We start from the raw sequence: 49833 nt of genomic DNA, 5'->3' as shown, positions 1-49833 counted from the left end.
ACCTTCAAAATTCTTGCTGAGCGATATCGCAATCGAGGCAAAAGACTAGCATTAAGATTCAATCTAATTGCTGGAATTTATAACTTGGAGCTGAGTGAAAAATGACTTATGAAAGAAATCTATTGATTAAAGTTATTGCTCTTTTACCTGCGGTAGTATCTGGTTCTAATTCTTTTTGATTTATGATTGACGATAATTCTGCTTTAGATAGATCCAGAACTAATGCAAGCTCAGATTCTTGCAATTGCAACTGTTCAGCGAGATTGAATATTGCTATAGCTAGTACTTGGGATTTAGAAATATCCGTTTCATTATTCATTTTTATTAAATTCTATTAATGAATCTTGTTTTGATTATGCTGCCTTTATCCTTTTCTTGCTATGTTGTTTATCATTAAATTTACTCATCAAATTAAAAGCACCCTCGCTTAGAGGGTGTTTTAGAATGGTAATATCGTGATTATGGTGCCGGATTGGGCTGCTGACGGTGAATGGCTTCAATGCCCTGCAAGACTTCTTCAGACAGATTCACGTCAAACGCCTGAATGTTTTCTTTGAGCTGATCCAGATTGGTCGCACCGATAATGGTACTGGTCACGAAGAACTGCTGTTTAATGAAAGCCAGTGACAACTGGGTTAAGGTCAGGCCATGCTGCTCAGCCAGTTGTGCATACTGCTCGACGGCCCACTCGCTTTCCGGATTGCTATAACGGCTAAAACGTGAAAATAAAGTCACACGTGCATTGGCTGGACGTGCACCATTGCGGAATTTACCAGTCAGATAACCGAATGCCAGTGGAGAATAAGCCAGCAAACCTACACCTTCGTATTTGGCAATTTCCGACATACCAATTTCATAAGTCCGATTCAGCAAGCTATACGGATTTTGCACGCTAACAAATTTAGAAAGTCCCAATTTCTCTGCCAGATGCAGGAACTTCATGGTGCCCCAAGGTGTTTCATTGGACAGGCCAATATAACGGATACGACCTTTCTTAATTTCGTCATGCAAAGCAGTCAGGGTTTCTTCCAGATTCGTGACAGCACGATCATCTGCAGCTTCTGCATTGCCATAACCCAGCTTGCCAAAGAAATTGGTTGCGCGCTGAGGCCAGTGCAATTGGTACAGGTCGATATAATCAGTTTGCAAACGTGACAATGAATTATCAATTGCTGATGCAATCTCATCTGCCACAAACCGGGTCTGACCATCACGGATATGGCTCCCACCTTGTGACGGACCCGCAATTTTCGAAGCTAAAAACAGTTTGTCACGACCACCACGTGAAGCAATCCAGTTACCAATAATGCGTTCAGTTGCCCCTTGCGTTTCAGGCTTGGGTGGCACCGGATACATTTCTGCGGTATCCCAGAAATATAAACCTTGATCCAAGGCATAGTCTAATTGCTGAAAAGCCTCTTCCTGAGTATTTTGCTCACCAAAAGTCATGGTGCCCAAACAGATTTCTGGCAATAAAATCCCAGTATCCGCCAATGGTCTGAATTGCATAAAAATATCCTTTAAGTTTATCTGTTATTTATCAAGAGCAAGTGTGCTATAGCCTATCGGAATTATAAGACGGACTTAAATCATCTTTTCTAACAAGCTTGTGCCAATTTGTTATGTTCTGAATCAGGCTGAAATTTTTAAACAGGAATAAAAAAAGCAAACCCGAAGATTTGCTTTTTATCGTGCTTTTGGCTTATTCGTCTTCGAACTCGCCAGCACCCACTGCTTCAGGTTCTTCCAGCGATGCATCAAAAATCAGAATCGCCTTACCATCGGTTTCAATCATGCCCTGTTCTTCTAGAGTTTTTAGAACACGACCGACCATTTCACGTGAACACCCAACAATACGGCCAATTTCCTGACGGGTAATACGGATCTGACGACCATTTGGCAAGATCATCGCTTCTGGCTGAGATGACAGGTCAATCAGACAACGTGCAATACGACCAGACACATCGATAAATGCCAGGTCAGTCACTTTACGTGTGGTATTTTTCAGACGGCGAACCAGCTGAGCAAAAACTGCATAGCTTAGATCTGGATATTGTTTGCTAATTTCATGAAAGTTTTCATAGGTAATTTCAGCAATTTCACAGACATCACGAGTACGCACTTCTGCAGTACGCTGTGGATTTGCTTCGAAAAGACCCATTTCCCCAAAGAAGTCTCCCGCATTTAAATAAGCTACCACAATCTCACGTTCATCATCTTCACGAAGAATGATAGATACAGACCCCTTCAGAATTAAATACAGCGATTTAGATTCTGATCCTGCATCCACGATCGTGGTACGTTTTGGATAGCGATTGATATATGCACGTTTTAATAACGCTTTCACTGATTCAGGTAGTTGCCCCGGCGAAAGTGCGTCTGTGCTTAATTGTGAAAAGTTTGAAGTCATGCTTACAGTTCCGAATATGGATAATTTATAGATCGCACAAGACCTAATGTGAACTTGTCACACAGTGGGATTGAAATTCCTTATCAACCCAATTTATGTTAGTGTACAGTTACTTCGTAAATTTATAGCTTTTTTTAGGTAGTTGCAATGCAAACGAGTGTTCATTGGCTAGAGAATGTTGCTTTTGAAGCAAAAACTCAAAGTGGTCACAGTATCATCATGGATGGTTCACCTGAATATGGCGGTGAAAACCGTGGTCCTCGCCCAATGGAACTGATTTTGACCGGTCTGGGTGGTTGTGCTTCTTTTGACATTGTGACGATTTTAAAGAAAGCACGTCAGGAGATTACTGATGTACGCTGTGAATTAAAAGCAGAACGTGCCGATACAATTCCTGCGGTATTTACCAAAATCCATCTACACTTTGTGGTCAGCGGTAAGGGCATCAAAGAGAAACAGGTCGCTAAAGCCGTAGAGCTTTCTGCTGAGAAATACTGCTCTGCCAGCAAAATGCTGTCTGATGGTGGTGTCGAAATCACCCACGATTTTGAAATTGTAGAAGTGGAATGATCCGCTAATTTCATTAAAAAAGCAGTCTTCGTGGCTGCTTTTTTTACGTCATTTTTTGAGTGAAATACTGCTGGCCATCTTCAAAAATCACCAGATTTTCAGGCAGTCTTAAAGCCCCAAGATGATGAGCATACTCAGCCTGTTGCTGTCGGTCACGATAACGCCTGCCCACTGAATAGTCGACACAGAATACATTCTGCTGCTGTCCAAACCATTGCAGAGCATCAATATGCTTAAACAGACCGGATTTTTCTTCGGTGGTTTTAAAGTTTCTCCAATAATGGCCAATCACCACAGGTATCCTATCTGTATAACGCTCCCACCATGGCAAACGGTCAATCATACGCCAGCGCCCCCCTGCATAGACTGGACGTTGTGCAATTTTTTCTGCGCCTGAGCTTAAGGTACGAATCGGATTTTGCATCTGGTCGCGTAACTCTTTTTCAGCGATATATTTTAATAAGGGAATACTGGCTGCTGGATCCTTGAATTGTCCCTGATATTGCTGCTGTTCACTCTGGATATATTCATCAAAGCCTAAAGTCTGTAACTCAAGCTCATTTTTCAGGACAAAATAATCATAAGCCTGTCTGATTGAATTAAAAGGAACAGATTTCAATTGTTGAATTGCCTGCGTATCCCAGCAAGCATGCACAATTCTTAAATGGGGTGCATCTAGAGCCAAAGGCAGGCTGTTTAGAAATTCTAGAATCCATGCACGATCCTGAATTGAAGCCTGAACTGAATCAAAAGTTTTGAGATCATCCTGATGCGGTGAACCAAAAAACCAGCCATTACCTTCCCGTAGCGTATCGGTTAACAAGTTGATTTCATGATTACCCAGAATGCATTGCGCATTGCCATTTTCTATTAAGGTTTTAACCTGTCTGATGACAGCGATACTGTCCGGTCCACGATCACACAGATCTCCGACAAAAATCAGTTTACGCTGTTCAGGATGACGACCTTGCAGATCGTAGCCCAATACTTTTAATAATTGATGTAGCGCATCAATCTCACCATGAATATCGCCAACAATATCCACCGGACCATCAAAAGTCTGCTGTATGAATATCTGATTACTCATGGCTCTACCCTACCCAGGTCAATAAAACCTTTTTTTTAATATAGCGCTTATACTTTAAATCAATATAACAATTTCAGAATTATTTTTTAATCATTTCGATTATTCAATCAAATAACGATAGATCAGAAACTTAACTGAAATCTCATTTCTTCATTTCTTATCTAAATGTATATCTAAAAACAATAAAAAACCGGCGCCTAAGCACCGGTTTTATTCACTTTACGAGCTTTAAAGCTAGTACAGCCTGATTAAGCATTTAGTGATTCAATGATTTGGTTCAATGTAGCACTTGGACGCATTACAGCATTTACTTTCGCAGGATCAACCGCATAGTAACCACCGATATCTACAGATTGGCCTTGAACTGCATTCAATTCGCTTACGATCTTCTCTTCATTTTCAGCAAGAGACTGAGCGATCGGTGCAAATTTCGCTTTCAATTCTGTATCTTCGTCTTGCGCTACAAGTTCTTCTGCCCAGAATTTAGCCAGGTAGAAGTGGCTGCCACGGTTGTCTAGCTCGCCAGTACGACGTGATGGAGACTTGTCATTGTCAAGCAATTTACCAGTCGCAGCATCCAGTGTTTTCGCGAGCAGTTTCGCACGTGCATTGTTTTCTTTAATGCCCATTTCTTCCAGAGAAACAGCCAATGCCAAGAACTCACCTAGAGAATCCCAACGTAAGTGGTTTTCTTCTACCAATTGTTGTACGTGTTTAGGCGCAGAACCACCAGCACCAGTTTCGTACATACCGCCACCTGCCATTAGAGGCACGATAGACAGCATTTTCGCAGAAGTACCAAGCTCCATGATTGGGAACAGGTCAGTCAGGTAGTCACGCAGGATGTTACCAGTCACAGAAATCGTATCCAGACCGCGAGCAACACGTTCAAGTGTATAACGCATCGCACGTACTTGAGACATGATTTGGATGTCTAGACCTTCTGTATCGTGGTCTTTCAGGTATGTTTGAACTTTTTTGATCAGTTCGTTTTCGTGTGGACGGTACGGGTCAAGCCAGAAGATTGCTGGCATGCCAGAGTTACGTGCACGAGTTACAGCCAGTTTCACCCAGTCGCGGATCGGTGCGTCTTTCACCTGGCACATACGCCAGATATCACCTTCTTCCACGTTTTGAGACATCAACACTTCACCAGTTTCAAGGTCAGTGATGTTCGCAACACCCGCTTCAGGAATTTCGAAAGTCTTGTCGTGAGAACCGTATTCTTCAGCTTTTTGAGCCATCAGACCAACGTTAGGAACTGTACCCATAGTACGTGGGTCGAAGTTACCATTCCATTTACAGAAGTTGATCATTTCCTGATAAATACGTGCGAATGTAGATTCAGGCATAACTGCTTTACAGTCGTAAGGTTTACCGTCAGCACCCCACATTTTACCGCCAGTACGGATCATTGCAGGCATAGAAGCATCTACAATCACGTCGTTTGGAGAATGGAAGTTGGTAATACCTTTTGCAGAATCAACCATCGCAAGTGCTGGACGGTGTTCTTGACATGCATGAAGATCTTCAATGATTTCTTCACGTAAAGAAGTCGGTAAAGATTCGATTTTTTCGTAAAGACCAGCCATACCGTTGTTTACGTTAATGCCGAGCTCGTCGAATAATTTACCGTGTTTCTCAAACGCATCTTTGTAGTAAATACGCACACAGTGACCGAATACGATCGGGTGTGATACTTTCATCATGGTCGCTTTAACGTGTAAAGAGAACAGGATGCCAGCTTCTTTACAATCTTCTAATTCTTTTTCATAGAAGTCGCAAAGGGCTTTTTTGCTCATGAACATTGAGTCGATGATTTCGCCGTCTTGAAGCGCAACTTTTGGCTTAAGAACGATAGTTTCACCAGACTTGGTGATCAGTTCCATTTTCACATTACGTGCACGGTCTAAAGTCATAGACTTTTCGCCATGGTAGAAGTCGCCTTCTTGCATGTGAGAAACGTGAGTTTGTGACCAAGGTTTCCATTCACCCATAGAATGTGGGTGTTTTTTCGCGTAGTTTTTCACTGCTGTCGGCGCACGACGGTCAGAGTTACCTTCACGAAGTACTGGGTTCACTGCTGAACCTAGGCACTTGCTATAACGCGCTTTAATTGCTTTTTCTTCTTCAGTAGTCGGGTTTTCCGGATAATCAGGCAGTGCATAGCCCTTAGACTGAAGTTCTTTAATGCATGACGTCAACTGAGCAACAGACGCACTAATATTAGGGAGTTTAATGATATTAGTATCTGGGTCCTGAGTAAGACGACCTAATTCTGCCAGGTTATCTGAAACTTTCTGCTCATCGCTTAGATAGTCTGCGAATTCTGCAAGTACGCGTGCGGCTACAGAGATGTCTGTCTTAACAATCTCAACGCCCGCCGGCTTAGTAAAGGTCTCAATGATCGGCAGTAGAGAGTAAGTCGCCAATAATGGCGCCTCGTCGGTCAGTGTGTAAATGATTGTTGACTTTCCACCAGCCATATATAGCCCCTTGCTTTGGATTGAGTTTCTGATCATCAGGCTTTTGGCCTAATTTCAGCGAACCGGTTACTTAAATAAACTTTGAAAGTAGTGGTGCTGGTTGCACCTCAGTCAAAGGAATATCAATACATATTCAACTTTGCCTGAAAAATTCGTAAAAATTGTCAGCGTGATTCACCGACAGCAGTATTCTACGTGAAAATGAACCTTTTTTCGAATCGGCACATTGCCAAACCATGCGATTTGTGCATTAGAAGGTTAATTTGCAGATTTTGCTTAATTTTACCAAAAATTATAATTTAATCATTATAATTCAATTACTTAAATTAAAAATCAGACAAATTCACCTATAAACTTAATGTGTGCTTAATTCGGTTTTTTGCCATCAATTTTTATCTACATGTTGGGTATCATGAAAATAAATTATCAATGGCCGTAATTTCCATAAGTATGGGTTAAAAAGCGAATTGAAACAGATCTGCTATTCCCTATCGAAATTTATGATCTGCACCTGATAAATTGATAGTTAATCCTAAAGGCTTAAGACAACCTAAATAATAGTCACCTTTCTACTCTTTGTTCAGTTTAAATTATGTGCATTTTTTTAATTACCTTTACAAACACTGGAAATGTATCGACCGTAATTCAAATAAAAAAAATGGTTCTATTGGTTTAATAGGCTTTAGATAATGCCAGTATGTTGGTTTAATTAATAAGAATCTTCTAATTAAATTTGGGTAGAATGCTGATTAATTTACAATAAGGACTTATTTTATGCTGAATTATTTAGTTAGTTTTTCGACATGGGCTGAGAGCAATTCAGGACAGATTCAGATTCTGATAGGCATATTAGCGCTAAGTCTTGCAATTTTTGGTTATAGACAAATAATTGAACAGATAAAAATTGCAAAAAACAGGAAGATCGTGCAGATGAACAAAGAAAATTTGAATTAAAGATACAATCCCTTAATATGTCACTCATAGCTTTAGATAAAAACGCATTAAAAATAAATAATTTTAAAAAAATATTGAAATTGTCGGAAGGGTCTATCAAATCACTCGATCAGAATAGCGAAGTAATAGAAGGTGATATTCGAAAGTTAATTACACTCACTAAAGAAAAAATTAACCATGCTGAAGAAGTCCAAGAAGATATTTTTGATATGTGTAAGCGTATAAACAGAAAGAGCGCTTTCCATAGTCTAGATGAGCTAACTGCTATATATGATGTATTAATTTCTATAATAAATGATGCAAATAATACTGACTTAATGAGACATCACTTTACGATAACTGAAGATTAACAATCTCATATCACACAAAAATCCTCAGCCTCACTACTCACCCTACCCCATTAACTGAATAAGGCTTTTCGTATGCAGCCTCTAACATGTCAGCAATATCTTCGATCCCGGGTGTAGTAAGTATTTGCCAGCACTTTGATATACGCCCAGTGATCAGGGCCAGCACATCAATCGATAATTTCTATTTATTCACAAAGGGTTGAGTGCTCTATGTCGCGTGTCATAAAAATGAATATCTGGAAGCCCTGCCTTTTGCTTTCTACGTTTCCATATCAACTTAAATGAATTCTCTTTTTGAGGGATTAATATTAAGTCCGTCATATTGAATCAAATCCAGAAGCTCTATAGCCTTTATAGTTAACGGCATATTAAGTGCATCACCATTTTTAGTCTTTGGCAGATGAACATTTCTATCGTAAATATTTTTTATCTTTATACCCATTTCCCCCATCACATTGCAGTTTTAAGTGCAAACCGAAATGTCCATATAACAGAATGATCTGACCTTATTCATAGCATTATTTTATTATCAAAAGATTCAATGTACTTTCTTATTCTTGGCTCAGTTAATTTCATGACGTACTTTCCAAAATTCTTGTCGTAACCTTGACGTAAATTAAGCTGTATAATCGGTAAAAAGCAGCGATTTTAAGGATAACGCGGATAAAGATACTTTTTATTGTAGGTATAAAAAAAGGGTTTTAAGCTACTGTTTTCGCTTAAAACCCTTATAACATTAGTTTTTGAATCCTGGTAGGTATATCCAGACTCGAACTGGAGACCTCTACGATGTCAACGTAGCGCTCTAACCAACTGAGCTATACACCTAGAATGCTTGGCATATTATAAATTTTTCGATCTCAAAACAAGTCTTTTCATTTAATTTTCAATATATACGTACAAGTTTTAAGCAAATCTTTGAATTGTTTCAGATCTTGGTCTGAGAATTTCCTGCCTGAATAAATTGATTTTTCAAATAGTCTAATTGCTTCAAAGAATACAGACTGATCTTTATCCTGAACTTGCTGAGATAGCCGTAACATCCACTGATGAAAAGTCTCTGCGGGTTGTCTTTTTAATTTTTTTTTCAAAGACTGATTAAACTGCTGAATAGAATGTTCAAAAGGTGACTGTAACTGCCTATTTTTAAAATAGATTTTTAAAATATAAAGCAGTACGAGTATGCCAATACCAGATATTAAAATAATTACGCTGGAATAGACTGAACTTAGACCCAGTTTCGCTAACCAGCCCTGCTGTGATTCGGCATTATAGCCTACGACCTTACTTTGCCATTGGTAACTTGCATAATCACTCCAGACTCTTAGTTTGGTCAGCCATATATTACGGTGTAATGTCCAGCCAGAATTACTTGCCCATACTCGCTCATCTTGCGAGATTAAATTTTGCATCCCATCATCAATACGTTGCGGGGCTACCATTGCGGTAGGATCAAAACGCTGCCATCTTTGGTTAATCCAGACTTCTGTCCAGGCATGAGCATCCAATTGACGAACCTCCCAACTTTTCCCATCGAGTGCCAATTGTCCGCCTTGATAACCTGTGACCACACGTGCCGGAATTCCCACATATCGCATCAGCATCACGAAACTGGAAGCATAGTGCTCACAAAAACCCTGCCGGGATTTAAACAGAAATTCATCAATCCGGTTTTTGCCGAGTACACCTGGTTTCAGGGTATATACAAAATGATTTTGCTGGTACCAGTTCAAGACTGTTCGGATATAACGTCGCGGATCCTCCCCACTTTGTAGATATAAACGCTGTGCCAGCTGTTGTGCCTGAGTATCCAAATGGACTTGAGTCTGGGTATTCAGTCGCTGAACAAATTGTTCTGGTAGAGCACTTTCAGCATTGTGATTACCCAGCCATTGCAAATGGATCGGTTCTACTCGTTGGGTTAAACGCCTTGGTACGATACTCCAGTCCTGACGATTATAATAACGGCGTTCCAAAGGCATCGATTTTTCCAGGCCCATCACCCAGAACACAGAAGGATCAGCAGCCAAATATTGGTAATTCCACCCTGATGAAGATACTGGAACAACTTCTCCAGGCTGACGGATTAAAGGCTGCTGATTAATAAAGCTACTGGTCCAGCGCTGTCCATCATACTCATCTAAAACTAATGCCCGCCAATACAACTCTGAACGTGGCGGCAGTTTACTAACATCCCCAATAATCCGGAAAGCCAGAGCATTAGATTGAGATAATTCAGCAATATCTCCCGGTGACATACTGTCACCGATTCCGGTTATACCTTTATTTTCTGGAATTGGGATATGCCAAAGCGGTGGCAAACGCGGAAAGAAAATGAATAACAAAATAAAAAACGGCAGAGCATAAAGCACAAATCTGCCGACATATTTGGCATCTTGCTGTAAGGCTATACGTGGTGATTGCTGACTCTGCTGAAACTCACTGGTCTGAATCCGGTATAAGCCAATTAGACAGCTTAATAAGCATAGAATAATCACAACAGCCATGCCAAAAGATTGGCTATATAGAAATGAACTGGCCGCAACAAAAAGTGCAAAATTAAACAGGATAACCAGATCCCGCCGGTTTTTCGTTTCCAGTGATTTGGCAAATAAAAAAGTGGAAAGAACTGCAACACCTGCCTCCACTCCAATAAAACTACGGTGGCTAAGATAAATACTGCCTAATGCTAAAGTCGTGAGTAGAAAAGTTCCTATTTTAGGAAATGGCTTTTGCCGTTTAAGAAAAATCCAGATACACAGTAAGCTAATGACAAAGATAATGCTGAGCAGCACCGGGATAAAAGCTACTTGGGCCAAGATGATCAAGCCTAGGGTCAAGACGATCGAAATTCGGATTTTTCCATCAATCATAGATTCACCCGTTATGCCTGAGCCAATAATTGTTTGGCCTTACGTAACTGTTCTTCACCTGCTCCCTGCGGCAATTCTGCCTGAGGTAAATGCAACGCATATGCACATTGCTGCTGCTCACATTGCTCAATTAGCTCCATCATCAAGCCCAGTTTCTCCTCATGCGACTGGCTAGGCATATGTTCATAATGAATTTCGATGCTATGTTCATCCTGATACTGTTCAAAGACTTTGACATACAAGCCTTGCCCACGTGCAAACTGTTTCCAGGAAACTGCCTGCAGTGAGTCTCCAGATTGATAGTTACGTAATTCACGGAATTCATCCATATCTGGCTCAAAGCTATTTTGATAAATCTTGTTTTCTGAAGTATTGATTTGAGCTTTAGGTGCCACCCAGGCAAACTGATGATGATAAAGATAGGTCCAGGCTCGAACCAGGCCAAAGGGATAAACCGAATAAATCTGAATCACCGGATACTCAAATTTACCGCGACGTTCCGCATAAAATGGCAGCACCCAATGCTGCTTTTGTTCAGTCAGATAAACTTTCTCCAGCTGATTGCCGGCCTTGATATACAGATAACGTGGCCGGGCTGTCGCTTGCTGAAAATAAAAATGTAGATTAAGCGCATGACCCACCTGCCCGACGTCTTCAGCAACCATTTCGATATCCAGATCATGCAACTGTTTAAAGGTCAGATAGAAGCTAACACATAGCACTGCACTAATCAGAAAACAGAAGCCTAAGATCAGGTTATTGGCATAGTTCACGCCAGCAATAAAGGTGATAAAAATCAAAACCAGATACAGATAACCCTGCTGGTAAATAAAGACCAGTACATCCTTTTGAGAAAGTCGTTTTTGCTGTGAAAATTGAAAGCGTTTCGCCAGCCAGTTTTGCCAGGTTTTATCCAAGAGCGGACTCCTTTAACTGACTGCGACCTGTTGCATCACATTTAATGTTTCTGCATCGCTCAGCCCCAGACGATGGGCGGCGACTGCCACAAAAACGGCTTGTACATCGTCCGGAGTTACAAAGCTACGTTGCTGAATAATGGCATTCGCCTGTGCTGCACGTTTAAGCGCCAGCAAACCTCGTGTTGATAAGCCTTGGCGTTTCTTACGGGTTTCTTCTGCTAGATCCAGCATATATTCCTGAACTGCTTCACTGATAAAAATCTGCTGGGTCAACTGCTGTAATTCCAGCACTTCATTTTCAGTAAATACATGTGCCAAGCTAGCGATCAAGGCAAAACGGGATTCTTGCTGTAATAACAGTTTTTCAGCATGACGGGATGGGTAACCCAAAGACAGGCGCATTAAAAAACGGTCAAGTTGGGATTCAGGCAAGACATACGTGCCACTTTGAAATAACGGGTTCTGGGTCGCGATTACCCAGAATGGCTTAGGCAATGCATAACGTATCCCATCCACAGTGGCATAGCCTTCCTCCATCGCTTCTAGCAAGGCACTCTGAGTTTTGGGACTGGAACGGTTAATTTCATCTGCCAGCAAAATCTGGGTAAAAATAGGCCCCTGTTTAAACTCGAACTGATGTTCTTTCTGGTTAAACATATTGATACCGATCACATCACTGGCCAGCATGTCATTGGTAAACTGAATCCGCTGAAATTTTAGTCCTGTAAGATAGGCTAGGCTGCTTGCCAATGTTGTCTTGCCCAAACCGGGTAAATCTTCAAATAATACGTGTCCGCCTGCAATAAGACAGCATAGGGCTAATCTGGTCTGTGCATGTTTATCCAGAACAATCGCATTAATTTCTTGGAAAAATTTTTGAATCTTGGGGGCATAATCAGCCAGCTTCTGTTCAAGCTCATCATTGTTGTGCGCAATATCCAGCTTTTCTTTTTGTTTCATGCCCCAGATCACAATATTTTCCCTAATAAAACATGCTGTAGGATTAACATACACTGTTTTTTAAAATTCCCCAAAGATCAGTCATCTGCCGACTTTATTTCTGCAGAATAAATTGGGAATTTTAGAAATTTTATATGATTAAATTTCCTATAAGAACCAATTGAAACTTTAAGATTAAAGTTTAGAAAAATTGCATTTTCCTTGGCATATTTATTAGAAATAACAGGCTATTAAAAACCTTTGAGATTTGATTTTATACCTAAAAGGTAAAGACTTTTAAAAATTTAAATTCCCAATGTCAAAATAGATCATAATTTTGTTTTATCTTGTTTGAATCCTAAAATTTGCCCATAAAAAAGCGCCCCGAAAGGCGCTCATTTTATTCATCTATTAGCATGGACACTTCTTCATATCTCCACCGGCAGAGGGATAACGCGAATCTACACAGTGACGATAAAATGTTTTAGGGTCCATCGCTTCCAGATCAGGATGGTGCTTTTTCATATGCGCCAAATAGGTCTGATAATCAGGCACACCCACCATCAGGCGGAAACTCTGCTGTAAACGCTGCCACAACGTCGCAATCCGTGACCAGTTTTTCGGGTTCAGGATTAAGTCTTTTTGTGACATCACGGTCATCTTGATGATTTTATAGATAACCGCTTTTCCACCTTTAGCAAACTTCAAGTTCATGCGCTGCTCCTTAATGTCCTTTTGCAGGCTGAATTTCTTCAGGATCGCGATATACTGCTTCTGCTTCATTTACGGTTGGTACCGGGCTCGCCAGGGCACGACGGATCACGCCAATCGCAGCAAATAGCATTACAAACGCTACGATCATGAAGAAGCCACAAAGTGCTGCGTTGATCTGGTTCGACATTGCGACAGTCTGCATTTCAGCCAGGGTTTTCGCTGGTGCCAGAATTTCATTATTCGCAATTGCCGTATTGAAACGCTCTGCCTGTGCCAGGAAACCGATCTTTGGATTTTCATGGAAAATCTTCTGCCAGCCTGCCGTCATTGAAGTAATAAACAGGAATACGGTTGGAACAATGGTTACCCACACATATTTCTCTTTCTTCATCTTGAACAGAATCACAGTACCCAAAATCAATGCCATTGCAGCCAGAATCTGGTTACCAATACCGAACAATGGCCATAAGCTATTAATACCGCCTAATGGATCAACAACGCCCTGATAAACGAAGAAACCCCAGCCAGCAACAGCAACGGCTGTACCCAGCATATTACCGAAGAAGTTATGAGATTGTTTTACCGCAGGAATCACGATACCAACTGTATCCTGAACCATGAAGCGACATGCACGAGTACCCGCATCTACCGCTGTCAAAATGAATAAAGCTTCAAACAGAATTGCAAAGTGATACCAGAAGGCCATCATTTCACGGCTGTTAAAGATTTCGGTAATGATATGCGCCATACCAATCGCGAAAGTTGGTGCACCACCCGTACGTGACAGAATCGAGTTCTCACCTACTTCCTGAGCCAAGAGAGTCAGCGCTTCAGGCGTTACCACAAAACCAAGATTACGTACTGCTTCAGCTGCAGTATCTACGGTTGTACCTAGTAGTGCTGCTGGTGAGTTAATCGCGAAGTACACACCTGGATCAAGAATCGCGGCACAGATCAAAGCCATGATCGCAACAAATGATTCCATCAACATACCGCCATAACCGATTATCCGGATATCGCGTTCGTTGTTGACCAGTTTCGGTGTCGTACCTGAAGAAACCAGTGCGTGGAAACCGGAAATCGCACCGCAGGCAATGGTAATAAACAGAAATGGGAACATTGAACCAGCGAATACTGGGCCTGTACCATCAACAAATTTGGTAATCGCTGGCAATTTCATTTCCGGCATCGCGAACAGAATACCAATCGCCAGACCGGCAATTACACCAATTTTCAGGAAGGTAGATAAATAGTCACGTGGTGCAAGTAATAACCAGACGGGCAATACCGATGCAATAAAACCATAAATGATCAAAGCCCAAGTCAGCTCAGTACCTGTTAAGGTAAATAGCTGTCCCCAGTACGGATGCTGTGCAACGTTTTCACCATAGATAATGCCAAGCATCATCAATACGAAACCAATGATCGAAACTTCTGCAATTTTACCCGGACGGATAAATCGCATGTAGATACCCATGAAGATGGCGATCGGAATCGTAGCGGCAATACTGAATACGCCCCATGGACTATTGGTCAGTGCTTTGACAACCACTAGCGCCAATACTGCTAGGATGATGATCATCACACCCAGCGCACCAAGCATCACGATAATACCAGCAAAGGTACCCAGTTCCTGTTTTGCCATTTCACCCAGTGAACGGCCGTCACGACGGGTAGAAATAAACAGTACCAGGAAGTCCTGTACCGCACCTGCCAGTACCACACCGACCAGTAGCCAGATCGTGCCCGGCAAATAACCCATCTGCGCTGCAAGGATTGGACCGACTAAAGGACCCGCACCGGCAATCGCGGCAAAATGGTGACCGAATAACACACTTTTATTGGTCGGCACATAATCCAGACCATCACCCAGACGATGTGCGGGTGTTAAACGGCGTGCGTTCAGTTCAAAAACTTTATTGGCAATAAATAAACTGTAGAAACGGTAAGCGATGCTGTACACACAGGCTGCGGCCAGTACCAGCCAGACTGCATTCACATGCTCACCACGACTGAGTGCAAGTATCCCGAAGGAGACTGCCCCGACTATGGCTACCAGGAGCCAGATGATTTTCGAAGTCATGGTTGACTTCTGTTGTAAAGTTTCCATTCAATCCCTCATTTTGTGAAGCATATAAATCAGCGTGATTTTTTTATTCGAGGTACTGCTGTTTTCCCTTGCGACTTTACGCTTGTTCCTTTCGAATTCCTCTAAGACTTTGGCATAAAAAAAGGGATGATTTTAGTCATCCCCTTTGATAATAGTCTATTTTCCGACCATTATGCACGTTCTAAATAGTCACCAGTACGGGTGTCTACGCGAACGCTTTCTTCTTGCTGAACGAATAATGGAACACGTACTACCGCACCTGTTTCAAGTTTCGCTGGTTTACCGCCACCGCCAGAAGTATCACCACGAACGCCTGGATCAGTTTCAACAATTTTTAATACTACAAAGTTTGGTGGGCTTACTGTTAAAGGTACGCCATTCCATAACATGATAGTACATTTTTCATTTGAATCGTCTTTTAACCATTTTGCAGCATCGCCCATTGCTGTTTTATCAGCAGCGATCTGTTCAAAGGTTACAGGATCCATGAAGTTCCACATTTCGCCATCGTTGTACAAATATTCCATTTCTACTTCTACGATGTCTGCAGCTTCTAGAGAATCACCAGATTTAAAAGTTTTTTCCAAAACTTTACCACTGCGAAGGTTACGTAATTTAACGCGGTTGAACGCCTGGCCTTTACCTGGTTTAACGTATTCGTTTTCCATGATTGAACATGGGTTACCATCAAGCATAACCTTCAGGCCAGACTTGAAATCGTTCGTAGAATAATAGGCCATGATTGGCTCACTCCAAACTTACTAACTTTAAGCTATTGATGCTATGGGCTGTTGCAATGTCATTTAGCAAGTCTGACACGAACATGAGTTGCCACATGCACATTCATTTAATGTTGCGTATTCTAAATGAGCAATACACCAAGTCGCAACGAAAAAATCGGTTTTAACTTGCTGACACTGCTTAACTTAACATCAGCTATTCCAATACTGGTGCACAACCAGTCTTCCAAGCACATAAAAGTCTCTATGCTTTTGCATACCATAGCAAACTGATCGTGTTTAGAGAAATTTTAGCCGGCTTTCACATTCCCATCTGTAGACAAACTGCTAAACTGCGCACTTCTGGCTATCGCCTTCATCTTTTTTTGATCTTCCGGCATGACACAGTATTTATATCAAGAAGCAAATTGGCAATCGCAACTGAGCGACCTGATCACCGATCCACAGGAATTACTGCAAATTCTACAGCTTTCTCCAGATCAGCTGTTATCTGGTGCTCTGCTGGCCTCTCAAGCCTTTAAATTACGTGTGCCACGAGCTTTTGTTTCCAGAATGCAGCCAGGCAATCCTTTAGATCCACTTTTATTACAAGTGTTACCGCATCATCTGGAACTGGAAGACCATCCGGGATTTGTCACCGATCCCCTAGGTGAAGAACAGGCCAACCAGCAGCCTGGTGTTCTACATAAATACAAGTCACGTTTTTTACTGACCTTAACCGGTGCCTGTGCTGTCCACTGTCGTTACTGTTTCCGACGCCATTTCCCCTATCAGGAAAACCTGCCTAAAAATGAGGACTGGATCAATATCAAACAATATCTGGAAAGCCAGCCGGATATTAATGAAGTCATTCTGAGTGGTGGCGATCCACTAACCTTATCGAACCGAAAATTAAAAACCTGGATTGAACGACTAGAATCGGTACCACATCTCAAATTTTTAAGAATACATTCACGAGTTCCTATTGTGATCCCAAACCGGATCGACGAAGAGCTACTAAGCATGTTAAAAAACAGTAGGCTACGTATTATTCTAGTGGTACACTCGAACCATGCATCAGAGCTGGATGACCTGACCTGTAAGCAGCTTAATCAGCTGGTTCAGCATCAGATCACGGTACTCAATCAGGCAGTTTTATTAAAAGGGGTTAATGATTCTGCTCAAGTTTTGATTGATTTAAGCTATCGCTTGTTTGATGCTGGCGTGATGCCCTATTATTTACATGTACTTGATAAAGTAAAAGGTGCGCATCATTTTGATTTATCTGCTGAGCACATCAATGAGATTTATACAGAAGTTTTAGCGAACCTACCGGGGTATCTGGTTCCTAAACTAGTTCGAGAAATAGCGGGCGAGAAGAATAAGACACCGCTTTTTGGGGTTTCAACATTTTTGAGTTAAATAATAAAGATGAGTAAGCATACTGCAGACATTTTTCAGACAACGGCTGAACTCACCATAGAACAGCTAAGTTTTTGTCCCACAAATGCCAAAGCATTGCAGGAATGGGTCGCAGGAATTTCAATCCTGCAATTGGGGAATTCATCCAAGTCTCTGTTCAGTGCTTTACTGGAAATTTCCGAACTGAAATGTGCGGAAACCTTGCGTTTTGACCTGATTCAGGTATTGCACCCTACCCTTGAAAATGTTTTGGCCAGTCTTGAGAAACATTTCGTCAATCAGGGTCTGATCACGACGGATCGCAATGACCAGATTATTGAACTGGCCATGCTGTTACGCAGCTATTTTGCCAAGATCTATATAGATATTGCCAAACGCTGTAATCATCAGCTGAATCATCAAAAGTTTTCACTATTTTCCCTGGGCAAAAAGAAAAGCCTGCAAAGTGCCCGGATGGTGTCTATTTACTATGGCCTGCAACAGTTAAGTCTCCTGCTCTATCAACAGCATATGCTGTATAGCACACCTGGCGCTGGCCAGTGGTTGGCAGCACATCAGTTGCTGGAATGTGCGATGGAAAATAATTTCTATCAGACCAACATCAATCAGGTTCTTGGCACCCAGCACGAAATCCAGAATATTACCCAAGCCTATGCACGACTGATTTTGCTGGATATCTTTAATACTCATCAGATTCGTCCTGCTGAAATTCAGGGCTTATATTTATGTAGTGCAGACTGGGCGAAACTGGTTCAGATTCTGCCAAAAGAAACCACACTGTCACGTTATGTGGTTGATGCCAGCAAAGATCATCCGCCTTTACTGAATTCTCATCAGGGTCAGCATTTCCAGCCGAGCGTCTATATTTCGACACAAAACCTGATGGAACACCTGACCGGTACTCAAAGCAAAAATGCCCAGTATCTGTCACGTAATGAAAAGCTGTTCCTGACGCCTGCCCTGCATTTTCATATCTATAACCTGCTTTCGAATAATGTCGAACGCCGTCATGAGCGTTATGAATATTCCGCACAGATCAATATCTGCTTTGGCTTAACGGTGGCGCATTTTTATCTGTCTAAGGGTAAAAACTTTAATGAAACGCTGGAACTGGAAGGCAATTATGGTTTCCAGAGCGAAAGCAGTTTTGTCAGCTCAATGCATAATACTGTTCCAAGCGGATTCAGCAGTATCAAGGCGCTCGATCGCGAAGCCAAACAGATTCATACCGCTGAAGTTCTCGATATCAGTGTCAATGGTTACCGGATTAAATGGTCAGGTATCACGCCTGCCAATCTGAAAACTGGTGAATTTATTCTGGTTCAGGAAAAATCTCAAAGCCAGTGGCGTGGCGGAGTCATTCGCTGGATCAAACAGTCAGCAGATAAAAGTCTTGAAATTGGTCTGGAAATTCTGGCACAGGAACTGTTCCCTTGCGCAGTCTATGCCCGTACCGACAAACACAGTATCAATTATCAGCCGGCCATTCTGGTACAGATGACTCAGCTCGATCAGGCCTCAACCAGTATTATTGTCTCTGGCTCACAAATGTTTAGGGAAAAACAGACCATTCATTTACGTCTTGGCCAAAAAGAACTCAGAATCTACCTGACCAAGGCGCAGCTCATTACACAAAGTTTTATCCGTTTTGACTATGAATTATTAAATGATCAAGAAGAAGATGTCATCGAAAACTTTATACATAAGCAATTGAATGAAACTAGAAATCACGATTTATGGGAAGCATTGAAGTGAGAAATCCATTATTGTCTAAAAAGTTAAAACGTACTGAAACACGTTTACTGATCATTGATGATAATCAAATTAGATATAACCAAATCCGTGATCTCTTAACCAGCAATGAATATCAGGTCGATGCCGTTCTGCTTGATGATCTGCAATCTTTTGAAAAACAGTTAAACTTTAACTGGGACCTGATTATTTTTGGTCGTGCTTATGATCTGAAATATGAACAGGCCTTAAGTCTGGTTCAACTTTCGCAGCAACCTGATCTTCCTATTCTTTTGTTAAAGCCGGAAGATTATCAGGCTGAACAATATGCCCAATATATCCGTAAAGGCATTTTTGACATTCTGAATCTGGGTTATCCAGACCGCTTCTTCCTGAATCTGGTGCGTGCCCTTTCCTTTAGCCGTACCATGCAAGCCCAGCGCCATTTAATGGAAGAACTGGAAACTGCACAAAGCCAGGCACAATCACTGGTAGAAGACAGTAACCGTGCAGTCGCAACCATTCAGGAAGGCATCCATATTCAGGCCAATGCCGATTATCTCAAACTGTTTGGCCTTAAAAGCGAGGACGATATTATCGGTCTGCCACTTTTAGACCTGTTACAGCCGCAAGATTTGAATGATTTTAAATCCCGCTTTAAAAAGATTTCTCAGGGTCAATTTGATTTAGGTCGTTTTGATATTACTTCTTCGAATCCAAATGTGGCTGCTGCCAATCCATTAAAACTGGAATTTCTGGCATCTAGTGCTGAAGAAGATGCACTACAAATTACGATTGATACAGCGACTACTCAGGCGAGTGCCTCTTCTGAAAAAGTTGCAAACAAGCCAAATACCTTACAGTCACTTAAGCGTGAACTTAATCGTGAACCGGCCAAAGCCAATGCATTGATCACCTTCTCCTTTGCTGCGTATGAGCCGCAAGTCCTGAATGGTGATTGGGCGACCTACATAGGTTATTTCCATGAAGTTAAGAAATTTCTAAAAGAGCAGGTTCGTATTCCACTCTTTAAACTGGAACATGATGTTCTGGTGGGGATCATTCAGGCAGATGCGCAAGACATTCTGGAATCCAAACTGGTTGGACTAGGTTCATTGACCAAACCACAGCTTATTACAGTGAATCAGCAAACTTATCCGCTCAATCTACGCATCGGTTATACCCTGCTTGACGGTGAGTTGCGTGATGAAAGCCATTGTAATGAATTAGTCGGTCGGGCCTTCTCTACTCCTTTACCACAAGCACAAAAAACGTCTGAATTTGTTCTGGATATTCCTGCAACGACTCAGGAATCGATTTCAATGCCGAGCATTGACTTCACGGTTTCAGAACCCGTTATTCCAGCGTCTGAGTCCATACCGGTCAGTCCGGCAGTCAGCACTGTACCACTCACAACCTCTCCAGTATTAAAAGCACTGCGTGAATGTCTGGAACGTGGTGAAATTCATCTGAAATATCAACAGCTCTATGATAAAGAAGATACCAACCTCTATATGTATGAGGTGACTAGTGGCTTTATCTTTGAAAATAAATGGCAGGATATTTCTTCCTTGATGGAACTTAATGAAGATGATGAATTGTCTATTAAACTGGATCGTTGGATTCTGGTTGAATCAAGCAAGCAGTTGCACAACTTTATTACCCAGTATCCGGATGCCCGTTTAATCGTGAACCTGAACCGTGCGGTGCTATTTAAAGACCGTACTTTCCCTGAGTTTATTTCCAAACTAATTACCATTATTCGCAGTAAAGTCGAACATCCTTTGACCTTGCAGTTCTCTGAAGAAGATATCCTGATGAATCAGCAGGATGCGCAGAAATATCTACGTACTTTACATGAACATGGCGCGCGGATTGCGATTCGTAACTTTGGTCACTCAATGTATAGTGAAACCTTGCTACGTGAGTTCGATATCAATGGTCTGAGCCTGGATAGCAAACTAACCAAGATGCTGAACAACGATGCTGAAATTGAACAGCTACAGGAAAAAATCACCACGTACAATGAAATCAAACCAGTGAATATCATGATTCGTGAACTGAATGACATGACCTTATTTGCGAATGCCTGGAACGTGGATGCCCGCTTTATTCAGGGTGATTATTTCCAGAAAAAACTGGATCATCTGATTGATGTACAAGACCACTAAGGTCTTGTACTCGCCTTTCAATCTAGAAACGTGAAATGATTTTCTAAATTGCAGGCACAAAAAAACGGGCATAAAGCCCGTTTTTTCATTTTGGGTATTAACGTTTAACAGAACGTGACATACCAGCAAAACGTTGTTTGAACTTGTCGATACGGCCGCCAGTGTCGACGTTCTTTTGCTTACCAGTGTAGAATGGGTGGCAAGCTGAGCATACGTCTAGGTAAAGAGTTTCTTTACCAACAGCTGAACGAGTTTCGATTACGTTACCACATGAACAAGTAGCAACTAGTTTTTCGTATTTTGGGTGAATATCGGCGCGCATCGTCGATTACTCCATTAAGATGAAAGAAGGTTTTGCTGTCATCGCAATTGATCACTCTCAAATATTGAGGAAGGGCCAGAATCAGGATTCAGGCAGATCAACACCACAACAGACCATTCTTTTGGCCCACCGAGACGGATACCGTCAGAGCTAAGCACAACAAGTTGGGCAGTATTATACGGCAAACAAAAGCAATAAGCGAATTATTCTTCTGTATGTACCGCCTGTTTGGCCCAGAGATTCGCAATCACGCCGCAGGCCATCAGCTGGATTTGATGGAAAATCATAATCGGTAAAACTATCATGCCAAGTGGCTGACCAATAAACAGAATCTGTGCCATTGGTACGCCACTGGCCAGTGTTTTTTTGGAACCGCAAAAGAACACCGTTTTTTGGTCGGCACGATTAAAGCCCAGCCAGCGTGGAATAAATAACGACAACAGCATTACGATGGTCAATAAAACCGAACATGCCAGCAGCAGCAAGAGCAAAGTACTTAAGCTGACTTCATGCCAAAGTCCAGCCACCACCGCACTACTAAATGCCCCATAAACCACCATCAGAATTGAGCCCTGATCGAATATCTTAACGATCTTGGGCATTTGCTGCATTTTTGGGAAAATCCAGGGACGCAGTAACTGGCCTAAAATAAAAGGCACCAATAACAGCAGTGTAATCTGTAGAATCGATGCTGTCGGATCAAAGCCATGCTGAGATTTCCCAAGGATAAAGAATGTGACCAGCATCGGGGTAATGAACATCCCAATAATATTGGAAAAAGAGGCACTACAGATCGCACCGGCAATATTCCCTTGAGCCACTGAGGTAAAGGCGATCGAAGACTGTACAGTTGATGGCAGGAAGCACATAAACAGGAATCCCCAATATAATTCCTGCCCCAGCATTGGCAATAGGATTGGCTTTGCCAGCAAGCCTAAAATTGGAAAAAGTGCAAAGGTCAAGGCAAAGACCAAAGTGTGTAATTTCCAGTGCATCAAGCCTTCAATTACGGCTTCACGAGAAAGCTTGGCACCATGCAGGAAAAACAGGATCGCAATGGCTGCTGTCGTAATCCAGCTAAAGACTTCAGCTGCCTGCCCTGACACTGGCAATACACTGGCCAGTAACACCATAACAAAGAGCAAGATCGTAAAGCGGTCCAATGCCAGCAGTTTAAGCATCTGATGTCCTTCCCTCAAAATTTTATTATTCGATAAAAAATACCCGGCTATCTTAACAGATGCCGGGTCCATGTTATGCATTCAGATTGAAGGAATATTTTCATCCATACATGAATACATTTCACATATATCGCTTTATAACACTTAGTTATTACGTGCGTTGTTGTCTTGCTGGATTAGCTCGATTTTATAGCCGTCTGGATCTTCCACAAATGCAATGACAGTGACACCGCCTTTCATTGGGCCAGCTTCACGAACAACATTGCCACCACGTGCCTTGATTTCTTCACATGCTTTATAAGCATCATCTACCGCAATCGCAATATGACCGTAGCCATTGCCTAGGTCATAGCTTTCTGTATCCCAGTTATGGGTCAGTTCAAGCACAGTGTGATTTTCCTCATCGCCATAACCCACAAAAGCCAAGGTAAAACGACCTTCTTCATAATCACGCTTACGAAGTAAAGTCATACCAAGAACTTCAGTATAGAACTTGAGTGATTGTTCCAGATTGCCTACACGTAACATGGTATGCAGCATGCGCATATTAATCATCCTTATTTACAGATTGTTTTTGGTGTTCACCGAGCAATTTTGCCACCCAAACGACCAGAATCAGGATTGGAATCCCGATTAAAGTGGTCATCAGGAAGAAATTCGGATAACCGATATTGGTCACTATAGTACCCGAATATCCACCTAAAATCTTAGGAGTCAAGGTCATGAGTGAGCTAAAAATAGCATACTGAACAGCGGTAAAGGACACACTGGTCAGACTGGACAGGAAGGCAATAAAAGCAGCGCCTGCGAGACCTGCGGCCAGATTATCGACAATAATTGCAAAATATAGCCACCATGAACTATACGGTTTAATCACTTTACCTTGAATTTCAACATTCTCGCCTGTTCCAATTGTAATCGGCTGAATATCAATATCCATCGGATTGGCCTGAGTCTGCGACAAGTCCACAGCATATGAATGCTGCTGGGTCACTATTGGCTGCTCCTGCTGCATTAAGCTTGCATTGATTCGCTTCACAGGTGCAGTAATCAGTTTCTCGGCAGGAATAGCAGCACTAAAGACACGCTCTTCATCCAGCTTGGCATCGAATTTATCGCCATTCAGCTCTAATACAATTTTTTGCTCTGCAGTTAAATCCGGCCCTAGATACTGACCGCGAACCACGATGCTATTCTCCTGCTCATTGGCACTGATCAGGTTATCTGTGGTAACAGGCAGAAGCTGTAATTGTGCTGCTTGCGAAGCATTCTGTTGCAGATAAGGCAGGTTGACTTGTACTGCATCTGCCGGATGATTCAGATAATGTGCACGAACCTGAATCTGTTCGGCCTCTTTAAAAGCAGTAGTGGGCACATTCAGTTTCCAGTAACCGACTTCATCTGTATCTGCCTGAAAGGTTTGCTGGCCTACCTGAACTTCGACCTGTCCCAGCTTTTCACCAGACTTTACTAAGCCAATAAAAATCAGATTGGTTGAACAGGCCAAAATCGCGCCTACAAACATCAGTTTCATGATGTTCATTTTCTGAGCCAGCAAGCCACCTAAAAAACCGCCAAGCAGGGAGAAAATTACCCCATACACTTTCACAGCTTCAGCAATCTGTTCCTTGCTAAAATTCAGATCCTGATAGAACACATTGGAAATCACACCGGCAATAATATCGGAGACCCTATAAAAACCGATCAGCAATAACAACACCAAAGCCAGTTTTAAACCATAGCGATCAAAGAAATCTGCTACGGGATTGACCCAGGTTTCGAATGCCATTTGCTTATTCACAGCACCCATTTTGACCAGAATCGTACCCACACCGAAAGCGACAGCACCTGAACCGATAAAGCGTAAAGCCTCAAAACAGAACAAGGCAAAAGTATCCTGAATTGCCCACTGTGCAGTGATACTAGATACCAAGTCACCGGAATAGACATAGCTCAGAACAAAGCTGATAACTGCCACAAAAAACACGCCGACGAGACGGAAATAATCACTGCGCTGATAATCTTTACGTGCCCGATCCACTTGAGGCTCACGGATGACCAGTGTGGTAATAATCCCGACCAGCATAACCGCTGCCATCGCCAGATAAGTCCATTTCCAGGCATCATAGATATAGTTGCCTTTGGCTGTACCTAAATACGCCGCCAGAAACAGAGCTCCAGCCCCAGCCACAATCATCCCGATCCGGTAACCCGCGTTATAGGTGGAAGCCAGTACGGTCTGCATCTGGGTTTCGGCCAGCTCGATACGGTAAGCATCAATGACAATATCCTGTGTTGCCGCCGAGAACCCTAGCAGAACGGCACCTAGTGCCATCTGCTGTAAATGTGCCTGCCCCAATGCCGGATCTGAAAAAGCCATAATTGAAATCGCAGTTACAATCAGGATCTGAGCAATCAATAGCCAGGCTCTTCGTCTACCCAAAGCTTTAGTCAAAAATGGGACAGGTAATTCATCGATGAGTGGCGCCCAGACGAACTTGAATGAATAGCCAAGGGCAGCCCAGCTGAAAAAGGTCACGGCACTTTTACTGATTCCGGCTTCACCGAGCCATAAAGACAAACTGGAAAAAATCAAAAGAATCGGGACACCGGCTGAAAATCCGAGAAACAGCATGATCAGGGCACGTCGATCCAGAAATGCTGTAAATGCGGATTTCCAACCCGTCGTTTGTGTTGTCATTGCCTTGTTATTTTCCACGAAAACCAATTGCTGCTATTCAATCCTTTAATAACGTATCTTTCAACAAAATTTATATATTTCTCGCATGCCCGATTTTTTATTTTGTGGCAAAACTGACATGTTGGCTTGAATTTTTCAAGTAAATCTGTATACCTTAAACCTTATCCACGTCATATTTCGTTTTGGACTTTCAACAGTGACTCAGAGACTCGATCAAATTCATTCTTCAATTTCAAGTAATACAACTATATCTCAACAAAACATCAGCTCCGACCTACTTATCTCAGCCTTTGAACAAAGCGAAATTACACCAACCCTTGAAAAGACATGCCTGAAACCGGTACAACTGACGCGTATTGCCGATCCGGATAAAATCCCGGCATCGACCAAACGAATCAAGCCTTTAAATAATTTTTTAGGCCAGGATCGTGCCCGTGCTTCGGTTGAAGCCGGTATTGCCCTGCCATATTCAGGCTATAACATTTTTGCGGTGGGTACAGCAGGACTCGGCAAACGCACTATGGTGAAGCGTTTGCTACAGCAACATGCCAAAACCATGCAAACGCCTAATGACTGGGTTTATGTCAATAATTTTCAGAATCCTCGTCAGCCTATCGCACTGGAATTCCCAGCCGGTCAGGGACCCAAGTTTCAGACGATGCTGCATCAAAGCTGGCAATCCATTCTAAAACAGCTGGAGCGCCGTTTTACTGCGGAAAGCTATCATAACCGGATTGAAATGATTCGCCAGGAAACGGGTGATGAACAGCAACTCGCACTGATTGAACTGACCCGTGAAGGTGAAGAACTCGATCTGAAACTGATTTCCCGCAATGATGAGCATTGTTTTGTGCCAATTCATCTGAAAGATGACAAAGTACAGGAAATGTCTCAGGAAGATTTGAATGCTTTAAGCAATAAAGATCGTGCTGAAATCGCGTCAAACATGCGTTACATGGACAAGAAACTGGAACGCCTAGGCCTTCATTTAGGCGATCTGGAAGATGATGCGCGTGACCGTGTTCAAGTATTGAACCGTGATATCGCTAAACAGGTAGTGATGCCACGCGTTGAGCAGATGCTGACTAAATTCAAGCATGTCGAAGGTCTAGAACAATATCTGAAGCAATATGCTGAAGACATTATTAATAATGTCGAAATTGTATTAGAACAGGAAGAAGATGATTTTACCCCTGCCCAGTTTAGTCGCGTACCAGCGCGCTTCCAGGCCAATGTGATCGTCACCCATAAGCCAAATAGCGGCGCACCCGTTATCTTTGAAGACTTCCCGACGCATTACAATCTATTGGGTCATGTGGAACAGTTGACCCAAAATGGTACGATTACTACAGATTTCACCTTGATCCGTCCCGGCTCCTTGCATAATGCCAATGGCGGTTTCCTGATGCTTGAAGCTGAACAACTATTGGAACAGCCTTATGCATGGCAAGGTCTGAAACGTGCCTTGAAATCTGGGCATCTCAAGCTTTCATCTTTAGAGCATATGCTGACTCTCACCGGTAGCATTTCCATTGAACCAGCTTCTATTCCGCTGAATATCAAAGTGGTGCTGCTGGCAGAGCCAGAAATTTATTATGAAATTCTGGAACTTGAACCAGAACTAGGCAGTATCTTTAAAATCCGTGCTGATTTTACCGATACCTTGCAACGTAATGATGAAAATGAGCAAGCCTATATGCAGCTCATTGCTGACTATGTGCAATCAGATAAATTATTACCATTTGACCGTTCTGCATTATCTGCCCTGCTGACCGACTCAAGCCGTCAGGCTGAAGATCAGAGTTCCCTGTCACTACATGCATTAACGCTGGGCGACCTGATTCGTGAAGCGCATCATCATGCATTCGAAGCGGGTGATAAGATAGTGTCAGAAAAGCATATCAATACCGCACTGGATCATCGTAAATATCGCTTAGGCTATTTACGTGAGCTATTCTGGCAAGATCTGACCCGTGGCACTCAACTGATTGAAACTCGCGGTCATCGTCTAGGCCAAATCAATGCGCTGTCTGTGATTCATTATGCAGATGTTGAATTTGGTCTACCTTCACGCTTAACTGCTTCTGTATATCAAGGTGGCGGTGATATTCTGGATATCGAACGTAGTGTAGAACTTGGCGGTTCTTTGCATGCTAAGGGCGTGCTATTGATGGCCTCCTTTCTAAAAGCCCATTTTGGTCGTGAACAGACCCTGCACTTCTCTGCCGCTTTAGCTTTCGAACAAAGCTATGGTCAGGTGGATGGTGACAGCGCGACAGTTGCTGAACTTTCAGCGCTGATTTCTGCGATTAGCCAGTTACCGATCGACCAGTCCTGGGCAATTACCGGTTCCATGAACCAGCTGGGTCAGGTACAACCGATTGGTGGAGTCAATGCGAAGATTGAAGGTTTCTTCGATGCCTGTAAATTGCAAGGCCTGACAGGTAAACAAGGTGTGATTATTCCACGACAAAACATGCAGCATCTGATGTTACGTAAAGATGTCATTGCTGCAGTCGAAGATGGTCAGTTCCATATTCATGCCATTGATAATATCGCGCAGGCTTTAGAAATCCTGATGGCACGCCCGGTCGGGACTATGGACAAGAAAGGTCGTTATAGCAAAAACTCGATCTTTGCTGCTGTGATGGAACAACTCGAATACTGGCAAGCCATTGAAGATGGTGCCGAGTTTGAGGAAGAACCTAAGAAAAAGAAAAAAAAGAAGAAAAAGAAAAAAGATAAGGCGCCTATAAAGGAAGTTCTGACCGATCCAGATACCTTAGCTGAGGCCTTGGTTGCTGAATCAAAAGAACTAGAAAAATCTGAGGGTCAGCAGGCAGAAGATTAATTCTGCCCCCTGCCTCACTATTCACCCATAAAAAAAGCGCTTCTCTCGGAAGCGCTTTTTCACATCTATCAGTTTAATCCAAGGATTAAGCTTCAGGTGCTGGACTGTATTGCTCTACTAAAGGCTGTAATTCACCTTTTTGGAACATTTCGAGCATGATGTCACTACCACCGATCAATTCACCATTGATCCAAAGTTGTGGGAATGTCGGCCAGTTCGCAATTTGTGGCAGAGTTGCACGAATATCCGGGTTTTCCAGAATATTAACATAAGCAAATGGACGACCAATTTGACTGAGTGCTTCTACCGCACGTGCAGAAAAACCACATTGTGGAAATTGTGGTGTGCCTTTCATATAAAGAAGTACTGCGTGCTTGGCAATTTGGTCACGAATTAACGCTTCGGTATCGCGTGCTTGTTCAGTCATTGATAAATCCTCAACTAATCTGTCTCGCATTATACCCAAAACAAAGAAAAACAGTACGTCTAAAGTAATAAATCCATTTTTATTTACAATTACCCTTTAAATCTGACCAAGTTTTTGCTTATATAAGTTTTTCTTTCCACCTAACAGTAAAGAGTTAGTCATGAACAATATTACCCTCGCTCCGGTACAAACTGATCAACCTTCACATTTGATGCCAGTCTTTGGTCGTCAACCGATCAGCTTTGTCCGAGGACGAGGTGCATATCTTTATACCGAAGATGGTACAGAGTATTTAGATGCCTTAACTGGGATCGCCGTTTGCGGTTTGGGTCATGCTCATCCAGTGATTGCTGAAGCAATTGCGGAACAAGCTGCAACCCTGATTCATACCAGCAACCTTTTTGAAGTGCCTTGGCAAACTGCTGCTGCACAGAAACTGGCTGAAGTCGCTGGCATGGAAGAAGTTTTCTTCTCCAACAGTGGTGCAGAATCGAACGAAGGCGCTATCAAAATTGCGCGTAAATTCGGTCATATGCAAGGTATTGCGTCACCAAAAATTATTGTAGCTGACAAATCTTTCCATGGCCGTACGCTGGCAACCCTATCTGCAACGGGTAACAAAAAAGTTCAACAAGGCTTTGGTCCATTGGTTGAAGGTTTTATTCGTGTACCTTTTGGTGATATTGAAGCCATTGAAGAAGCTGCAATTAACCATCCGGATATCGTGGCTATTCTGGTTGAACCGATTCAGGGTGAAGGTGGTGTCAACACTGCACCGCAAGGCTTTAGCTACCTAGAAGAAATCCGTCAGATCTGTAATCAGCACAACTGGTTAATGATGCTGGATGAAGTACAAACAGGTAATGGCCGTACCGGTAAATATTTTGCTTATCAGCACACCAATATTGTGCCGGATGTACTGACCACAGCTAAAGGTCTGGGCAATGGCTTCCCGATTGGTGCCGTGATGACTCAAGGTCGTGGTGTCGGTGTTTTGACTGCGGGTAACCACGGTTCGACTTATAGCGGTACTGCATTGGGTTCACGCGTGGTTTATACCATTATCGATATTATGCAAAAAGAGAATATCGTGGCCAATGCCGCTGAAAAAGGTGCATATATTGTTGAGCAGTTACGTAACCAGCTTGCAGATCATCAAGTGACTGTACGCGGTTTCGGTCTGATGATCGGGATTGAGTTGCCTAAAGACTGCGGTGAGCTGGTGGATATTGCACGCGATGAATACAAAACCATTATCAACGTGACTGCAGGTAATGTCGTTCGTCTGTTGCCTACCCTGAACATTACTCAGGAACAGGCCGATCAACTGATCGAACGTTTAGTGAAAATGATCAAGGCTTATCTTGCTTAAGTCTATCTTGAACAACAAAAAAGCCGCTTTAAAGCGGCTTTTTTGTTTATAGGGAATTTATGATGCGACTTGTAACAAACGTCCACCAGAGATCTGGCTAAAATATTGTTTCAATGCATCCAGACAGCGCAGCACTTTAGTCGGTTGCTGTTCTCGATTAGGCATAACTGCATAAAGGGTGACTGGCGGAAGTTTCCATTCAGGCAAGACTTCAATCAGTGAACCATTTAATAAATCTTTTTTAACATCAAGATATAAAATCTTGGCAACCCCATTGCCTTGCAGACACATGGCTTTTGCAACCAGGCTGTTATTGGTACTAAAGCGTGAGCTTAGTTCAAATTCAACCTTTTCTGCGCTATGCACATGCTGAAAACTGAAATTCTGATGATTTTTAATATGCGTTAAAGGCAAAACATCATGATGTTTCAGGTCTTCAGGACGCGAGATAATGGCGGTCTGGTTAATATAACTTGGCGCAGCAACAAGAATCTGTTCAATCTGCATTAATGGCACAATCTGAAGGTTGTGGTCATCATCGTTCTGGTCAAATCGCAGGGCAATATCAATACGCCCTTCCAACAAATCAACCTCATGATTGTTTGTTTCCAGGTGGACTGTCAGGCCACGGTGTGCGGACATCCAGTGAGAAAGTGCAGGAATCACATGATTCGCACACACTTCCGGTAAGGATACAATACGAAGTTCACCAACAAGATCGTCACGTAACTCGTTAATGCGAACCTTTCCACGCTCAGCAGCAGACAACATTTCCTGGCAGCTATGAAAAAAAGCTTGTCCCGCTTCGGTCAGACTTAATTTTCTCGTAGAACGATTTAGAAGTACAACTTCCATATCCTGTTCTAAAGAGCGAATTTGTTGACTCACGGCGCTGGTTGTAATCCCTAGCTCACGTGCAGCACCGCTAAACGAGTTCTTTTCCACAACACAAGCAAAGACACCCATTGCTCGAAGTTGATCTAACATAAATTCCCCTCTAAACTTATGAGATGCTTCATCTTTTGATAAAAGCAACTCATTGTATTATACGGTGAAATTTACGTTTTGCATTATTTATTTAATTATTTGGTAAAACTGCTGTTGGATTAATCGGTTTTCCGTCTAAGCGAACCTGAAACTCAAGCATAGTACGGGTTGTACCAGTCGCCCCCATCTCGGCAATTTTTTGACCAGCCGTTACATTTTGGCCACTTTTCACGCTTAATTTACTGTTATGCGCATAAGCGGTGATATAGCCATTAATATGTTTAACTAATACCAGATTACCATATTCCTTCAAGCCATCTGCTGCATATACCACCTGCCCATCTGCTGCAGCAAAGACCGGATCTCCGACATTACCGCCATAACGGGTACCTTTGATATTTGCAGCCAGATCATAGTTTTGTAATACCGGACCATTTGATGGCTTGACCCAACGTAATCCCGCTGCTGTCGATACTGGGGTAATCGGTGCAGAAGTAGTGGTGGCAGGTTTTGGCGTAGTCTTAACAGTCGTTGGAGCTGGAGTGGTTGGCGCTGGAATCGCAATCGTTTGACGCTGAATCGGGGCAGCTTGGGTAACAGGTTGAGTCGCTGTAGTACGGCGAGCAGTAGTGTTATTTTTCAGGCGAATCGACTGACCCACATAAATACGATACGGTGGAGCAATATCATTCATCTCTGCCACACTGATATAGCTCAGACCATAACGTGCTGCAATGCCACTCAAAGTATCCCCAGAGCGTACCGTATAGAAGTCAGGCGCTGCGGCATAGCGGGTCATATTATTGACCTGAGGTTTAGTGGCACAACCAGTAATAATCATTGTGGAAACAACCACAGTGGACAAAACCAGAGTTTTGATGAAGCTGGATGGTGAAGCATGAATGAAGTATTTCGGTGACACCAAGGACATTATCTTCCTCTCTAACATCTATACGGTTGCAAAAACCCAGTAAGATTAGCAAAGTTTTACTACAATATACTTGTAAGCTTTCATTTTTCACAAACTTATAACATTCATTAGATTTTATTTAGAATCTGGGCTTGCAAAGTGTGAAGTGTGTCATAGTTTGTGGCATCCATCTGAATTGGCGTCACGCTTACATAGCCATTGGCAATTGCAAAAAAGTCTGACTCGATTTCAGTTCCTTTATGTTTTGGCATTGCGACTGCTTCACCCGATAGCCCAATCCAGTAAACCTGACGACCACGTGGATCTACATGACTGGTAATCGGCTTGGACTGGCTACGGCGTCCCTGAAAGGTCACTTTAGTTCCTTTCAGCTCAGCCACATCAGGAATATTCACATTAAAAATATGACGCTCAGGCAAAGTCGGCAAACCTGCCGCAATAAAATCATGTACCCATTGCGCTGCAATGCGATAATCTTCTGGTAAGGTATAAGATCGAACGTTTTGCCCACATAGAGAAACTGCTAATGCAGGTTGTTTGGCCAGACGGCCTTCAAATGCAGCCCCCACCGTACCCGAGTACAGCACATCATCTCCCAGATTGGCACCACTGTTAATGCCGCTGACCACCAGATCGAATTCAACATCAAATAAGCCGTTCATGGCCAGATAGACACAGTCAGCCGGCGTGCCATTAACCGCCCATACATCGGGAGAAATCTGGATCGGTCTTAATGGTCGGTCTAAAGTCAGTGCACTGGAAAATCCACTACGTTCACTTTCTGGAGCTACCACCACAACACGTCCTAAAGGCCTCAAGGCCTGCGCCAGTGCCTGTATACCTGGTGCAAAAACGCCATCATCATTGGAAATTAATATATTCACTGCAAAATCTCGTTGAGCTAAAAAATGACTCGCTAGGACATTTCATTGTATTAGTTCAGGAATTATATATATTTGTAGCACGATATCCATTAATACATATGGCTTAAGATGATGAAAAAATTCTCTCTTTGGGGTACTTTGGCTTTAAGTTTGGCAACTTTTGTTTCTCCTGCAGTTATTGCCAATGATTTGACAGCTGAAGAAAATGACATGATCGTGAAAGAAGATGTCGCATCTGCACAGGTAATGATTGAAGTATGCCCGGGCATTATTGGTCAGAATGCAAAATTCGATACAACGATTCAGCAGCTGATTCAATCTTATCTAAAAGAATACTCAGACAAATCGATGACCTATCAAAAACTTCAGGCAGACAGTGAATACAAGACTGTGCTTGAAGAAGCACGTCAAGGTGCAAAACAGACTGCAAAAGACGAACAAAAAACAGCGTGTGAAGACGTTTTAGCTTATCAGGAATAAGGTCTTTCTCACTGAAATGAGACGATGCCAGCATCGTCTTTTTTCTCTTACACATTTCTTCATAATTCTACAGCTTCACTACATTTCCCCTCTTTTCAATTTTGAAAATATCTTTAAGCTAACAAATTATTGTTCTACATGTAATTTTTGAGTTTTTTGATGAAACATACATTAATTAAAAGTTTAAGTTTATCTGTTGTTGCTGGTATGACACTTTGGGGCAGCTCGGTTTATGCAGCAAATGAAAATATTGAAGTCACCCCGAGCCAAGAAATCACCAAGCAAGAATTAGCTGCAATTTATGTCCTTTCTGAAATTTGCCCAAGCATGGTCAAAGACAAAGCAAAATTCAATCAGGGGTATAACCAGCTGGTGACTGAATATTTGCCCGGCCAAAAAAATCCGGTTGAGCGCCTGAACCAGATGGTAAAACAGTCAGATTTCCGTAACATTCTGGCCGAAGCACAGAGTGATGCCAAAAAGGCTGGCAAGAAAAAGAATCAGGCCATTTGCAATGAGTTGGTGAGCTACAGTAAATAATCCACTTTTTGCGTGATTGCTTACAATACTTTTGAAATAACCCCGGGTTTCCCATAGAAGTCAGCCTAGCTTTGTCCTAAAATGCTAGGCTCTTCGTGCTTACATCAAGATATTGGAACCCACTAGAAATGACCCAAAAAACTGCCCTTGCTGCATTATTATTAATTCCTAGTTTTAGCTTTGCAGCAACTGTCTTATCTGCACCACCAGAATTGAATAATAAATCTTATGTGCTAATGGACTACGAGACAGGGCAAATTCTCGCATCAAAAAATGAAAATGAAAAATTAGCCCCTGCTTCAATGACCAAGATGATGACCAGTTACATCATCGAGCAGAAGTTATTAAGTGGTGAGCTGACTGAAGATGAACAGGTTCGCATGAATGAATCTGCATGGTGCCGTGGTAGCAGTGCAGAATCATGTATGTATGTGCCTTTAAATGGTACGGCGACTGCACTAGAAATGTTGCGCGGGATTATTATCCAGTCTGGTAACGATGCATCTAAGGCGATGGCTGAACATATTGCAGGGAACGAGGGTACCTTTGCACATATGATGAACCAGGAAGCGAAACGGATTGGCATGACCAATACCAGCTTCATCAACTCGACTGGTATGCCAGCTGAAGGCCATTATTCGACTGCGAAAGATATGGCAACTTTGGCTCAGCACATCATCAAAGACAGTTCAAAATACTATCCAATCTACTCTGAAAAAGAGTTTACTTTTAACGGGATTAAGCAAGGCAACCGTAATGCCCTGCTCTATACTGATCCAAGTGTAGATGGTTTGAAAACTGGTCATACTGATGAAGCCGGTTACTGTTTAACGACCTCTTCAAAACGTGGCCCGACTCGTCTGATTTCAGTGATTTTCGGTGCACCAACCATGAATGAACGTGCATCGCAAACACGTGAACTTCTGGCTTGGGGTTATGCAAACTTTGAAACCAAAAATGTTCAACCCGCTAAACAGGTTCTAGCCAAGTCTAAAGTCTGGTTTGGTAAGGAGAATGAAGTTCAGATCGGACTTGCAGAAAACTTTAACGTGACTATGCCTAAAGGTCAGGCCAATACCATCAAGACTCAATTGGTCGTTCAGCCTAAACTGACTGCGCCTTTACAACCAGGTCAAGTCGTAGGTAAATATGTGGCGACTTTAAACGGCAAAGTGATTGCTGAGAAACCACTTGTTGCACTGAAAGCAGTTGAAGAAGCTGGTTTCTTTGCCCGCATGCTGGATCATATCAAACAATTCTTTAGTAACCTGTTCTAATATTTATTATCAATATTAGATCTTACTAAAGCCAAAGCACACATTCATCGAATGTGTGCTTTTTTATTTTATAATGCTTCTAAACTTTCAGGATGATACTGACATGAGCCAAAACATTCGCCCTTATCTGGATACTCGCCCGCAAGTCGCTGACTCTTGTTATATCGATCCGATGGCGGTGGTCGTAGGTGATGTCGTTTTAGGCGAAAATGTATCTGTGTGGCCTTTTGCCGTAATTCGTGGTGATGTGAATCATATTCGTATTGGCAAGAACTCGAATGTACAGGATCATTCTATGTTGCATGTGAGTCATAAAAAGGCGGATAAACCTGAAGGTTCACCACTGATTATTGGTGAAGATGTGACGATTGGTCATCATGTAAAATTACATGGCTGTACCATCGGTAATCGTGTTTTAGTGGGTATCGGTACAATTATTCTCGATGACGTGATTATTGAAGATGATGTGATGATTGGAGCAGGTTCACTGGTACCACCGAATAAGGTATTAGAAAGTGGATACTTGTATGTAGGCAGTCCAGTCAAAAAAGTGCGTCCACTGACTGAAAAGGAAATAGCTTTCTTGCCTTATTCAGCACAAAACTATGTGAAAGTCTCAGGCCATTACAAATAAATCGATAAATTAAGGCTACTTTACGTAGCCTTATTTAAATCAAGGAATAACCACATAATCATTCTTAAAACTATTGGCTTTAAAGTCTCCCTCTACCAGATGCACAAATTTCTGGTCAATCTTGTTCAGTTCTAAACAATCATCCACATCAATCACGGCATCGGTATGAGGTTTAAACCAAGTTTTTTCAATGGCCAGCTTGCCTTGTGCTTTAGCCTCAGTCTTATTTTTAGCAGCAACTACCAGATATTTATGGATTTCACCAAACTGATCTGGCACATAAGCACCTAAATTGATCAGGAATAATTTTAAATCCTGTTTTACAGGTATATCCGTCACCTGAACCTGATAATTCAGATCCTGATAGCTAACACCATTGATCGTCATCCAGCCATCGACATGCAGGCCTTTTTGCACACCAAACCATTGTTCCTTCAGATATGGAAAAGCTGTCTTAATATCTGAACTAATGACCGGAACTACATCATGTACTTCTACATTGGCTTTTTCATGCTTGCCGCCCAATAAAGTAATGTAGAGCTTGAGTTCAGACATAAAAAAATCCTTTAAAAGCAAAATAGAGAGACTTTAGCCGCATAGTGTAAATGAAACTTACTCGTTCAACTTCAAGTCAATCATCTCATATTTTTAAAAACCTGAAATTTACTTAAATCAGCATCAACATATTGGATAAAAAAATCCTAATTTGATCTATTTTTAAGCAAGCTTATTTGTATTAAAATAAGGTCCGAATTCCCCTTCTCTTATAAGTGAGTCACGCCAATGAAGTAAGTCTATTTTTCTCATCAACGATTATTTTTAGATTGATGTGCAAAATAGATTGTCTGGCTTGATCTTTCTTCTAGAAAAAAATCCCTTGTTTATTTTGTGCATCCTGTATTTATGAGGTTATTTATGACTCAACAGGCATGTGTAATATCCAATCTGACTTTAGAATTCCCGTCCAAAGTCATATTTCAGAATTTAAATTTTACCCTTCCTAAAGCTCAGGTCAGCGCTTTAATTGGCCGTAATGGACAAGGTAAGTCTTTGCTCATGCAGCTTTTGCATCAGACTCAGCATTCTACTCCACATTGCTCAGGTCAAGTTTCCTGGCAAATGCATCATGCCTATCTACCACAATTGCATCGGTTAAAGGCAGCCACAATTGCTGAAGCACTCGAAGTAAGTCAATTACATCGTGCTTTTAAAAATGTTGAACATGGTACAGCCAGTTTCGAGGATTATGAGCTACTTGAGGATAGTTGGCACTTGCCGCATGAATGGCAGCAACTGTTGAGCTCAGCACAATTACCCACCGATCTGGACTTTCCTGTGCAATATTTGAGTGAGGGCCAAAAGACCAAACTTGCTTTATGTAGCTTGTTCTTAAAGCCTGAATATTATTTATTGCTGGATGAGCCAAGCAACCATCTGGATCGTGAAGCACGGACATGGTTAATAGAGCATTTAAACTTACATCCTGCTGGTGCATTGATCATTAGTCATGACCGGACTTTGCTAGATCAGGTTGATCATATTTATTATTTAAATGAGCATGGATTACAGCACTCTACAGGAAACTATGCGGAGTTTTTTGAACAGTATCAGAAAAATGTCACTTCACTCGAACAGTCAATTCAGCAGAGTCAGCGTGATATTAAACAGATGAAGCACAAGCAGCATGACGTTTTAATGAAAGCACAAAAGCGGGAACGTGCCGGAAACAAATTACGTGATTCGAATTCCCAAGCCAAAGTGCTTTTAGACTTTAAAAAAGAACAGGCTGGTCAAAGTATAGGTAAAGTTCAGGCACAGCACCAACGGCAAATTTCCAATGAACAATCTGAGTTAAAATTTCAAAAGCAGCAACTCGAAAAGATAAAACCTCAGCTATTTCAATTTCCAGACCTTAAACCACAGTCTGGTGAAATTCTGCGGGTTAAAGAGTTAAAGCTTCCTTTTGGTACTCCACAGCCTGTGAATCTTGCTTTAAGTGCAGCTGAAAAGATCCATATTTCAGGCCGAAACGGAATTGGTAAATCCACTTTGCTGAAACTGGTCGCCCAACAAAAGCAGCAACCTCTGGATCAAATCTTTCTGGCACGAAACTGTTTTTATCTGGATCAAAATTTTAGTTTTCTCAATGAGGCACTAAGTGCGATTGAAAATTTAAGGCAGATGAATCCTGATATTCCGGAAGTGGAATGGCGTAATCTGTTGGGCCAACTCAGAATTCGTGGTGATAAAGGTACTTATCCTTTGTCTCAGTTAAGTGGTGGTGAAAAGCTGAAAGTGGCGTTATTAGGTCTTAGCCAGGTCTCTCCTCAACCCGAACTTTTATTATTGGATGAGCCAGAAAATCATCTGGATATTGAGTCTAAAGCTTTGTTGGCAAGTGCAATTCAATCTTATACAGGCGCTGTGATTTTAGTTTCACACGATGAACAGTTTGTGCGTGATTGCGGGATCACTGAAGTATTCAATATGAATGATTTTAATTAAACTTATATACGTAAAAGCCACCTCAACAGGTGGCTGATCACTCTCAGGAAATAAACTTATTGATTTGTAGTCACACTCTGAGAATATAAATTTAATAAATATTTTGACAGTATGGTATTCCCCACAAATAGAGAGCCTGATTCACTTAGGTGTCCATAATCCACCTGAAGCAGGTCTTCTCCTTGAGCTGCCCGAATCCGACATTTGTATTGTTGCTGAAGATCATCTTTTTTACATAGATGATCAATAAGAGATATATAGGTAATTCCCTGAGGATATTGTAATTTTTTCATTTTCTCGTCTACCTGAACTGCTCTTAAATCCAGTCCGGCATCAAATATAAAATCTTCAGCACTATTCCAGTTTTTCGGTTTCACCATGACTTTAGGAAGTGAAGGTTTCCATTGCGAAATTGGCCCCACAATGACGATATTGGATACGCCAAGCTGAAGCAAACTTTTCCCGATATTTTCCCAATTGGTTTCGTCGTGTTTCAGAGCTTGGGTGATGACCACAATTTTGGGCTTAAGTTCTGCGATGCTCTTTAGTGCCAGTTTATTCGAATAATCACAGGCTTCTTTATAAGCTCCTTTATGGTAGTTGATCTCGGTCAGCGATGCGCGGCAAATGGAAGAGGTTTTCTGATAAAAAGGGATATCATTGGATTTCAGTAATGTCCTCAGCCCTAAAGAAAGTGCCTCAGCATGAGAATCTCCCCATAAGAACACCCCGCCTTCCTTTTGTTTCGTGATACAGACCGGATCGGGATCATAACTATTATGCTCGGTCAGGCTCACGTAAGTATCACATTTCAGCCAGTATGCATCCCTTAAATTTTTGAATTTCTCATTATAATAATCTAAGAATTTTGCCTGTTCTGAGGCTGCGCCTTGGCGCAGATCTGTATTAAAACCATTAAATATATTTAAAGTAATTCCTAAGCTCATGAGCACTAGAGAAAAATAAAGTGGTTTTATACGATAAATATCTTTCCATTGATGGTATGAAGGTAATTTAATCTGCTCAATATACTTATAGCTCAGAAAACCTAACCCTATAGAAAGTACTATTCCGGCATACACATAATACTCAGGCAATGAGTAGATATAGATCAGCACCACCAAAGGCCAGTGCCAGAGGTAAATAGAATAAGACCAGGTCCCTAATTTTTGAAACACAATATTATTGGTAATAACGCTGTCATTTTGATGTGACTGAATCATCAGAAAAGTGCCGATAACAGGAAAAACTGCCAGATAGCCAGGCCACAAATCTTCTGCTGAAATGAAGAAGTAAGACCCCAGTATAAGTGCCAATCCCGTTCTTTCCAGCAACCTTTTCTTATTTTCCTGCAAGTTCAAAGGGTAAAGATAAGCAATTCCCCCGATCATCATTTCCCAGGCTCTGGTAGGTAACAGGAAATAAGCCGGATTTGGCCATTTGTAGGTAGCGATCACAGATAGAATGAATCCTAAAATTGTTCCTGCCAGCAGCACAAATTTCATGGTCTGGATGGACATGAACTTGCGCATGGCAATGAGAACGAGCGGATAAATCATATAGAATTGCCATTCGACGGAAAGTGACCAGGTATGTAATAACCACTTTTCGTGAGTGCCTGCCTCAAAATAACCGGATTCCTTCCAGTAACTGATATTGGATAAAAAAGTCATGCTACTCGCTGCATGCTTACCCAATAACTTGTAATCAAAAGGTGTCAGATAAAACCAGCCAAAAATCATTAATACCAGACACAGCGCGGCCAAAGCCGGAATAATCCGATTCGCACGAGCCACATAAAATTTCAGAATAGAAAATTTTTCATGTTCTAAATCTTTAAATATGATTCCAGTCATTAAAAAGCCTGAAATCACAAAGAAGACATCTACTCCAACAAAACCGCCAGGCATCCAGGCCGCATTAAAATGAAATAGCATGACTGCAATCACGGCAATTGCTCTGAGGCCATTAATGTCTGTTCTGAATTTCATTGGAATCCTGTCCTATAAAGCCTGTTATTTATTTTAATTGTTATGAAATACTGCTAATTTTTATTAAATTTTATTTTAAATCAAATTCTTATATTAAAGCGTAGAATGCAAATATTACTGTTTTAGTATTTTATGTACTCATTATATTCTACGTTTTCTTTTTCGCCAAATACCTTTATTGTTAATCATCTAAATTAAAATCCCGAGTATCGACATAGCCACCGCCGCCTAAATTTTGTAGAATACAGTTTTTATTCCATGGTGCTCCTTTATGACCGCTTGGACTGCTCACGTCACTGTTGCAACTGTCGTCGAAAAAAATGGAAAATTCCTGTTCGTTGAAGAACATACTGAAGGTGTCACCCATACCGTATTCAATCAGCCAGCAGGCCATGTGGAGGCAGGTGAAACCATTGTCGAAGCAGCTATTCGTGAAACCATGGAAGAAACCGGCTATCAGGTTAATGTCACTGATCTGATCGGCATCTATACCTATACCCCACCGATGTTCCCGGATCGTACCTATTTCCGTTTCTGTTTGAGAGCAGAAGCCATCAGCCATGATGAAAATGCTGAACTGGATACCGGTATTGTCGGTGCAGTCTGGATGACGCTGGATGAACTGGTTGAAACCGCACGTGCTCGCAGCCCATTGGTGATTAAAGCCGTGCAGGATGCCCAAGCTGGCAAACGCTATCCTTTATCGCTCATTTACGAGCACCAAAATTCTCCCTTAATTTCAAATTTGGATGCCTAATCCTATGCAACAACGTGTCATCGTCGGTATGTCTGGTGGTGTAGATTCATCTGTGTCTGCAGCTCTCCTCCTTCAACAGGGTTATCAGGTTGAAGGTCTTTTCATGAAAAACTGGGAAGAAGATGACGGCACAGAATACTGTACGGCAATGGAAGATCTTGCCGATGCACAAGCCGTTTGCGACAAGATCGGGATTAAACTGCATACTGCCAACTTCGCGATGGAATACTGGGATCGCGTGTTCGAGCATTTCCTGGCTGAATATGCTGCTGGCCGTACGCCAAACCCGGATATTTTGTGTAATAAAGAAATTAAATTCCGTGCCTTCCTGGATCATGCGATCAATCTCGGCGCCGACTTTATTGCCACCGGTCACTACTGTCGTCGCGGCGAGACCATGACCAATTCACGTGGTGAGCAATATGCTCAATTACTGCGTGGTTATGACAATAATAAAGACCAGACTTACTTCCTGCATGCGGTTCATGGTCGTGAAATTAATAAGACCCTGTTCCCTGTCGGTGAAATTGAAAAACCACAAGTACGTAAAATTGCAGAAGAATTAGGTCTGGCAACAGCCAAGAAAAAAGATTCTACGGGTATCTGTTTTATTGGGGAACGTCGCTTCAATGACTTCTTAAAGCAATATTTACCAGCGCAACCTGGAAAAATCGTGCTGGAAGATGGCAAAGAGGTTGGTGATCATCACGGCTTAATGTACTATACGCTCGGTCAACGCGGCGGGATCGGTATTGGCGGTATGAAAGGCGCGGAAGAAGGTGCCTGGTTTGTGCTGCATAAAGATATCGAAGGTAACCGTCTGGTGGTCGGTCAAGGTCATGAACATCCACTGATGCAAAGTACCATATTGTGGTCTGAAGCGATTGACTGGGTAGCCGGTGAACAGGATATTCCTGAATCAGGTTTCCGCTGTACGGCAAAAACCCGCTACCGTCAGCCTGACCAAGCGTGTACTATTTTCAAGGATCCAGAAACACCAAATGGTGTTCGTGTTGAATTTGATGAGTCGCAACGTGCTGTGACCCCGGGTCAAAGCGTTGTATTCTACTCAGGTGAAGTTTGTTTAGGTGGTGGCGTGATTCATCATACCAATGCGCCTAAACCTGATTTTATTAAAGGATGATTTCGGCATGACGGAGTTACCGTTTCAACAAGCCACAACGTTGAATGTTCGTCAAAATCGTGCATTGGCGCTGGCAGGGGTTTTTCAGGCCACCCAGCTGACGCATATGACTGCATTGACGGGACAGCAAAGCATTGGTGAAAGCGGTAATTTCTATTTTGAGCAGTTGATTAAAGCCAGTTTAAATATCCGTCCAAGTGGCAAGTTAAATGCCCAGACCTTAGACTTCTTTAATCAGCTGGCCGATATTTCCCTCGGTTTAAAAACCCTGGAAAGCAGCATTACCCAACCTTTTAATACGTCCCCAAAATCCAGACTTCCAAAACTTTCATCGACCAAACTTCCAATGTCCTATGCCATGGCACTTCTTCAGTTAGAAAAGAAGGTCTATAGTAATCCCAAGTTTGTTGAAATCATCGAACAATCCCAGCAAAAAATCCTCAGACAGCTCTCCTTCTTCGATAACAATTACATGCACCCCAGCATCATTGCCAATCTCGCTCAAACCTATGTCGATACCGCCGGACAGATCAATCCGCGGATCATGGTGCGTGGCAATGCTGAAGCCTTTAAAGATTCCGGTCATACCAACCGCATCCGTGCTTCACTCTTTACTGGACTGCAGATGGCGCACTTATGGCGTCAGCTTGGTGGCAGTTCATGGGGCATGATTTTTGGCAAGCGCAAGCTGCTACAGGATATCCAAAATCTCGCGCGCTTACAGTTTCAGGTGATCTAAACCATGTTGTTGTACGCGCACCGTTTTTCGTTTAATTCCAAAATTTAGGGAATCGATATGAACGCTTTAACTGCACTTTCTCCATTAGATGGACGCTACGCTAGCAAATGTGATGCGCTGCGCCCTTTTCTTTCTGAGTTTGGTCTGATCCATGCTCGTGTGACTGTTGAAGTGCGTTGGTTACAAGCGCTTGCCAACCGTCCTGAAATCACTGAAGTGCCAGCTTTCTCATCTGAAACCAATGCTGCACTTGATGCGATTGTTGCAAACTTCTCTGAAGAAGATGCCAACCGCATTAAAGAGATCGAACGTACTACGAACCACGACGTGAAAGCGGTGGAGTATTTCCTGAAAGAAAAAATTGCAGGGATTGAAGAGTTAAAAAATGCAGGTGAATTCATTCACTTTGCATGCACCTCTGAAGACATCAATAACCTGTCTCATGCGTTAATGCTGAAAAATGGCCGTGATGTTTTAATCGCGTCTATGCAACAAATTATCGATTCAATCGTGGCTTTGGCTGAGACTCATGCTGAACAGCCAATGCTATCTCGTACCCACGGTCAAACTGCCAGCCCAACCACTTTGGGTAAAGAAATGGCGAACGTGGCTTACCGTCTGGCTCGTCAAATCAAACAGTTCAAAAATGTTGAATTGCTGGGCAAAATCAACGGTGCTGTAGGTAACTACAATGCACACTACTCTGCTTACCCAGAAATCAACTGGCCTGCTCACTCACAAGCTTTCGTGGAATCTTTAGGTCTGACTTTCAACCCGTACACCACTCAGATCGAACCGCACGACTATATGGCGGAACTGTTTGATGCACTGCGTCGTTTCAATACCATCCTGATCGACTTTAACCGTGACGTTTGGGGTTATATCTCTCTTGGCTTCTTCAAACAAAAACTGAAAGAAGGCGAAGTGGGTTCTTCTACCATGCCGCATAAAGTGAACCCAATCGACTTTGAAAACTCTGAAGGTAACCTGGGTATTGCAAATGCCGTATTGGCTCACCTGGGCGAAAAACTGCCTGTATCTCGCTGGCAGCGTGACTTAACTGACTCTACTGTGCTTCGTAACATGGGTGTTGGTTTTGCACAAAGCTTGATCGCGTTTGAGGCATGCTTAAAAGGTATCGGTAAACTTGAACTGAATGCTGCTCGTATTCTTGAAGATCTTGACCACGCACAAGAAGTTCTGGCTGAACCAATCCAAACAGTAATGCGTCGTTATAACGTTGAAAAACCATACGAAAAACTGAAAGCACTGACTCGTGGTCAAGCGATGACTCGTGACATGATGGTGAGCTTCGTGAATGGTAATGAGCTTGAAGCAGTTCCTGCTGCAGACCGTGCACGTCTGGCTGAAATGACCCCTGCAACTTATACAGGTAATGCTGCTGACCAGGCAAAACAAATTAAAGACTTAATTTCTAAAATCTAATTTAGATAATTAAGACCAAAAGCGAGGCTCCGGCTTCGCTTTTTTATTTATAATTATTTTCAACTTTAAAACAAAACGACAGATAACAAGATGATAGATCATCGATTGAGCGGCAAACATTTGATCAGCCTGGGGGTTTTGGTGGCTGCGATCATTGTTGCCAGCATTCAGCCTCTGGAAATGCAATCCTATTTACTGCATCAGACCGGTACCCTATTTATGATCGGTATGCTGATTTTCTGCCTGTATAAAATCGGACTCAGTTTTCTTAGTTTTAATCTGTATATTCTGTTTTTATTCATCCATATCGTTGCAGCACATTATCTATATTCTTATGTGCCTTATAATGACTGGATTCAGACACTGTTTGGCTTTGACCTAAATACTCTCATGGGCTGGTCTCGCAACATGTTTGACCGTTTTGTGCATCTGGTTTTTGGCCTGTTGCTCTATCCTGTTTTTTATCGACTGTTTCAGGTCTGGTTACCCCAGCAAAAACCATTCACCATTTTTCTTTTAGTCATTCAATTTGTGATGGCAACCAGTCTGATTTATGAATGGATTGAATGGCTGATCGCCATTGGCTTATCACCTGAACAGGCGGAAAGTTATAACGGCCAGCAAGGTGATATGTGGGATGCCCATAAAGATATATTATTAGCGACAGTTGGGGCGATGTTTACTGGTGGATTGATGTTAATTCCAGCAAATAAAAAAGCCCACTAAAGTGAGCTTTTTTATTTGCTGGAATTAAAGACTTAGATTTTATATTTTCTTATTTTAAATTATGGAAGTGGGCAATATCGCTGCCAATCATCTTTCATTTTTTGCAATTCATTACCCGTCAATATCTCGCTGTAATAAATATAATAGGTGGCATCGGGATATTGAATCTCATGTCTGTACATAATTCCACGTAGAGAAACAGGCAACTCTTCTGGGAAGTCATCCGCTAAATTCAGTTCCTCAAATTCATAGTTAAAATAACAATTTTGGATTGCTAAAAATGCTTCAGCCACGGTCATCTTTCTGCTCTTAATGGAAATATGCTTCATTTTAGCTGATGAGCAGTAACCATGGCTGATATTTATGAAGGTTCAATCCATTTAACCAGCTTAGATTCTGCCAAATGCGGATATTTGAACTTATCTAAATATTCAAAGCAGGCTTTTTGACCTTGAGGAATTTTCTTTAGATGCTTATCAAAAAATAGATGACGATTATGTTGAGTATCATCAAAGCGGATGCTGACACGCTCAAAGTAACCACTCCGACGAGCATTGAATTGGTAAAATTGAATCACGCCACAGTCCTTCGAAGGACTAACTGGTGGAGCATCTGGCTTTAAAAATGCGTAAAGTAAAAAGATTGAAGTGCCCGGAAGAAAGCTGAGCCAAAATAAAATCTTCTTCGATTCGTCAGTGGTCAATTTCGCTTCAGAATAGAGCATAAATAGCATCGGAATAAAAATGATACTGAATAAGCCTAATAGTAAAAGAAACGTGAGCATATAAATGAGAAACTTCTATAAGTCAGTTACTTATAGCACAATTTTTTGATTTTAAATCATAAAAAAAGCCCACCGAAGTGAGCTTTTAGATTCATAACTGAATAACCAATTAAAGTTTAGGATCACGCATCTGTACCAGATTTGAATTGGCTTTGGTTAATGTATCTACTACTTTATTCATCACCGCAGGGATAAAAGAATCTGCAATTTGTGCTGCTTGCAAACCTAGTTTTTCGCCCAGCGTTGGTTTTTTACGGGTCTGGATTAAATACACATCATGTTGTGGTAATAGGCCTAGCAGATATTCATCGGAAGTTTGCAGTTTATCTACCAGATTCAGGTCTAGGGCATCCTGACCATACCAGTGTTCACCCGTTGCCACTTTTTCAACATTTAACTGTGGACGATATTTTTCCACGAAGTGTTTAAACAAGGCATGTGTCTGTTGCAATTCTTCTTCAAACTTGGCTTTGCCCTCTTCGGTATTTTCACCAAACATGGTCACCGTACGTTTGTATTGACCCGCAGTATAAAGTTCAAAATCGATCTTGTTTTCTTTCAGCAGACGGTTAAAGTTCGGCACCTGTGCCACTACCCCAATTGAACCCACAATCGCAAACGGCGCAGAAATCACTTCATTTGCAATACACGCCATCATATAACCGCCACTGGCTGCCACTTTATCGACACAGATGGTCACATGGAAACCCGCTTCACGTAAGCGCACCAGTTGCGCAGCTGCAAGACCATAACCATGTACCATACCACCCGGACTTTCTAAACGTACAATGATACGATCACGACCAGCTTTTGCTGTAGATAGAATCAGGGTAATTTCTTCACGCAGGCTTTCTACTGCAGACGCAGCCATATCACCTTTAAAATCGAGCACATAGATTTTCTGGTTAGTTTTCTTACGCGCACGCGCTTCTTTTGACAATTGCTGGCTCAATTGCAAAAGTTCCAGTTTAGATGAAGTTGTTTGCGCTATTTTTTTTCGTTGCTCATTAATGCGCGCATTCAAATGACTAATACGGATTTCAGCGGGTAATTTGGGGGTATGAAATAACATAAAAATCGGGTCTCAATTATTTATATAGGTTTTATTTTAAGATAAGGTCAAATGAATTTTTTTCAATAGAATATTGTTGTTTAATTGCTGAAACGGAGCAGTATCCATATGGTCTTAGTAAGGCAAAAATAATTCGCACTATAGAAAATTAATGCCATGTTGATAACCTGCCCAGAGAATAACACCCAGCAATATAGCAGAATTCGTATATAAGGCTTTTTCCTGCTTTTTGAAATAGAAATTCAAACTGAGTCCATACAGCAATCCAATCAGTGTATAAAACATGCTGCCGCCTTGTAATTGATGCCACAAACCACCAATGCCTAAACTTAATGCGATCAGCAGCATCAGAAAAACTGACATCTTTTTGAGTGTTTCCATAGCGGATGCAACCTTTTCTTAACATCTATCTTTTGACAGCTCTGCCATGTCAAAGACGGCATATTCTATAAGAATTTAGGGCACAATAGGATTCGGTTTATTTTTCCACATTTCACTGATTCAATTGATATATCTTCTATTCTTTGGTTACTTTTGGATATAAAAAAAAGAGCTTTTTAGCCCTTCTTTCTTGAGTGAGATAAAACTTCTTAACCAAAACGCCCTGTAATATAGGCCTCAGTGAGCTGATGATCTGGCTGGGTAAAGACTTTCTCGGTCGAGTTGACTTCGATCAGATCACCTAAATGGAAATAAGCAGTCCGATCAGAGACTCGCGCTGCCTGCTGCATGGAGTGAGTCACAATAGCAATGGTGTATTGGGTTGAAAGCTCGGAGATCAGTTCTTCAACTTTGGCTGTTGCAATCGGATCGAGTGCTGAACAAGGTTCATCCATTAGAATCACTTCAGGAGAAACGGCAATCGTCCGTGCAATACATAAACGCTGCTGCTGACCACCCGACAGCCCCGTACCCGGCTGATTTAAACGGTCTTTGACTTCATCCCATAATCCCGCTTTACGCAAGCTGTTTTCTACAATTTCTTCCAGATCATATTTATCCCGTGCCAGACCATGCAATTTTGGCCCATAAGCGACATTGTCAAAAATCGATTTTGGAAAAGGGTTTGGCTTCTGGAACACCATCCCCACCTGCGCACGCAGCAATACCACATCCAGATTCGGATCATAAATATCCTGATGATCCAGCAACACCTTACCGGTCACACGACAGCGATCAATCGTGTCATTCATCCGGTTTAAAGTACGCAGGAATGTTGACTTACCACAACCTGAAGGACCGATAAAAGCAATCACTTCATTTTCATAGATGTTCAGATCAATGCCTTTAATTGCTTCTGTTTCACCATAGTAAACATGTACATCTGAGGTACTGATTTTGACCTGATCTGACTTTTTCGGTGCTTTGTTTTCAGCCTGAGTATCAAACTGGGAAACAAAAGCAGTCGCCGGCTTTTGGGTCACAGAATCTTGGGTAAATTGTGTATGTTGTGGATTCACAGACGGATCCTTTTCTAAGGCATTTATAGTTGGATTTGCTGTATTCATATTCTGCTCTTCCTTACCAACGGACTTCAAATTTCTTACGTAACCAGATGGCTAAGCTGTTCAGGCTGATCATCATGGCCAGAAGTACAATAATGGCTGCTGCAGTACGTCCTTCGAAGAAGTTACGTAGCTCATTGCCTTGCCACAGGAAAATTTGCACCGGCAATGCTGTGGATTGATCAAATGGTGAAGCCGGTACACTTGCGACAAAAGCACTCATCCCGATCAATAATAGCGGGGCCGTTTCACCCAGTGCTTGTGCCACACCAATAATCGCCCCCGTCAAAATACCCGGTAGTGCAAGCGGTAAAACATGGTGAAATACGGTTTGTAAGCGTGATGCACCTAAGCCTAATGCTGCCTGACGGATGGATGGCGGTACGGCTTTGAGTGATGCACGCGTAGTAATAATCACAGTCGGTAATGTCATCAAACTCAGTACCAAACCACCGACCAATGGCGCTGAAAGTGGCAAATGCATCCAGCCAATAAAAATCGCTGCACCGAGTAAACCAAAGACAATGGAAGGAACTGCTGCAAGGTTATTAATATTCACTTCTACGACATCGGTAATCCAGTTCTTCGGTGCAAATTCTTCAAGATAGATGGCCGATGCTACCCCGATCGGAATCGAGATAAAGATCACGATCAGCATCATGAACAATGAGCCCATAAATGCGCCTGCGAGACCTGAGGTAGCAGGTGAACTGCGCGAGTCCGGACTGGTAAAGATATTGGTATTAAAGCTACTTTCTATGATTCCGGCAGCTTTCATATCATCCGCAAGCTGACGGACTTCAGGACTGAGCTGTTGCTGTTCATCGGGCAGATCGCGGTCAATATTGCCAGCTAGCCAGACATCAACATTGGCATCTGCCAGAATTTTCACGTTCTGGGTTTGACCAACCAGAGCAGGATTATTCAGTACCATATCCCGCAAACGATACGCTTCTGAACTGGTATATAAATAGCCCAGTTCATCACGCTGGCTTTCCAGCTTACTCTCTTTGGCAATCATGCCATTTATAATCAAGGCATCCCAGTCGACCAGACCGACCTGCATTTGCCAATCCACCATACGCTGCTCAAATTGTGCCAGGGACTCTCCCGCAGCCTGC

General features: G+C 42.1%; 44 protein-coding genes, 1 tRNA gene and 1 pseudogene (1 of these 46 cut by a window edge). 18 read left to right on the top strand and 28 right to left on the bottom strand.

What is annotated here, in order from left to right:
* A pseudogene (locus FTU46_RS07340) lies at window positions 1-105 on the top strand (IS5/IS1182 family transposase); the annotation flags it as partial.
* A gap of 1 nt (window position 106) precedes the next feature.
* Here the strand turns inward: FTU46_RS07340 and FTU46_RS07335 are convergent.
* The 3 genes from FTU46_RS07335 to crp form a co-directional block, all read right to left on the bottom strand.
* On the bottom strand, window positions 107-319 hold the full coding sequence (locus FTU46_RS07335; protein ID WP_257224614.1) for a hypothetical protein: 213 nt from the start codon (window positions 317-319) through the stop codon (window positions 107-109).
* A 140-nt stretch (window positions 320-459) separates the two neighbouring features.
* Window positions 460-1509, bottom strand: a complete 1050-nt coding sequence (locus FTU46_RS07330; RefSeq protein ID WP_159123982.1) for an NADP(H)-dependent aldo-keto reductase — start codon at window positions 1507-1509, stop codon at window positions 460-462.
* Window positions 1510-1702: 193 nt separating this feature from the next.
* Window positions 1703-2410, bottom strand: coding sequence for a cAMP-activated global transcriptional regulator CRP (gene crp, locus FTU46_RS07325; protein WP_004782527.1), 708 nt, complete (start codon window positions 2408-2410; stop codon window positions 1703-1705).
* Window positions 2411-2557: 147 nt separating this feature from the next.
* Here crp and FTU46_RS07320 point away from each other — a divergent pair, with 147 nt between their 5' ends.
* On the top strand, window positions 2558-2980 hold the full coding sequence (locus FTU46_RS07320; RefSeq protein WP_004782528.1) for an OsmC family protein: 423 nt from the start codon (window positions 2558-2560) through the stop codon (window positions 2978-2980).
* Between the two features lie 43 nt (window positions 2981-3023).
* On the opposite strand, the gene FTU46_RS07315 is transcribed toward FTU46_RS07320, so the two are convergent.
* Both FTU46_RS07315 and FTU46_RS07310 read right to left on the bottom strand, forming a co-directional pair.
* Window positions 3024-4067 (bottom strand): metallophosphoesterase, encoded by a 1044-nt coding sequence (locus FTU46_RS07315; protein WP_180104654.1) that lies wholly within the window; start codon window positions 4065-4067, stop codon window positions 3024-3026.
* A 248-nt stretch (window positions 4068-4315) separates the two neighbouring features.
* Window positions 4316-6553: an NADP-dependent isocitrate dehydrogenase gene (locus FTU46_RS07310; protein WP_179992269.1), complete on the bottom strand. Its 2238-nt coding sequence runs from the start codon at window positions 6551-6553 to the stop codon at window positions 4316-4318.
* A gap of 971 nt (window positions 6554-7524) precedes the next feature.
* Here FTU46_RS07310 and FTU46_RS07305 point away from each other — a divergent pair.
* Window positions 7525-7857 (top strand): hypothetical protein, encoded by a 333-nt coding sequence (locus FTU46_RS07305; protein WP_180003639.1) that lies wholly within the window; start codon window positions 7525-7527, stop codon window positions 7855-7857.
* Window positions 7858-8608: 751 nt separating this feature from the next.
* On the opposite strand, the gene FTU46_RS07300 is transcribed toward FTU46_RS07305, so the two are convergent.
* The 7 genes from FTU46_RS07300 to efp all read right to left on the bottom strand — a co-directional run bounded on the left by FTU46_RS07300 (window position 8609) and on the right by efp (window position 16153).
* Window positions 8609-8685: transfer RNA gene (locus FTU46_RS07300), tRNA-Val, on the bottom strand.
* 47 nt (window positions 8686-8732) lie between these two features.
* Window positions 8733-10730, bottom strand: coding sequence for a DUF3488 and transglutaminase-like domain-containing protein (locus FTU46_RS07295; protein WP_180104653.1), 1998 nt, complete (start codon window positions 10728-10730; stop codon window positions 8733-8735).
* A gap of 11 nt (window positions 10731-10741) precedes the next feature.
* A complete protein-coding gene (locus FTU46_RS07290) occupies window positions 10742-11647 on the bottom strand; it encodes a DUF58 domain-containing protein (protein ID WP_180104652.1) in 906 nt (301 codons plus the stop codon).
* A 12-nt stretch (window positions 11648-11659) separates the two neighbouring features.
* Window positions 11660-12610 carry a MoxR family ATPase gene (locus tag FTU46_RS07285; protein ID WP_180104651.1) on the bottom strand — a complete coding sequence of 317 codons (951 nt, stop codon included), beginning with the start codon at window positions 12608-12610 and terminating at the stop codon, window positions 11660-11662.
* 390 nt (window positions 12611-13000) lie between these two features.
* Window positions 13001-13303 carry a YbdD/YjiX family protein gene (locus FTU46_RS07280; protein WP_004782606.1) on the bottom strand — a complete coding sequence of 101 codons (303 nt, stop codon included), beginning with the start codon at window positions 13301-13303 and terminating at the stop codon, window positions 13001-13003.
* Between the two features lie 10 nt (window positions 13304-13313).
* Entirely contained in the window at window positions 13314-15413 is a 2100-nt protein-coding gene (locus FTU46_RS07275) for a carbon starvation CstA family protein (protein ID WP_034702078.1), read from the bottom strand.
* Between the two features lie 170 nt (window positions 15414-15583).
* The gene (gene efp, locus FTU46_RS07270; protein ID WP_004782608.1) at window positions 15584-16153 is read right to left on the bottom strand and encodes an elongation factor P; all 570 of its coding nucleotides are present in this window, start codon (window positions 16151-16153) and stop codon (window positions 15584-15586) included.
* A 378-nt stretch (window positions 16154-16531) separates the two neighbouring features.
* Between efp and epmB the strand changes: the two genes are divergently transcribed.
* Genes epmB through FTU46_RS07255 form a run of 3 tightly spaced genes read left to right on the top strand, consistent with a single transcriptional unit; the run spans window position 16532 to window position 21456 of the window.
* Window positions 16532-17554, top strand: a complete 1023-nt coding sequence (gene epmB / locus FTU46_RS07265; RefSeq protein WP_180104650.1) for an EF-P beta-lysylation protein EpmB — start codon at window positions 16532-16534, stop codon at window positions 17552-17554.
* 9 nt (window positions 17555-17563) lie between these two features.
* Complete coding sequence (locus tag FTU46_RS07260) at window positions 17564-19309, top strand: GTPase (protein ID WP_180104649.1); 1746 nt, start codon at window positions 17564-17566, stop codon at window positions 19307-19309.
* Window positions 19291-21456 carry an EAL domain-containing protein gene (locus FTU46_RS07255; RefSeq protein ID WP_180104648.1) on the top strand — a complete coding sequence of 722 codons (2166 nt, stop codon included), beginning with the start codon at window positions 19291-19293 and terminating at the stop codon, window positions 21454-21456. Before FTU46_RS07260 ends, FTU46_RS07255 begins: the two co-directional genes overlap by 19 nt.
* A 97-nt stretch (window positions 21457-21553) precedes the next feature.
* Here the strand turns inward: FTU46_RS07255 and rpmE are convergent, their stop codons facing one another.
* From rpmE to FTU46_RS07235, 4 genes are all read right to left on the bottom strand, one after another.
* Window positions 21554-21778 (bottom strand): 50S ribosomal protein L31, encoded by a 225-nt coding sequence (rpmE, locus tag FTU46_RS07250; RefSeq protein WP_004782616.1) that lies wholly within the window; start codon window positions 21776-21778, stop codon window positions 21554-21556.
* A 203-nt stretch (window positions 21779-21981) separates the two neighbouring features.
* Complete coding sequence (locus FTU46_RS07245) at window positions 21982-22959, bottom strand: bile acid:sodium symporter family protein (RefSeq protein ID WP_180104647.1); 978 nt, start codon at window positions 22957-22959, stop codon at window positions 21982-21984.
* 144 nt (window positions 22960-23103) lie between these two features.
* Entirely contained in the window at window positions 23104-23505 is a 402-nt protein-coding gene (gene gloA, locus FTU46_RS07240; RefSeq protein ID WP_004782618.1) for a lactoylglutathione lyase, read from the bottom strand.
* Window position 23506: 1 nt separating this feature from the next.
* A complete protein-coding gene (locus FTU46_RS07235) occupies window positions 23507-25678 on the bottom strand; it encodes an MFS transporter (protein ID WP_373683620.1) in 2172 nt (723 codons plus the stop codon).
* A 178-nt stretch (window positions 25679-25856) separates the two neighbouring features.
* Between FTU46_RS07235 and FTU46_RS07230 the strand changes: the two genes are divergently transcribed.
* Window positions 25857-28511 carry an ATP-binding protein gene (locus FTU46_RS07230; RefSeq protein ID WP_180104646.1) on the top strand — a complete coding sequence of 885 codons (2655 nt, stop codon included), beginning with the start codon at window positions 25857-25859 and terminating at the stop codon, window positions 28509-28511.
* An 85-nt stretch (window positions 28512-28596) separates the two neighbouring features.
* On the opposite strand, the gene grxD is transcribed toward FTU46_RS07230, so the two are convergent.
* Window positions 28597-28938, bottom strand: a complete 342-nt coding sequence (gene grxD, locus FTU46_RS07225; RefSeq protein ID WP_034702064.1) for a Grx4 family monothiol glutaredoxin — start codon at window positions 28936-28938, stop codon at window positions 28597-28599.
* Window positions 28939-29098: 160 nt separating this feature from the next.
* On the opposite strand from grxD, the gene FTU46_RS07220 reads away from it, so the two are divergent.
* Complete coding sequence (locus FTU46_RS07220; protein ID WP_034702061.1) at window positions 29099-30310, top strand: aspartate aminotransferase family protein; 1212 nt, start codon at window positions 29099-29101, stop codon at window positions 30308-30310.
* Between the two features lie 57 nt (window positions 30311-30367).
* Here the strand turns inward: FTU46_RS07220 and FTU46_RS07215 are convergent, their stop codons facing one another.
* From FTU46_RS07215 to surE, 3 genes are all read right to left on the bottom strand, one after another.
* Window positions 30368-31297, bottom strand: a complete 930-nt coding sequence (locus FTU46_RS07215) for a LysR family transcriptional regulator (RefSeq protein ID WP_180104645.1) — start codon at window positions 31295-31297, stop codon at window positions 30368-30370.
* Between the two features lie 91 nt (window positions 31298-31388).
* Window positions 31389-32228, bottom strand: coding sequence for a peptidoglycan DD-metalloendopeptidase family protein (locus FTU46_RS07210; RefSeq protein WP_004782630.1), 840 nt, complete (start codon window positions 32226-32228; stop codon window positions 31389-31391).
* 107 nt (window positions 32229-32335) lie between these two features.
* Window positions 32336-33112: a 5'/3'-nucleotidase SurE gene (surE, locus tag FTU46_RS07205; RefSeq protein ID WP_125278414.1), complete on the bottom strand. Its 777-nt coding sequence runs from the start codon at window positions 33110-33112 to the stop codon at window positions 32336-32338.
* A gap of 108 nt (window positions 33113-33220) precedes the next feature.
* Here surE and FTU46_RS07200 point away from each other — a divergent pair, with 108 nt between their 5' ends.
* The 4 genes from FTU46_RS07200 (at window position 33221) to FTU46_RS07185 (ending at window position 36043) form a co-directional block, all read left to right on the top strand.
* Complete coding sequence (locus FTU46_RS07200; protein ID WP_004782632.1) at window positions 33221-33592, top strand: MCR_0457 family protein; 372 nt, start codon at window positions 33221-33223, stop codon at window positions 33590-33592.
* A 159-nt stretch (window positions 33593-33751) separates the two neighbouring features.
* Window positions 33752-34132 (top strand): MCR_0457 family protein, encoded by a 381-nt coding sequence (locus tag FTU46_RS07195; protein ID WP_004782633.1) that lies wholly within the window; start codon window positions 33752-33754, stop codon window positions 34130-34132.
* A 128-nt stretch (window positions 34133-34260) separates the two neighbouring features.
* Window positions 34261-35409 carry a D-alanyl-D-alanine carboxypeptidase PBP5/6 gene (gene dacC, locus FTU46_RS07190; protein WP_180104644.1) on the top strand — a complete coding sequence of 383 codons (1149 nt, stop codon included), beginning with the start codon at window positions 34261-34263 and terminating at the stop codon, window positions 35407-35409.
* A gap of 103 nt (window positions 35410-35512) precedes the next feature.
* Window positions 35513-36043, top strand: a complete 531-nt coding sequence (locus FTU46_RS07185; RefSeq protein WP_180015331.1) for a gamma carbonic anhydrase family protein — start codon at window positions 35513-35515, stop codon at window positions 36041-36043.
* A 39-nt stretch (window positions 36044-36082) separates the two neighbouring features.
* On the opposite strand, the gene FTU46_RS07180 is transcribed toward FTU46_RS07185, so the two are convergent.
* The gene (locus FTU46_RS07180; RefSeq protein ID WP_180003449.1) at window positions 36083-36598 is read right to left on the bottom strand and encodes a DUF1543 domain-containing protein; all 516 of its coding nucleotides are present in this window, start codon (window positions 36596-36598) and stop codon (window positions 36083-36085) included.
* 360 nt (window positions 36599-36958) lie between these two features.
* On the opposite strand from FTU46_RS07180, the gene FTU46_RS07175 reads away from it, so the two are divergent.
* A complete protein-coding gene (locus FTU46_RS07175) occupies window positions 36959-38548 on the top strand; it encodes an ATP-binding cassette domain-containing protein (protein WP_180104643.1) in 1590 nt (529 codons plus the stop codon).
* 56 nt (window positions 38549-38604) lie between these two features.
* On the opposite strand, the gene FTU46_RS07170 is transcribed toward FTU46_RS07175, so the two are convergent.
* Window positions 38605-40539: an acyltransferase family protein gene (locus tag FTU46_RS07170; RefSeq protein WP_180104642.1), complete on the bottom strand. Its 1935-nt coding sequence runs from the start codon at window positions 40537-40539 to the stop codon at window positions 38605-38607.
* 271 nt (window positions 40540-40810) lie between these two features.
* Between FTU46_RS07170 and FTU46_RS07165 the strand changes: the two genes are divergently transcribed.
* From FTU46_RS07165 to FTU46_RS07145, 5 genes are all read left to right on the top strand, one after another.
* Window positions 40811-41296 (top strand): NUDIX hydrolase, encoded by a 486-nt coding sequence (locus tag FTU46_RS07165; protein ID WP_179992255.1) that lies wholly within the window; start codon window positions 40811-40813, stop codon window positions 41294-41296.
* Window positions 41297-41300: 4 nt separating this feature from the next.
* Complete coding sequence (gene mnmA, locus FTU46_RS07160; protein ID WP_034703632.1) at window positions 41301-42440, top strand: tRNA 2-thiouridine(34) synthase MnmA; 1140 nt, start codon at window positions 41301-41303, stop codon at window positions 42438-42440.
* A 7-nt stretch (window positions 42441-42447) separates the two neighbouring features.
* A complete protein-coding gene (gene hflD, locus FTU46_RS07155; RefSeq protein WP_004782648.1) occupies window positions 42448-43179 on the top strand; it encodes a high frequency lysogenization protein HflD in 732 nt (243 codons plus the stop codon).
* A gap of 57 nt (window positions 43180-43236) precedes the next feature.
* The gene (purB, locus tag FTU46_RS07150; protein ID WP_034703634.1) at window positions 43237-44625 is read left to right on the top strand and encodes an adenylosuccinate lyase; all 1389 of its coding nucleotides are present in this window, start codon (window positions 43237-43239) and stop codon (window positions 44623-44625) included.
* 90 nt (window positions 44626-44715) lie between these two features.
* Window positions 44716-45351 (top strand): DUF2238 domain-containing protein, encoded by a 636-nt coding sequence (locus tag FTU46_RS07145; protein ID WP_180104641.1) that lies wholly within the window; start codon window positions 44716-44718, stop codon window positions 45349-45351.
* A gap of 59 nt (window positions 45352-45410) precedes the next feature.
* On the opposite strand, the gene FTU46_RS07140 is transcribed toward FTU46_RS07145, so the two are convergent.
* From FTU46_RS07140 to pstA, 6 genes are all read right to left on the bottom strand, one after another.
* Window positions 45411-45650, bottom strand: a complete 240-nt coding sequence (locus tag FTU46_RS07140) for a hypothetical protein (RefSeq protein WP_159123128.1) — start codon at window positions 45648-45650, stop codon at window positions 45411-45413.
* A 62-nt stretch (window positions 45651-45712) separates the two neighbouring features.
* Window positions 45713-46135, bottom strand: a complete 423-nt coding sequence (locus FTU46_RS07135; protein ID WP_180016697.1) for a hypothetical protein — start codon at window positions 46133-46135, stop codon at window positions 45713-45715.
* A 109-nt stretch (window positions 46136-46244) separates the two neighbouring features.
* The gene (gene sohB, locus FTU46_RS07130; protein ID WP_159123126.1) at window positions 46245-47207 is read right to left on the bottom strand and encodes a protease SohB; all 963 of its coding nucleotides are present in this window, start codon (window positions 47205-47207) and stop codon (window positions 46245-46247) included.
* A gap of 138 nt (window positions 47208-47345) precedes the next feature.
* Complete coding sequence (locus FTU46_RS07125; protein WP_180104640.1) at window positions 47346-47588, bottom strand: hypothetical protein; 243 nt, start codon at window positions 47586-47588, stop codon at window positions 47346-47348.
* Window positions 47589-47797: 209 nt separating this feature from the next.
* Entirely contained in the window at window positions 47798-48715 is a 918-nt protein-coding gene (gene pstB, locus FTU46_RS07120) for a phosphate ABC transporter ATP-binding protein PstB (protein WP_218945654.1), read from the bottom strand.
* Window positions 48716-48728: 13 nt separating this feature from the next.
* Window positions 48729-49833, bottom strand: partial view of a phosphate ABC transporter permease PstA gene (gene pstA, locus FTU46_RS07115; RefSeq protein WP_180104639.1) — the 3' portion only. The gene runs 287 nt beyond the window's last position; the window shows 1105 of its 1392 coding nt (coding positions 288-1392); the start codon falls outside the window, past its right edge — the gene reads right to left on this strand; the stop codon is at window positions 48729-48731.

Source organism: Acinetobacter sp. YH12108, assembly GCF_013419055.1.
GTDB lineage: Bacteria > Pseudomonadota > Gammaproteobacteria > Pseudomonadales > Moraxellaceae > Acinetobacter.
This window is presented reverse-complemented; position numbering and strand designations above follow the sequence as displayed.

Excerpts from the sequence above, each read along its gene's own strand:
- FTU46_RS07335 (WP_257224614.1), bottom strand. The coding sequence starts at position 319 with ATGAATAATGAAACGGATATTTCTAAATCCCAAGTACTAGCTATAGCA.
- FTU46_RS07330 (WP_159123982.1), bottom strand. The coding sequence starts at position 1,509 with ATGCAATTCAGACCATTGGCGGATACTGGGATTTTATTGCCAGAAATC.
- crp (WP_004782527.1), bottom strand. The coding sequence starts at position 2,410 with ATGACTTCAAACTTTTCACAATTAAGCACAGACGCACTTTCGCCGGGG.
- FTU46_RS07320 (WP_004782528.1), top strand. The coding sequence starts at position 2,558 with ATGCAAACGAGTGTTCATTGGCTAGAGAATGTTGCTTTTGAAGCAAAA.
- FTU46_RS07315 (WP_180104654.1), bottom strand. The coding sequence starts at position 4,067 with ATGAGTAATCAGATATTCATACAGCAGACTTTTGATGGTCCGGTGGAT.
- FTU46_RS07310 (WP_179992269.1), bottom strand. The coding sequence starts at position 6,553 with ATGGCTGGTGGAAAGTCAACAATCATTTACACACTGACCGACGAGGCG.
- FTU46_RS07305 (WP_180003639.1), top strand. The coding sequence starts at position 7,525 with ATGTCACTCATAGCTTTAGATAAAAACGCATTAAAAATAAATAATTTT.
- FTU46_RS07295 (WP_180104653.1), bottom strand. The coding sequence starts at position 10,730 with ATGATTGATGGAAAAATCCGAATTTCGATCGTCTTGACCCTAGGCTTG.
- FTU46_RS07285 (WP_180104651.1), bottom strand. The coding sequence starts at position 12,610 with ATGAAACAAAAAGAAAAGCTGGATATTGCGCACAACAATGATGAGCTT.
- FTU46_RS07280 (WP_004782606.1), bottom strand. The coding sequence starts at position 13,303 with ATGAACTTGAAGTTTGCTAAAGGTGGAAAAGCGGTTATCTATAAAATC.
- FTU46_RS07275 (WP_034702078.1), bottom strand. The coding sequence starts at position 15,413 with ATGGAAACTTTACAACAGAAGTCAACCATGACTTCGAAAATCATCTGG.
- efp (WP_004782608.1), bottom strand. The coding sequence starts at position 16,153 with ATGGCCTATTATTCTACGAACGATTTCAAGTCTGGCCTGAAGGTTATG.
- epmB (WP_180104650.1), top strand. The coding sequence starts at position 16,532 with ATGACACAGTATTTATATCAAGAAGCAAATTGGCAATCGCAACTGAGC.
- FTU46_RS07260 (WP_180104649.1), top strand. The coding sequence starts at position 17,564 with ATGAGTAAGCATACTGCAGACATTTTTCAGACAACGGCTGAACTCACC.
- FTU46_RS07255 (WP_180104648.1), top strand. The coding sequence starts at position 19,291 with ATGGGAAGCATTGAAGTGAGAAATCCATTATTGTCTAAAAAGTTAAAA.
- rpmE (WP_004782616.1), bottom strand. The coding sequence starts at position 21,778 with ATGCGCGCCGATATTCACCCAAAATACGAAAAACTAGTTGCTACTTGT.
- FTU46_RS07245 (WP_180104647.1), bottom strand. The coding sequence starts at position 22,959 with ATGCTTAAACTGCTGGCATTGGACCGCTTTACGATCTTGCTCTTTGTT.
- gloA (WP_004782618.1), bottom strand. The coding sequence starts at position 23,505 with ATGCGCATGCTGCATACCATGTTACGTGTAGGCAATCTGGAACAATCA.
- grxD (WP_034702064.1), bottom strand. The coding sequence starts at position 28,938 with ATGACTGAACAAGCACGCGATACCGAAGCGTTAATTCGTGACCAAATT.
- FTU46_RS07220 (WP_034702061.1), top strand. The coding sequence starts at position 29,099 with ATGAACAATATTACCCTCGCTCCGGTACAAACTGATCAACCTTCACAT.
- FTU46_RS07215 (WP_180104645.1), bottom strand. The coding sequence starts at position 31,297 with ATGTTAGATCAACTTCGAGCAATGGGTGTCTTTGCTTGTGTTGTGGAA.
- FTU46_RS07210 (WP_004782630.1), bottom strand. The coding sequence starts at position 32,228 with ATGTCCTTGGTGTCACCGAAATACTTCATTCATGCTTCACCATCCAGC.
- FTU46_RS07200 (WP_004782632.1), top strand. The coding sequence starts at position 33,221 with ATGATGAAAAAATTCTCTCTTTGGGGTACTTTGGCTTTAAGTTTGGCA.
- FTU46_RS07195 (WP_004782633.1), top strand. The coding sequence starts at position 33,752 with ATGAAACATACATTAATTAAAAGTTTAAGTTTATCTGTTGTTGCTGGT.
- dacC (WP_180104644.1), top strand. The coding sequence starts at position 34,261 with ATGACCCAAAAAACTGCCCTTGCTGCATTATTATTAATTCCTAGTTTT.
- FTU46_RS07185 (WP_180015331.1), top strand. The coding sequence starts at position 35,513 with ATGAGCCAAAACATTCGCCCTTATCTGGATACTCGCCCGCAAGTCGCT.
- FTU46_RS07180 (WP_180003449.1), bottom strand. The coding sequence starts at position 36,598 with ATGTCTGAACTCAAGCTCTACATTACTTTATTGGGCGGCAAGCATGAA.
- FTU46_RS07175 (WP_180104643.1), top strand. The coding sequence starts at position 36,959 with ATGACTCAACAGGCATGTGTAATATCCAATCTGACTTTAGAATTCCCG.
- FTU46_RS07170 (WP_180104642.1), bottom strand. The coding sequence starts at position 40,539 with ATGAAATTCAGAACAGACATTAATGGCCTCAGAGCAATTGCCGTGATT.
- FTU46_RS07165 (WP_179992255.1), top strand. The coding sequence starts at position 40,811 with ATGACCGCTTGGACTGCTCACGTCACTGTTGCAACTGTCGTCGAAAAA.
- mnmA (WP_034703632.1), top strand. The coding sequence starts at position 41,301 with ATGCAACAACGTGTCATCGTCGGTATGTCTGGTGGTGTAGATTCATCT.
- hflD (WP_004782648.1), top strand. The coding sequence starts at position 42,448 with ATGACGGAGTTACCGTTTCAACAAGCCACAACGTTGAATGTTCGTCAA.
- purB (WP_034703634.1), top strand. The coding sequence starts at position 43,237 with ATGAACGCTTTAACTGCACTTTCTCCATTAGATGGACGCTACGCTAGC.
- FTU46_RS07145 (WP_180104641.1), top strand. The coding sequence starts at position 44,716 with ATGATAGATCATCGATTGAGCGGCAAACATTTGATCAGCCTGGGGGTT.
- FTU46_RS07140 (WP_159123128.1), bottom strand. The coding sequence starts at position 45,650 with ATGACCGTGGCTGAAGCATTTTTAGCAATCCAAAATTGTTATTTTAAC.
- FTU46_RS07135 (WP_180016697.1), bottom strand. The coding sequence starts at position 46,135 with ATGCTCACGTTTCTTTTACTATTAGGCTTATTCAGTATCATTTTTATT.
- sohB (WP_159123126.1), bottom strand. The coding sequence starts at position 47,207 with ATGTTATTTCATACCCCCAAATTACCCGCTGAAATCCGTATTAGTCAT.
- FTU46_RS07125 (WP_180104640.1), bottom strand. The coding sequence starts at position 47,588 with ATGGAAACACTCAAAAAGATGTCAGTTTTTCTGATGCTGCTGATCGCA.
- pstB (WP_218945654.1), bottom strand. The coding sequence starts at position 48,715 with ATGAATACAGCAAATCCAACTATAAATGCCTTAGAAAAGGATCCGTCT.